The sequence below is a fragment of the Brucella sp. MAB-22 genome, from assembly GCF_025908475.1.
In the GTDB taxonomy this organism is placed as follows: domain Bacteria; phylum Pseudomonadota; class Alphaproteobacteria; order Rhizobiales; family Rhizobiaceae; genus Brucella; species Brucella anthropi.
This window is the reverse complement of record NZ_CP109781.1, coordinates 172,521-229,541: the sequence shown is the minus strand read 5'-3', so window position 1 is coordinate 229,541 and position 57,021 is coordinate 172,521. Positions and strand designations below refer to the sequence as shown.

Genomic DNA, 57,021 nt, shown 5'->3' with positions numbered 1-57,021 from the left:
TAATTTCGACCGCCGCCGCATCATGCTCATCGCGCAGGTTTTACTACTGATTGTTTCAGTTGCACTGGCGGTTTTTGCCTATCTTGGCATTCTCACACCATGGATGCTGCTCAGCTTCACATTCCTGATCGGCTGCGGCGGGGCCTTGCACAACCCGTCATGGCAGGCGTCGATGGGGGACATCGTGCCCCGCACCAATCTGCCCGCAGCTGTAGCGCTCAACAGCATGAGCTTCAATCTCATGCGCAGCATTGGTCCTGCCATCGGCGGTATCATCGTTGCGGCAGCGGGCGCTGCTTTTGCCTTCATTTTCAATGCGTTCAGCTATTGTGCGCTTATTCTGGCGCTATGGCAGTGGAAGCCGGAAACGGTCAAATCCACCCTGCCGCGCGAAACGCTGGGACCGGCCATGGTGGCAGGGCTGCGTTATGTCGCCATGTCGCCGAACCTTCTCAAGGTGATGTTCCGGGGGTTTCTGTTCGGCCTGTCCGCGATTGTCATTCTGGCGCTTTTGCCGCTCGTCGCGCGCGATCTCGTCCACGGAACAGCGCTCACCTACGGTATCATGCTGGGCTTTTTCGGGCTTGGCGCTATTGGCGGCGCCTTGCTCAGTGCCCGGCTTCGCGAACTTCTCGGCAATGAATGGTTGGTGCGCGGTGCTTTCGTGGCCTTTGCGATCAGTTGTGCCTTGCTGTCGATCAGCCGGAATATGTGGCTGAGCTGTATTTTCCTGCTGCCTGCGGGTGTTTCGTGGGTTCTGGCGCTGTCGCTGTTCAATGTTACGGTTCAGCTTTCCACGCCGCGCTGGGTGGTGGGGCGTGCTCTGGCGCTCTATCAGACGGCGACTTTCGGCGGCATGGCGGCAGGCAGTTGGCTCTGGGGCTCTGTCGCAGATGAATATGGCGTGCCGGGCGCGCTTCTGGCTGCTGCCGTGGTGCTGATGTTCGGCGCGCTGATCGGTCTGCTCCTGCCGCAGCCTGAATTTGAAGACCTCAATCTCGATCCGCTCAACCGTTTCAGCGAGCCGCAGCTTCGGCTGGATCTGCGTTCACGCAGCGGTCCGATCATGATCATGGTCGACTACAAGATTGCGCAGGGAGATGTTCCGGCGTTCCTTTCCGCCATGGCCTTGCGTCGCCGTATGCGCATCCGCGACGGTGCCCGGCAATGGGTGCTGCTGCGTGATCTGGAGAACCCGGAAACCTGGACGGAAAGTTATCACGTGCCAACCTGGGTCGAGTATGTCCGCCATAACCAGCGTCGCACCCAGGCCGATGCCGAAGTGTCGGAACGGCTCCTTTCTTTGCACAAGGGGGACAAGCCGCCGCTCGTCCATCGCATGATCGAAAGGCAGACTGTTCCGGTTCATGACGACATGCCGCTAAAGGCACATCTGGACCTGTCTTAGAGCACCGATCTGATTGAATCAGATCGGTGCTCTAAACTTTTCTTCCCAAAGCATAATCTTACCGATCCTCGTTTTGCTCCGGTCGGATTATGTTCCAAACGCCGATTTCAAATTAAGGCAAGTTCGGGATTTGTGTCCGTTCGGCGCTGAAGCGGCATTTCTTGGAGCAAAACCTGCTTATTTCGCATCAAATTTTGTGGCGACGAACGGGTGAAAATAAGGCGAAACAAAGGCTAGAAGCCCAGGCGCTCCCGCAACGCTTTTCGATAGGATCGTGAGACCGGCCATGACTGATCGATGCCGCGCATCCTGACCAGCCATTTGTCGATGGTACTTCTGTCCAAGTCCGATACATGCAGCACGTTTATGAACGTCGTGCGGTGAATGCGAAGAAAGACGCTAGCGGGGAGAATGCCTGCCCATATGCCAAGCGGTCTGGAATCAAGAACGGAGGAACCATCGCCAAGCCATATCTCGCTGTAATTGCCAGCCGAGCGCACCCCGATGATTTCCTCCGGGGACACTCCGCGCATTACCCCGCGTTTGCTGACATAGATTACTGATGTCGGGTCGGGCTCTTCGTCTGACACCGCTTCCTCATCGGAGGTCGAATATTTCGCCTGTGCGATCAGGCACGCACATTGGAACATGGCTTTGATTTCTGCGCGCGACCAGTGTCTGGCTTCCACGGTCGTATCGAAACCGACGATCCCTCGCAGCCGACACTGATGAAAAACCGGTATGCTGAGTATGCTTTGATTGCCCTGACGCAGGAATTCAGCCTGGATGGCGCGCGCGGTGCGCGGCAGCCCCCTGACATCGTGGACGGCGACGGCCTGTCCCTCGGTCAGATAGCGGTGCAGCCAGCCAATCAGCGTGGTTGGGGTTTCCTGAAGTTCGGAAATATAGGCGGTTGTATCGCCTTTGCACCATTCATGCGTGTTACAAAACCGCAGCAGATCAGGCGAATATTCAATCATCCAGGCGCGATCAGCCCGCGATGCATTGCCCACGAAGGCGAGAAACTCCGAAATCGCGTTCTCGAAAGGCTCTCGGAGCAGGTGCAGTGCGCAAACATAGGGCCAGTCGAGTGCAGGTGCGTCCGAGCACTCCTTTTCAGAATAAATTCGGTAGGCCCCAACTGCGCTGTCCAAGCTGCCTCCCAAAATGTTGCGTTATCGAAATCGATCGTCCTTTAATAGTAAGACAGTATATTGAATATAGTTTTTCGCTATTTGCAATGGAAATCATGCCGTGGCTGCAACCATTGTACCGGTTGATTTACCTATCAGAGCGAAGAATTATCTGGAATGGGGCGGCGTAGTGGACATGAAACGGCCAAAAGCCCCGGAAAGCCTCGGTATGTGTGGTGATAGCATAATCATACCGAGGCTGCGCATTTGCCTGATTCCGCCGAAGCGGTGCGCTGGATCAGATTAGTGATCATTGCGACAGAAAGAAGTCTTACTTCATGGCCCGATGTAATGCCTGTGGATCAATTAATTTGTATGCAAATTATTTCCATATCGCGGGCATTTTATTTCAAATACTTCGCGCGGCCATGCCCTCGATTTCGACCTTCAACTCAGGCCGTGCCAGTCCGGCGACATAAACGAGCGTGGTCGGTGGAAGGCTGTCACCCAGCAACTCAGCGCGGATGTTTTTGGCGCGTTCCGGGTTGAGCCGGTCCACGAGGAAGATGTTCAGCTTCACCAGACTGGCCGGTGTGAGGCCCTGACCGTCGAGGATGCCGACAATGTTGCGTAGAGCCAGCTCGTATTGCTTTTCCGGCTCTTCGGGAACTGTACGGCTCAAGTCCATGCCGACCTGGCCTGCAATAACCAGAAGTTCCGTGCCGGACGGAATGACTGCCAGATGTGAATAGGCCGCTATAGGCGGTGCGACATTGTCAGGGTTTAAAATCCGAACGGAATTCTTTGTTTCGTCTGGCAAGGTCGCCTCTATCTTTGGAGAGCATTCAGGCCCGAAACGGGTCCGGGCCTGACATAGAAATCAACCGATATCTTCGACCTGATCGAGATACTGACCATATCCCTCCGCTTCCATCCGGTCTTTTGGAACGAAACGGAGTGAGGCCGAATTGATGCAATAGCGAAGGCCGCCGCGATCGATCGGCCCATCCGGGAAGACATGGCCCAGATGACTGTCGCCATGTGCCGAGCGCACTTCGGTCCGTACCATGCCATGCGAGATATCGTTCAGTTCGGCAACATTGGCGGGTTCGATCGGCTTGGTGAAGCTGGGCCATCCGCAATGGGACTCATATTTGTCGGCTGAGGCGAAGAGCGGCTCGCCCGAAACGATATCGACGTAAATTCCCGGCTCTTTGTTGTAGAGATATTCACCGGTCCCGGGGCGCTCGGTGCCGCTTTCCTGCGTGACGCGATATTGCTCCGGCGTGAGCTTCGCAATCGCTTCGGGGTTCTTGCTGTAGGTCATGATATGCGCTCCCTTGATATGTGCCCTGAATCTAGGACGAAGGGAGCAACTATTCCAGCCCGTCGCAAGTGACGAACTGTTGAAGAAGGGAGGTTGCGTGCGAAGAAGATTTTCTTCACACGCAACAAACGCTTCAATTGCAGAGTTCAGTCAACTGCGATCATCACGTCGGATGCCTTCACCACGGCATAAGCGGCGGCGCCGGCCTTCAGGCCAAGCTCGTCGACAGCCTCATTGGTGATGGACGAGGTAACGATCACACCATTGCCGATATCGATCCGGACATGGGATGTGGTTGCCCCTTTGGTGACTTCGACGATTGTTCCCTTTAGTCGATTGCGGGCGCTTATCCTCATTGTGCAGTCCTTTCGAAGGTTGATTTCGATCGCTGAATATAGAGTGACTTCACATATTTGGAACAGAAAAACCCCCGCCGGAGCGAGGGTTCTGTTTCAATAATTTCGCGAAGATGAACCTTATTTGGCAGTGACCACTCGCTCTGCAGGAGCGGCCTTGCGGGCACCTGCGAGAAGCAGAACAGCGATGCCGCAAAGGGCCGCAAGCGTGTAGAAACCAGCATCATGATTGCCCACTGCGACATCGGCCCAATTCTTGATTTGCGGCGCGAAGAATGCACCGAGATTACCGATGGAAACAATGAAAGCGATGCCGCTGGCCGCGCCGATCCCGCCCAGATAACGGGTAGGCAGGCTCCAGAATACAGGTTGCGAAGCTGTGAGGCCCGGCACGGCAATGCAGGCCGCAAGAAGCATCAGCCATGGGTTGCCGGTGAGCCCGATGACGGCGAGCGCCACTGTTCCAGCGATGACCATGCCCATGCAGACAAGCCGATGCTGGTTGGTCTGGTCGGCCAGAACCGTGAAATAACGGGTTGCGATGACCGAGCAAAGCCAGGGAAGGGCGAGAAGCGAGCCGATAAGAAGATTCATCTGCCCATTCGATGCTGCCTGTGCGAAGCGCGATGGGAAATAGAAGGTCAAAGGCGCGGTGCCGATCTGCAGAAAGAAGTAGATGCCAATGAAAGCCCAGACGCGGCGGTCTTTCAGTACCGACATGGCTGAATGCTGGGCCTGTGTTTCTTTTGCGGCTTCTTCCGCGGCGATAACCCGTGTGAGGGCATCGCGCTCCTCGACCGAGAGCCAGCGCGCTTTTTCGGGGCGATCCGTCAGGTAGAAAAGGGCGATGATCCCGACCAGTGATGCGCCAAGCCCTTCGACCACGAACATCCATTGCCAGTTGGTGAGGCCAAAAATACCGTGATGGGTCAGCAACCAGCCGGAAAGCGGGCTTCCCAGGACGAGCGCCAGCGGAACGCCAAGATAGAAGATACCGGTGGCGCGTGCGCGCTGCTTCGCGGGGAACCAATAGGTCAGATAAAGCAGGACGCCCGGATAGAAACCGGCCTCGCAAACGCCGAGCAGAAAACGCAGCGTGTAGAAGACGCCTTCCGTATGAGCGAACATCATGGCGGCGGAGACGATACCCCACGAAATCATGATCCGGCTCAGCCAGAGGCGTGCGCCGACCTTGTGCATGATGATGTTGCTGGGAACTTCAAAAAGCGCATATCCGATAAAGAATATGCCGGCTCCGAATGCATAGGCAGCATCACTTAGGCCCGTGTCAGCCTGAAACTCGGACTTGGCGAAACCGATATTGGCGCGGTCCAGAAAGGCCAGGATCAGCATGATTGCCAGAAATGGCAGAAGTCGCTTAGTCGCCTTGCCAACGGCGGAATCGACGAGATTGTCTTGCATCGTTGAGCCTCCTCCTCAATGCTGCCCCTCCGGGCACGATGGTGAAGCGGAAACTAGTCACAATTCTCTGATAAATATATAGCGCATATATGAATATGTGGCGACGTATTTGAGGCTTTACCGATATATCCGGTGCGATGACAGCTGCTTTAATCTTTGGTTCTATGTGTAAGTTGAGGTATAATTTATATATGAATAATATTTTTAGTATGCGAGTTTTGATGACTTATCAACGATAGTTTCCTGCTGGAATAATCCGTGATTTTGCGTGTCGCTCACCGGCTGATCCTTACGCGCGGGAAAATTTCCATGGTCAGATAGTGCTCATCGAAGCTTGAAATATGGACGAGAGCTGACCGGTTCAGAAATTCGACCTCATTGTTGCGGAAGACGAGAAGATCGTCCTCACGAAGTTCACGCAGCATCCGGTTGATATGGATCGGCGTAAGCCCCAGCGCATCGGCCAGCTCGCTTTGTGTCAGCGGACAGAAAAAGCTGTTTTCATCGCCCGTTCCGTTGATCCGCGCCCTGTGCCCCAGTTCGAGCAGGAGATGCGCGATACGCACAAGTGCACTTCGGCGGCCTATGCTGATGAGATGCTCAATCAGAATGGCACGCTGACGCGCCATCAGTTCCATGAATGTCATGGCAAGACGAGGGGAGTTGAGAAGGCTTTCGGTGAGATGATCCAGGGAGATTTCGAGGACAGAAAGCTCGGTAACCGAAATCAGGGTATAATAGTTGAAGCCGAGCCCGGTTCGGAAACCCAGAAAATCACCTTTCATGGGAAAGTCCAGAATCTGGCGATCACCATCGGGAAGATCGCGATAGATGCAGCCCCAACCACTCTTTATTATGTGAACCGAATTGGCCCAGTCTCCCTGGCTGCTCACCACGGTGTGCGGGGCATAGTTTTTTGAGGATATGGGCAGGGCGCTAAGAACGCTCAGGTCGCTTTCATTGAAAACCGCACTGATAGGCGCGCTTTCCAGAAAATGGCGCAGCGTTTTTGCTTCGTCGGCATTTACCACCATAGAGCCTACCTGCCGTTTCGCTCAGCATGAGTGCATATAAGTTTTAAGTCGAGCGCCCCCCACGGTTCGTTTCCCCCGGCTCTTCCAAGGAGGCCAGATATCTAAAGAGTTTCAGCGAGGCCATTTGTTTTGGCAAGGTAGTAATTTCTACCACTAATTGGGTATATATCCGCGCTTTGTCTAAACCATATTTTGCCGAAACCCTTAATCTAGGTTAATGACACTCAAAGAATTTTCAGGCAGTCTTTTCATCAAAATAAGAACAAAAACAAGAATTGCTTCCGGGGTTTTGTCTAGATCTCAAGAAGAAAAATAAAACAGGTAACCGATGCGCTTCCGTGATTGTGATGTGCAAACAATGGGGTCGTGCGCATAAGTCGGATTAGAGGGCGAACAGATGAACATTTCTCCACAATTCAGTAGCAGGACGAGTGAATTAAAGAATAATGGCTTTGGGGCGTCAAAAGATAGTTCTTTTAAACCTGAACAGCCTAACGACAGCATGTTGCCGCTACTGGTCATCATAGACAACCGTGCGTTGGATCGCGAATGCCTCGCACATGGATTGACAAACCACAGCATCGAAATGTCGATCGCCACATTCAGCTCGTTCGAGCAGTGGCAACATCAGCGCAAGGGCCGCACCGCAGGTGCAGTGCTCTTCAACATCGGTGGCCAGAAGGTTTCGGACCCGGCTGTCGGAAATTATCTCAATCGCATTGTTACTGACTGCGCTCCGGCACCGGTCATTCTTCTGGCCGACAAGGAAGAAATCTCGCAGGTTCTCAAAGCGCTCGACCATGGCGTGAAGGGGTATATTCCAACATCGGTGAATGTGAATGTCTGCGTTGAAGCATTGCGGCTTGCCATGGCGGGCGGAACCTTCGTTCCAGCCAGCAGTGTGCTCGCTCTGCGTCACGCCACCGATCCGAACTCTCAGCGGCTGCAACCTCTCGGCGGAATGTTTACCCAGCGTCAGGCCGAAGTGGTCAATGCGCTGCGCCGGGGCAAGGCGAACAAGATCATCGCCTATGAGCTGAAGCTGCGGGAAAGCACGGTCAAGGTTCATATCCGCAACATCATGAAGAAGCTGAAGGCGTCCAACCGTACCGAAGTGGCTTGCATCATCAACGAGCTGTTCCCGTCAGAAACATCGTTTTCCGACTTGCAGTAGGGCGCAACTGGCGGCAGCGAAGCCGCCCGGCCGACGGATAGAATTGTTCCGTGAAGGAGACTTTTGGTGATTATCTCCGACGTTTCAGCAGGAAACGGGCGGCAGCCGGTGGCTGACCTGCTCGACACTATAAAACGTAGAAGGATGATGCTGATCGTACCGGTGCTTGCAGGCATCGGTGTCGGCTTCGCAGGGTATCTTACAGCACCAGTCAGTTATGTGTCGGAGTCTGTGCTGGTGCTGGATATGCGGCGATTGCAGGCGCTTCCCAATGAAAGCGCGATCACGCCATTGCCGCAGGACAGTCCGGTTCTGCGTTCCGAACTCGATATCATCAATTCGCGTATGATGGCGCGCAAGGTCATCGACATTCTGCAAGCGGAGAACATTGTCGTGCCGACGGAATTCCGTTCGCGCACGGTGTTGTCGTCTGCTTCGAATACAGGATCGCAGGCGAAGAGCGCACGCGATGTCGATCCGGCCATGCGGGAACGCCAGCAGATCGACCTTCTTCTTTCACGGTTGCGGGTCACAAATGATGGCCGTTCCTATACGATCTTCATTTCTTATCGCGCTTCCGATCGGGTTTATGCGGCCCAGGTCGCCAATGCCTTTGCCACGGCCTATCTCAATCATCAGATCGACGTGCAGCAATCGGCCACGCGGCGTATCAGCGAATGGCTGGGCGAAAAGCTTGGTACCTTGCGCAGCGATCTTGAAAGTGCCGAAAGTGCTGCGGAAGAGTTCCGCCAGAAGTCGCGGCTTGCGGGCGATCAGGGACAGATCAGCTTTCAGGCCCAGCGCGTCGCGGCGCTGAACAATGAAATTGTCGCCGCAACGGGAGCAGTCTCGCTCGCCGAAGCACGATTGCGCACGGCATCAGAGCTGAAGAACAACAATGAAGCGCCTGCACTGGCCGAGGTGCTGGCTTCGCCTGCGATCCAGACCTTGCGCAATGAGGCAGCACGCGTCGAACGCCAGCTTGGCGAATTGCAGTCGAATGGCGCGTTGAAGAGCGCTGAAATTCCTGTGCTGAAGGCCGAACAGGAAGCGTTGAAGCAGCAGATTTCGAGCCAGGTCGGCGAAATCATCAAGAGCCTTGGCAATGAAATCCAGATTGCGCGTCAGCGGCGCAGCGGACTGGAAGGCGCATTGAAAGATGCGGAAGCCGATCTTGCCGAAGCCAATCAGGCACAAGTCAGGGCCGGGCAGCTGGACCGCGAGGCCAATGCCAGCCGCACGGTCTATGAAAGCTATCTCACGCGTTACAAGCAGCTGATCGAACAGGACGGCATTGCCGCGCCCGAAGCGCAGATGATCTCGCCTGCGGAGCCGGCGATGGCCAAGGCCAGCCCGAACCTCGCCAACTGGCTGCTGCTGGGGCTGGGGTTGGGCGGACTGGTTTCACTTGCAGGCACCATGCTGAAGGAAACATTCGACAAGATCAGGCCCGCACAGACGGCATCTCTGATGCTGCCCGGCATTCCGGCTGCGACGTTGCTGCCGGTTTCGCCGCAGCTGACTGTGCCGCTTCTCGTCAATCGCGGTCTCGATCCGGCAAGCCCGTTCGGTCGTGCAATCAAATCCGTGCACGATCGTCTGCGGGCACTGACACGCGGCCGGGATTCATTGGCGCTGTCTGTCGTATCCCTGTCCGATGGCGAGGGAAAGACCCTGTTGATCACCGCACTCGCGCAACAGATCGCCGCGACCGGCTTAACGGTTGCAGTCATCGATGCAACAAACAAGCGGTCGGGCCTGTCGGAGGCCTTCGGGCTTCCGCATGGCGATTACGGTGCTGTTTCTACAGGGCGTCCGCTTTCCGGCGCAACGCTCGTGCATGATCACGGTTCGGGGATTGATATCATCAAGCCGAACAGACAGATGCGTGACGGAGACTGGCTGGCTGAGCTGATTGCCCAGTTGCGCGCGGATCACAAGATCATCCTCGTCGATCTGCCGGCGGTCATGGAAGACAAGCGCTCGGTTCTCCTGTCGCGGGCGACGGATACGGCGCTTCTTGTGGTTCCGTCCGACCGACAGGACCAGCTTGCGACCAATGCATTGATACAGACGATGGCGTCGTTCGGGCGCAAGCCCGCGCTGGCGGTCGTGAACCATAATTCTTCGTCTTATCGCAGCTGGATAGTGCTCCCCGTGGTGCTTTGCGGACTGGGCTTGCAGAAAGCACGGCAGAGCATAAGCGCGATATTCGCGCGGCGCCGGAAACCAGATGCGGATGGCGCACAGGAACAGGCGTGAGGGCAAACCATGTCATACAGGATCATCAAGAATCGCATTGGTACCCATCTTCGGGCCACTATGCTTTCGGGCCTCATTCTGGTCGGCGGGACTTTTGGAGCGCTTGCGGACGGACAAGCCTATCGGGTTGGCGCAAATGACGTGCTGCAGGTAACCGTTTATGGGCAACCGTCACTCACCGGGCTTTACCCGGTCGATGTGGACGGCAATATCGGTTATCCGGTCGTGGGCAATATTTCCGTCACCGGGCTGACTACCAATGAGATCAGCGAGAAGATCGCGGGATCGCTATCCCAGCATATTCCGGGACTGACGGTCACAGCAACGATCAATCAATATGCGCCGGTATTTGTCGTTGGTGATGTGAAGGCGCCGGGAAAATATCAGTTCCGGCCCGGAATGGTGGTGCTTGAACTCATGGCGCTGGGTGGCGGAGCCGGAAAAGCGGAGTCTCCAGCCCTGACTGCCGGGATGCAGCTTATTTCCGCGCAGCAGGAATATGTCGACCTGCAGATGCAGATCACTGCCATGGCAATCCGGCGGGCCCGTTTCGAGGCGGAACTGAACGGCACGGATTTTACTTATACTCTGCCGGATCAGGCGGCTGCGAACAAGGAAACCGTGGCCCTGACGCAGAAGATGCTGGACGGTGAAAAGACAGTGTTCAACGTCCGCCGCAACAATCTTGCAGCCGAGCGTCGGGCGCTTGAAGCGCAAGCAGCGAGCTATGGCGATGAAATCCAGACCCTGCAGCAGAGTATCAAGCTGCACGACACCGAAATCGGGCTGTTGCAGGAGAATGTGGATTCCAGCAAGTCGCTGGTGGATCGCGGCCTGGCCGCAAAATCCAACCTGCGTGACATGGAGCGTGATCTGTCAGCCACACGGCGTGCTGCGCTGGAGCTTGCTTCGTTTCTTGCACGGGCGAGACAGAACCAGCTTGCCATGGAACAGCGCATCGCCAATCTGGAAGAAATTCGCAAAAGCGAAGCGGCTACCAATTTGCAGGATATTGACCTCAACATTGCCCGCATGGAGCGCCGCAGCAATACACAACTCCAGGCTATGGCCGAGATCGCCAAGTCTTCCGGTAATATTTCCGCGGCCACGCTGCGTCAGAAACTGGTGTTCTCGATCAGTCGTATCGTGAATGGCAGCTTTCAGGATATCGTCGCCAACGAAAGCACGGAAATCAAACCGGGTGACATCTTGCGCGTCGAGCTGGATATGAGCAGGGTCGGCGGCTCGCCGTCATAGGTTGAGAGTTTCACTTCAATGGAAACTTAGGAAGGCGGGGCGTCTCTTCGTGCTTCGGGACGACGCTGCGCGTCTCCCCGGCATGAGGGATGCCGAGGAGACTTGTCCAGGATCGACAATGTCGAAGAAAACGTCGCGCTTGATCGGAAAAGCGGGTCCCGCTTTTCCGGGGGCTTCAAGCGGCGACAGGATCGGCGGCTTCCTCCAACCAATCGCGATAGACTTCACGCAGGCCGTCCTCCAGACGAATTTGCGGCTTCCAGCCCAGCGCCCGCATCCGCGACGTGTCGAGGAGTTTGCGCGGTGTACCGTCCGGTTTGCTGAGGTCGTGTTCAAAGCGACCTTCGTAACCGACGACGCAGGCAACGGTCAGCGCCAGATCCTTGATTGAAATCTCTTCACCCGTCCCGATGTTCATCGGCTCAATGCCGTCGTAGAAACGCAGCATGTGCAGGCAGGCATCGGCAAGATCGTCCACATGCAGGAACTCCCGCAAGGGCTTGCCGGTGCCCCAGAGCGTCACATGGTCGGTCCCTCGCACCTTGGCCTCGTGAATCCGGCGTATCAATGCCGGCAGGACATGCGAGGTGTTGGGATCAAAATTGTCGTTTGGACCGTAAAGATTGGTCGGCATCGCCGTCATGAAGTGATTGCCATATTGCCGTGCGCAAGCCCGCGCATATTCAAGCCCTGCGATCTTGGCGACGGCATAGGCTTCGTTGGTCGCTTCCAGCGGGCCTGTCATCAGGGCATCCTCGGTGAGAGGCTGCGCTGCGTCGCGGGGATAGATGCAGCTTGATCCGAGCCACAACAGGCGTTCGACACCGTTCTGATGGGCAGTGCGGATGAGGTTCATGCCGATGGCAAGATTGTCATAGAGAAAATCTGCCGGATATTGCGAATTGGCAAGGATGCCCCCAACGCGGGCGGCAGCGATGATGATGACATCCGGCTTGCGACCGCTGATGAAATTCTCCGTCGGTCCCTGCCGGGTCAGATCGAGTGCGCTGTGCGCTGCAGTGATGATGTCGCAATCCGTGCCTTGCAGGCGGCGCAGAATGGCCGAACCGACCATGCCTGTATGCCCGGCAACGAACACCTTCTTGCCTTCGAGTGAATAAAACGGAGCGGGGGTGATGTCAGCCGTAGAAGTCATTGCGTCCAACCTCCCGCATGATGTTGCGCAAATCCCAGTCGACCATTTCGGTGACAAGATTGTCGAAGCCCGTTGTATGCTGCCAGCCGAGGCGATTTTTCGCCTTGGATGCATCGCCGAGCAGGAAGTCGACCTCGTTCGGACGGAAATAGCGGGGATCGATCTCTATCAGGCAATTGCCGGATTTTCGGTCGCGGCCGATTTCTTCCACGCCGTTACCGTGCCACTCGATCTCCTTGTCGACGGCCTTGAAGGCGTGTTCGACAAACTCGCGCACCGTGTGCGTTTCGCCGGTCGCCAGCACGTAGTCGTCGGCGGTGTCTTCCTGCAGGATACGCCACATGCCCTCGACATAATCACGCGCATGACCCCAGTCGCGACGGGCATCGAGATTGCCGAGCCGAAGCCTGTCTTGCAGGCCGCGTTCAATGGCCGCGACAGCACGGGTGATCTTGCGGGTAACGAAGGTTTCGCCGCGAAGCGGGCTTTCGTGATTGAACAAAATGCCGTTGGAGGCATGGAAGCCATAGGCGTCGCGGTAGTTTACCGTCGTCCAGTAGGCATAGAGCTTTGCCGTCGCATAAGGACTGCGCGGGGCGAAAGGCGTCTGTTCGTTCTGTGCCTGGGGCGAGCTGTTACCGAAGAGTTCCGACGTGGAAGCCTGATAGAAACGGCATGTCTTGCCGAGACCCAGAATACGCATGGATTCGAGCAGACGCAGCGTGCCGAGCGCATCGGCATTGGCCGTATATTCAGGCGTTTCAAAGCTTACCTGAACATGGCTTTGCGCGCCGAGATTATAAATCTCGTCGGGCCGCACTTCCTGAATGACACGGCACAGATTGGTTGCATCGGTCAGGTCACCGAAATGCAGGCGGAAGCGAATGTCCTCCTCATGCGGGTCCTGATAGAGATGATCGATACGCGCGGTGTTGAACGAGGAAGACCGCCGTTTCAGACCATGTACGCGATAGCCTTTTTTGAGCAGAAGCTCGCTTAGATAAGCGCCGTCCTGTCCGGTCACACCGACGATGAGAGCTGTTTTCTCTTGCAAGGGCTTCCCTCCGACCAAAGCTTTCCAAAGCTGCAATGAAACCATGTTAGCGATTTCCTGCGTGGGCAGAACGGCTCCAAAACGGCAATTGCGGGCCGGAACATCCCTCTTCGGATGAGGCTTGAGGCGCGTCCGGTATGTCCGGTTTCACCCAAAGAGGTAGGCAGTTCGCCCGGTGTCGGTGCATGCCATGCCTTTGTGTTTCTTGCGGTATCTGCTGCGCAGTTGCGATGCTCGTTTCAACGGGATCGAACAACAGGACGTGAAATCATGCGTGTGGTGCTTGCCAATCGTTACTTCTACCCGGACCAGTCGGCGACGAGCCGGATGGTGACGAGCCTTGCCCATACGCTTGTGCGTGAAGGCATCGAGACGACAGTGCTGGCAAGCCGCAGCTATCACGACAAGCGGAAGGACGTGTTGCCCGCGCGTGAAACGATCGACGGCATAGATGTGCATCGCATATGGACCTCGGGCTTTGGTCGGGGCAAACTTGTCGGGCGCGCGGTCGATTATGCAACCTTTCATCTGTCCGCGGCCGCCTGGTTTGCATCCAATGCCCGCAAGGACGATGTCTGCGTCGTCTGTACCGATCCGCCGCTTCTTTCCGTTTCGGCAGCGCTGCCTGTTCGCCTGCGACGGGCAAAGCTGGTCAACTGGGTGATGGATCTTTTTCCCGAAACGGCAATGGAACTCGGCCTCATCAAATCCGATACCGTTTCCGGTAAGCTCGCCCTGATCCTGCGCAACTGGTCGATGCGCCAGTCTGCACTGACAATCTGTCCGATAGAGCGCATGGCGCATTATCTTTCGACACGGGATATTCCGGCGGAAAGCCTGAGCGTGGTTCACCACTGGGCCGACCGCAACGAAATCGTTCCGGTGGAGCCGTCGCAGAACCCCTTGCGCCGTGGCTGGGGGCTCGGTCGAAAATTCGTCATCGGTTACTCGGGCAACTTCGGGCGCGCACACGAGTTCAAGACGGTGCTCGATGCTGCGGAGCGGCTCCGGCATATGAAAAGCATCGTCTTTTTGATGATCGGCGAGGGGCAGCAGCGTGGTTTCGTCGAAAGTGAAGTCAAGCGACGCGGCTTGACCAATGTGATGATGAAACCATTCCAGCCCGTGGAAAAGCTCTCCGAGAGCCTTGGCGCGGCCAATGTACATCTGGTTTCGCTGAAGCCGGAGCTGGAACATTGTATCGTGCCCAGCAAGTTCTACGGCGTCCTCGCGGCGGCCCGTCCGACAATCTTCATCGGTGATACGGAAGGCGAGATCGGCACGATTGTCCGCGATTTTCAGTGCGGTATGGCGCTGAGACCGGGCGATGTCGATGCGTTGGTCAATGCGATCCTTCATTTGCGCCATTCGCCTGTGGGACGCATGTCGATGGGCAACAATGCCCGCTATCTGATGGAAACGGCCTATTCGCGTGAATATGGCGCAGCCGTCTGGCAGTCGGCCATCTCGCGGCTTGAGGAAAAGGTGGTGCCACAGGCCATGCCGGTTCTCGACCGGCAGTTCCAGCCGAGGGAATTATGATGGATGGGTCGGTCGTTGTCAGCCAGTTGGGCGCGCGCATGCATTATGCAGTACCGCGCATTTTCGCAAGCCGGGAAAAGCTAGCGCATTTCTATACGGATATATGCGCGCTTCAGGGGTGGCCACGATTGCTGAACAGCCTGCCGCCGTCAATGTTGCCCGCATCGGTGCGGCGACTGGTGGGGCGTACACCGCAAGGAATTCCGCAGGACCGAATGACCACATTTCCTGCCTTTGGCCTGCACTCTGCCGTGCGCAGGCTTTCCAATCAGGCGCGCCCGAAATCAACGGCCAATGCCATATGGGCAGGGGAAACCTTCGGCAAGCTGGTTGCCGGAAGCGGCTTTCACGGTGCGAGTGGCGTTTACGCCTTCAGCGGAGAAGCGCTGGAATTGCTGACGGTCGCCAAGCAACAGGGTTTGTGGACGGCTGTAGAGCAAATGATCGCCCCGCGAACCATCGTCGATCAGTTGTCGTATGAGGAAGAGGTACTTAATCCCGGCTGGCAGCTTCCGATCGCAAATGACGTCCATGCCGATATTTTTGCTGCGCGCGAGCAAGCGGAATGGCAGATCGCCGATGCCGTGGTCTGCCCTTCCGATTTTGTTGCGCGTCATGTGATCGAGGCAGGCTGCAATTCGGAAAAGGTCGTCGTGGTGCCTTACGGCGTGGATTCCCGTTTTCTGCTCGATCCCGGTCCGCGTCTTCCTGGGCCACTGCGGGTTCTCACCGTCGGTGCGGTAGGACTTCGCAAAGGCTCGCCCTATGTTGGCGCAGTGGCGCGGGAGCTTGGAGAAAAGGCGCAATTCCGCATGGTTGGGCCAATCACTGTAGAACCGGAAGCGCGTGCAAAACTTGCTGCAACGGTCGAGCTGACAGGACCGATACCGCGCAGCGAAATGCGCGCCCAGTTCGAATGGGCGGACGTGTTTCTGTTGCCGTCGCTCTGCGAAGGATCGGCTACTGCGGTTTATGAGGCACTTGCCGCAGGTTTGCCGGTCATCTGTACGGACAATACTGGCAGCGTCGTGCGACATGGTATCGACGGTTACATCGTTCCGATCCGGGATGTGAACGAGACGGCCGAGATTTTGCGGCAGTTTGCTGGAACCCCCGCAACACTTGCCCGGATGAGCGACAGCGCACGCGAGCGGGCCAGCGATTTCACCGTTTCACGCTATGGCGAGCGGCTGGTGGCGGCGCTGGCACAACATTCCAGGGTGTATGCATCATGAGGATCGTTCACGTCATCGGTTCCTACGATCCCGCGAAGGGTGGTCCACAGGCTGTTGTGGTGCGGCTGGCAGCAGCGCAAGCCTCGCTCGGTCATGAGGTGACGATCGTAAGCTATTGCGATGACGAAGTGAGCAGTCGTGCAGCCGAGGCGGCGTTGACGATCCCCGGCTTTGACAAGGTGAGTACGTTGCTGCTGCCGATGCCCGATCTGCGGGAAACCCTGTTCGGCGGAGCCGCTGCGAAAGCCATGGAAGCGCTGGTGCGCCCGGCTGATTTCGTGCATCTGCACGGTATATGGGAAACCAATCTGTTGCGGGCTTCAATTCTCTGCCGCCGTTTTGGTGTGCCTTACTGCGTTCGCTGCTGCGGTATGCTCGATATCTGGAGCATGCGGCAGAGTGCATGGAAAAAGAAAATCGCGTTGAAGCTCGGTTTTCGCGGTATGCTCGATGGAGCGGCTTTCATTCAGGCGCTGAATGCAGACGAAATCGAACTGATGCAGCCTCTCGGCCTGAAGCCGCCATTGATGATGATCCCGAACGGCATTTTCCTCAACGAGGTTGAGGGTAACAGGGATATCGTCGTGTCCGGATTGCCGGAGCGGCCTTATGTACTGTTTCTATCACGGCTTCATTACAAGAAAGGTCTCGACATCCTTGCCGATGCCTTTCGTCGGGTCGCTCCCCTGTTCCCTGATGTGGATCTGGTGGTCGCCGGTCCTGATGGCGGGGTGGAAGACGAATTCCGCGAGCGTATTCGTCAATATGGGTTGGAGGCTCGTGTTCATATGACTGGCGGGCTTTATGGCTCGGCCAAGATCGCCGCCCTGAAGCAATCGGCCTGCTTCTGTCTGCCGAGCCGTCAGGAAGGCTTCAGCGTCGCCATAACCGAGGCGCTAGCCTGCGGCGTACCGGTTGCGATTACGGATGCGTGCCATTTTCCAGAGGTTGCCGAAGCTGGTGCAGGTGTGGTTTGCGCGCTCGATCCGATGGCAGTGGCCTCAGCGCTTGAGCAGATTCTGGAAGACCCGGACCGGGCAAAGCGGATGGGCGCAGCTGGTGCAAGGCTCGTGCGTGCCAATTACACCTGGCCGCGCATCGCGCTCCAGACGATTGCGGCCTATCAGAGCTTTCAGCTGCAAAAGACCGACGCGCTTGCTGGTAGCAAGCGTCTCCGATCTGTTCCCGCCGCCTGAAATTCAGGGCTTTCGCCTCGGGCGCACCGGCTTGGCCGGATTGCCTGCATAAACCATCCACGGGTCCATATCACGGAAGCAGACCCCTCGCGCACCCAGAACAGCGCCTTCACCGATGGTTACGCCCGGCCCGACGAAAACTTCGGCTGCAACCCAGCCATAAGGTCCGATGTGAATAGGCGCCGCCGTGAGCGGAAAATCAGCCTGATCGATATTGTGTCCGGCCGTGCAGAGATGTGCGCGTTGCGAGACGATGGCGAAGGGCGCAAGCGTGACATGCGCGACGTTATAGCAAAGCGCGCCCGGCCCGAGCGATGAATGAGCGCCCATGGTCAGATTGGCTGGCCACCAGATGCGCGCGCTGCCGCGCACGATGGCGGTCTTGTGAACCTTCGCGCCGAAGGCACGCAACACCGCGCCGCGCCAGCGCCACAGGAACGACGGCGTCCATGCCGCCAGCACCAGCCAGCTTGCCTGCCAGACTAAACGCCGGACACGGTGTCCGAGTGTGAAAGTCGCGCCACCTTCCATGGGGCGTGACGAAGCCTTGCGACCGCTGATCGGGATTGGCGAATTTTGCTGCGATGCGACGGACATTGCGATCATCCTTTACGAAAACTGCGGCAGGGCAGCACTTCGCTGCGGCGGCATGGGCAGGTAAACGGAGCTTTTGCGGATGCGACAGAACGACAGGACAGGAATCAGGAAAAGCGCCATGTGCAGCCAGACTGTGATGACCCAGTCTGTCTGGTGGGAAATGGCGTGCATGGCGGGCACTATCGACAGCATATAGACGAGTTGTCCCAGCATCTCCCCCGCCATTGCCGTCTCCCAGAGCCGTCGCATGGCCCAGGCAAGCACAAAGAATTTCAGCGCTCCGAAATACCAGAACGACGAAAACGCATCGACAAGACCTGTCTCGGTCGTTCCGGTCACGGGATTGTAATCGCGGCTCGGCTCGGGCGTATCAAGACGCAGCGCGTCCTTGATATCGGCTCCGACAAGCTGTGCGGGTACGAAAGTGAACACGATGCGGTTCCAGTGGAACTTGCCGTAGTCGAATTCCAGCCTGCGGTCGATCTCGTCGATACGTTGCACGGCATTGCGCATTTCCAGCCCGCCGCGTTCCAGCGTCTTGTTGAAATTGGCGGCGTAGTCGATCTCCATGATGTCGTCGAGAACGAAGCCGGAAGCTGCGCGCGTGATCTGACGGTAATCGCCCATGCTGGTCATCAGGAATGTGCCTGCAAAAATACCGACGAACATGACGATGCGGGGCACGACCATGCGGCGATAGAACCACACTGCCAGTAATATCATCAGGAAAAGCTGGATCGCTGCGGCACGTTTTCCTGTGACCAGAATACGGTCCAGATAGAAAACCAGATCGAACAGGATGATCGCGATGGCGAACCATGACGGACGCCGTGCGAAACACAGGACGGCGATGGCCAGGCCATAGGGCATGAGCTGTGCAAAGAAGAGGTACACCACCGGCATACCAGTCATTTGTACGCCGATGGAGACGTCTCCTGGAAGACGGCTAAGGAGGAAATAGAAGACAGCGCCGAAAGCCGACAGTCCGGCTGCAGCCCAGAGCACTCTGCGTTCGCTGAAACTCATGCTGAGAAACTGAATCGGCTTTTTCGTCAAGCGCCATCCAAGCATCAGCATTGCGAACGACAGAATGCCCATGATCATCGTCTTGGCGTAAGCGCCGGAAGGCAGAAACTGATCATATACGAGGGCGGGAAGCTGCGGCAGCAGGAAGCCGAAGGTCATCACCCCTGCAAGAAACGGAAACTGATACATGCGTTCCGGTCTGGAGAAGAGACCGCCAGCCAGAAGGCAGAGGACGCAACCGACGAAAATCCAGGTGAGTGAGAGGTTCATTGTGTAACCCCCGCATCAGCGCATACATCCGAAAGATCGGGTGCCGGTTCGTCCGTGGAAAGGTCGTGTGGGAAGATGCGGCCTGAAATCAGATACCAGCCAAGTTTCACATATTCCTTGACGACGAGTTCCATGTCCGTGGGTGTTGTCGGAAAACCGGGCCGACCGTCATCGCCGCCGATGGGAGACGAGATGAAGCGCATCTGGGGGCAGGCGGCGCGAAAGCTCGCTATGGCGCGGCGCGAGTGATACCAGTTGGTCACGATCAGCGCACTTCTGGCCTGTATTTCTCGCATGAGGGGCGCGGAAAATCGGGCATTCTGCCAGGTGCTGCCCGATTGGCATTCCACAAAAATCGCCGATGGTGTCACGCCTTTGCGCACCATGATCCGTTTGTTGGAGAGACAATCCCCGTCGCCGGTAACAAGGATCACCGGTGAGCGGCCCTCCTTCCAGAGACGTGCGGCCTCCGCCGCGCGGGGCGGTCCGTCTCCGCCGGGTACGACGATCACATCAGCTCTGCCGCCGTCATCCTGCAAGGTCAGAACAGGTTCCGAGAAGAACATGGCGACCAGTCCGAACAAAACGGCACAGGGCAGAATAATGGGCAGCATCATACCATACGCCGTTCTGGTGCTTCGGTTTCCAAAGGGCGTCTGACTGATGAAGATTCAGCCAGAAGCGCCGATTGGCGCTGGCGTTGCTCTTCCATCTTGATCACGATCATGAACTCGTAAGCCGAAAGCAGGCGGCAATAGAGATAGCCGGGCTTGCCGTCGAGGAAGCCGCCGCGCAGCACATACATGTAGAAGAAGCGCAAGGTCGGCCGACACGGCAAATTGTAGGACAGGGATTTCATGGCGCGCCGACGCCGTTCCGGATTGCCCGACAGGAGGCCACCCCAATCGACGCGCCGCTCAAGAAGCCGCGCTGCCGACAAATCCGCTTCAACGGTGGAATAGAGATTGTGTTTGTCGTACCAGGCGGCGAGCCCCTTGTTGAAGCTGTAATGGATGAAATGCGCCTGTAACTGGCCGCTCGGACCTCCGGTTGCGCGTGCATGGATTGAACGCTCGAAGCGTACGCGATCCGGCCTGACCAGCCGGGTGATCCATGTCGGATAGAGGCTTGCATGGCGTATCCAGCGCCCCATGAACATGTTCTTGTAGCGAAGCCGGAAAAACACTTCCGGTCGGTCGGGATCAGCGGTGACCGACAGTATTTCATCTCGCAGGTCCGGCGGTGTGATTTCGTCCGCGTCGGGTGTATAGACCCAAAGATGTTTGAACTCGATTTCCGTCAGCCCGTACATGCGCTGGCGGTCCTCGGTGTCATAGACGCGCTGATAGACGCGCGCGCCCGCTGCTTTGGCGATTTCCACGGTACGATCAGTGCTGAATGAATCGAGCACCACGATATCGTCGCACCAGTCGAGTGAGGCGAGGCATGCAGGTAGATTGACTTCCTCGTTAAGCGTTCTGATGAGGACGGACACAGTCATGAAGTTGCCCCTGGATAAGTGATGTTCGGTTTGGTGGTCGGGTTGGCCTCGGCCATCGAAGCGGTAACGATCGGACGTGCGCCTCTGGTCATGCGCAGCACGAAGAGCGTGTGTGCTGCGGCAGGGACCGCCAGCGCCAGAAGCATCGGCCAGACGGGTATGTCGAACCGGATGGCGATGTAGGCGATGGCTCCCGCCAGAAGATTGAGCGCCATGACCGCTACGGCTGTTTGCCCGCAGGAAAGCCCCGCATCCATCAGCAGATGATGCAGATGCTGCCGGTCCGGCGAGAACGGGCTTCTGCGTACAGACATGCGGCGCACGATCAGGCTCAGCGTATCAATGACTGGCACGATCACGATCCAGATCAGGACGGGAAAGGCGACGGCGGCGGTTCCGCTTGCAAGGATGAGGATAAATCCGGCAAGGGCTGCACCGAGAAATGTGCTGCCGCCATCGCCAAGGAAAAGGCTTGCTCGTGCGCGCCAGCGATGCCGCATGTTGAAAACCAGAAAGCCGAGGCAGGCAGCAGCAAGGGCGAGCGCCTGGAGCCCGAGGCGATGTTCGCCGATCCCGAAGCCGATGACGGCCAGCCAGAAGAATGCGGCAGCACTCGCCGACCCTGCCAGTCCGTCCACGCCGTCACTCATATTGACCGCATTGACGAGGCCGACAATGAAAGCAAGCGCGATAATCAGGAAAAGCGGTCCGGTCAGGACCTGTATAAGCATTTCCGGAGTGGACGTGGCGGCAGTTTCGATGCCGTCGGAAGCAAGCCCGAGATAGGTCTGCGTCACCCCGGTGATAGCAATTATCAGGAAGGCTGCGAGCAACTGGATTGCAAGGCGCGGCGCGACAGGCAGGTTGAAACGGTCATCGAGAACACCGGCGACGAGGATGAGCACAAGCCCTGGCAGCAAGGCCATGGCATTGGCATGTCCTGAAACGCCAAACGCCAGAAACGTGGCTGCGGAAAACGAGAGAAAAATGGCAATGCCCCCGCAAAGCGGGACATTCCCGTCATGCCTCTTGCGGGCATCAGGAATGTCGATGAGATGCCATTCGCGTGCCAGCCCCCGAAAGCCGAGGCAGAAAGCGATGGAAAGAGCGAAGGCCAGAAGCGTGATCCAGGAAAGACTCGTCATGTCTCCTCCGAGGCGCGTGCAAAAGATCAAACTCCGGAAATTTTTACGCACTGACACTGCTATCCACGACTTGGCTTTAGAGCGTGCCGCATACTCCTTTCAGGTCAGGTGCTAACACCAAGGGCGACATTTCGTGCCTGTGGCAAAGGATTATTCTGAGCGAGGATTGGAAAATTGCGCCTGCGGACGCTTTTGCCCGCGCTGTCATGAATGGGGGATGAAACGATGATGCAGAAAACGCTGGCGGTGCCAGAGAATACCTGTTGGAGCGGATCATGAATGGCAGTCGCAGGGGTTTCCTCATGGCGGCGCTCGAACAATATGCAGGGCTGCTCTTCAACTTTGTGACGGTGGCTGCGGTGTCACGTGTTCTGGGGCCAGCCGAAACCGGAATGGGTGTGATAGGCTTGAGCCTTACGGCAGTCGTGTTTTCGCTGCGTGAATTCGCCAGTCCCGAATTTTTGATAAAGATCGATAAGGTACGCGATCAGGACATCCGGACTTCGCTTACCTTTCTGATGGGTGTAACGGTTCTGCTGTCGCTGATCCTGTATTTTGCACTCGGATACTTCGCCGAATCCTATAACGATCCGAAGTTGAAGCTTTTTCTCAGCATCACGATTGTGGCCGCGCTGGTCGAAAGCCTGTCCTTACCGATTGTCGCATTGCTGAAGCGCGACATGGCCTTCGGAACATTGGCGCGCATCCGCACCGCCGGGGCCGGTCTGGGCGCATTGGTAACCATTGCCATGGCCTTCAGCGGTTTCGGGCATATGTGTTTTGCCTTCGGACTACTGGCAAGCGCGTTGACAACAACGGGGCTGGCTGTCTCGATCCACCCTTTGAAAAATCTGTTCCGCCCGTCATTGGCCAGTTTCGACACGGCCTGGCGGTTCGGGATTTATCTTGGAGGCAATGCTGGTCTGAACAAGATCTGCATGACGCTTCCGCAGCTTCTGCTCGGGCGTTTCATGCCCATATCGGCAGTTGGCATTTACAACCGTGCCGACACTTTGAGCGGTCTGCCGGATCGCATCATCCTTTCAGCCGTCTTCACCGTGGCGTTCCCGATGCTTTCGGCGCAAGTTCGTGCCGGAGCGGATATCAGCCAGTCATACATCCGCGCCTTGTCCTATATTACCGTCGCCTACTGGCCGGCACAGGCATTGCTGGCGCTGCTCGCCTATCCGGCAGTGCACATCGTTCTCGGCCCCGACTGGACTGAATGCGTGCCCATAGTGGCGATCCTCAGCCTTGCCTGCCTCTTCTGGTTTCCTGCGATCTTGACCTATCCCTTGCTGATGGCATTGGGTGAAAATCGCGAAGCTTTCCTGTCCAACCTCATTTCGCGGCTGGTCGCACTCACCGTTATAGGCACAGCTGCATTTTATGGGCTGCTTGCCGTCGCGCTGGGTCAGTTCATCAGCTTGCCCATACAGATGGTCATAGCCATCGTTTTCGTGCGCAGGCACGTGGCCTTTTCCTATGCCGTACTTGGTCGGGAATTGCTGAAAAGCGGTCTTGTGACTCTGATTGCGCTGGCCATACCGCTTGCAATGGTTGCCGCTGATGGCTTCTCGCTGGAAATCCCCTGGACCAGAGGCGTCGTGATGGGCCTCATCGCGGTGGTGAGTTGGCTGGGCGCGCTATTCCTAGTGCGCCATCCCTTCGCTGCCGAGGTCGAGCCATCGCTGAGCTGGCTTTTCGGAAAGCTTCGGGCGCGGCTTGTGCCCCGATCGGCGTCGACCCCTGCAGAATAGGACGGCCTGTCATGGACAAATGCAAATTGGAACAGCCGACAATCGACGTTGTTATTCCCAACTTCAACTATGGTCGCTATCTTTCCGCCTGCGCCAACAGCGTCTTGCAACAATCAGGCGTCAATGTCCGTCTGCTGATCATCGACAATGCCTCGACAGATAATAGCGTCGAGGTTGCCAAGAGCCTTGCGGCCGGCGATAGCCGTGTCCAGCTGCTGCTCCGTCAGAAAAACCTGGGGCCGCATGCTTCGTTCAACGAGGGCATAGACTGGGCCGCATCGGAATATTTCCTGATCCTGTGTTCGGATGATCTGCTGGCGAGAGGGGCTCTGGAGAGGGCGACAAGAATGCTGTCGCAACGCGACGACGTTCATCTCGCGCATGGCGCGACGGGCCGGATAAAAGCCGACGATGGTGAAGCTCGCGTGACAGGTGCCACGTCCCCCGCTTCGGACGAGTGGCGGATATGGTCCGGGGAAGAATTCATTGAGTTTGCCTGCCGGCATGCGTTTAACCCGGTTACAGGCCCGACTGCGGTTGTGAGGACTGCGATCCAGAAACAGATGGGATATTACCGCACGTCGCTTTCCCATACTGACGATCTCGAAATGTGGCTTCGCATTGCCACACGCGGTTCCGTCGCCGCTACCGGCCAGATACAGGCTTTTGCGCGGTCGCATCCCCAGAACCGGTCGGCGACGGTGAATGGTATTCTGTCCTGGAACCGCGAGTTCGAGGCAGGATTCCGGTCCTTCTTCGATCATGAAGGTGCCAGCTTGCCGCATCAACACCGTCTGTTTGCAATGGTTCAGGATTGCCTTACCAAACGGGCTTATTGGTCAGCGATCTCCAATTTGGCGCGGAGGCCGAAAGTGGCGGGTTCGCTAATGGCATTCGCGCTGAAGCGGGAGCCCTTGCTCGCTGTCATGCCACCCTTCGACTATCTGTTGAAGCGTTCCGCGTGGCGAAGCGGACGTGGCGCCTAGAACGCATCCCGAGAAATCCGAAACGATTTTCGGATCAAGATGCGTGTAAAAACAAAAAGATAGGGCTCTTCCAAACACGTACTAGTTCGGTCGTAGTGACTGAATGGCTGGATCAGCCGTACTCCTGACATTGTCGAGAAATGTGGTGTGAAGAAGCTCTTCCTGTCGTGCCAGCCGGCTGCGATAGCGCTCCACACCGGCTTTCACCTGCGTGGTCAAAATCGTTTGATGCTCGAAAGCAAAGTCGACCTGGGAGAGGATTGTTTCAGGATCAAAACTGTCAATCCGGTGGCAGAATACCGCCAGTCCGGTATCGTGCAACAAAGCGTCGTTTTTGCTCGCATAAGCCATGGAGATTGTGGGGCGTCCCATGGCCAGCGCGCAGACGATATTATGGTAGCGGCTTGCGATAACGACGTCGGTTCTGGCGATCTGTTGCATGAGTTCGTGCAGGGAAGCGGATGGTTCAAATGCGACTTTGTTCGCTTCCGCCGGAGCGAGCTGCTCCAGTATATCGCGAGCCGCCTCTATGTCGCCCTTGTCTCCGATCAGCAGACGCACCTGACGCCCGCTGGCCAGAAGCCTGGTCACCAGTGTCGTTACTTTGGAGACATAGTCCCTGTAGATGGCATCGCCATCCTTCTCCATCTTTTTCCACCCGCGATAAGTCATCACGCCGATGCCCACACATTGTTCCGGCCTATCCCGATTTTGATCAGGAACCGTTGGCAATGCAAAGGCGATATCAGCACTGACGAAATCCTGAGCGGGTTTTACGCCCAGCTGTTTCATGAAGTCATGAGAGATTTGATCTCTATAGGAACGAAAAGACGCCAGCATTGCAGCCTGACGGATGAAGAACCGGCTCCATCGATGATCGACCGGTCCGGCGCCGATCGACACGAAGATCATGCGCGTGCCGGTCAGTCTGGCCGCCAGCGACCAACGCAGTACTGCAAAAGGCCAGCCAAAGGGGTTCTCGTTGAAGTCATCCAGTATGCCTGTACCCGGCACAATGATGAGATCGAGCTGAGAAGCAAGCAGAAGCGCGCAACTGAAACCGACTGTTCGTCGGGGAAAATGCAGCATCGCTTTGTTGACTGCCCGGAGCAGCCAGTTGGATGGATCGGGCTGGGAGACCGGATGAGCTGAAAGATCGAATGTCTGCGCAACGATATCGGGTTTGGAGCAGATGCAGACAAGCTGTGCGTCGGGACAGTTACGCTTCAAGAGTTGCAACATGGCTTCCAGCGAACCGTCATTGCCGGTATTGCCGGAACCAAACTGCCCGAAAAGTCCTATTCTCATGCGCGTGTCTCCCGCTGCGCCGACAAGCTTAGGCCAGACCGACCTGCAGGAAAACTGGCAGAAGGGTGAACACCATACTCTATTGTAGGATGGGGTGTACCCCTCATAGCCGAAATGCGTGGCAGAGCAATTTCGATACACTGGCCAGCGGTATATCCATTGCCCCCCGATATACCGGAGTAAGGCTTCGAGGGAGTTGTTCCCTCGAAGTCTTGTCTCCCCTGAGGTGTTTCTGTGGCAACAAGGTTCTGGCCATGAAATGTGCTTACTTTGTCCGTCCTCACATAGGCGGGACCTATTCGGTTTTCACGCGTCTGCGCGCCTCGCTTGCCCAGTCGGGCATAGAGCTTCGCTGGCTTGCTGCAGGCGCTGCTGGCGATACGGTCAATGTGCCGACAGGGCAGGGGCTTGATGATGCGCTTCGCAAGGGCGATGCCATCGACCGCATGGGTGTGCTGGATGAAGAAACCCGCGCAAGGCATATGATCAGCTTCCTGCGCGAAAACCATTTCGACGCCGTTTTCGTCAATGTTCTTGCGAACCGTTTCGAAACCAATCTGGCGCGCTATCTGCCCGCCGATATTCTGCGCATCATGATCGTGCACAATATCACACCCGGCACCTACGCGGCGGCGCGGGCAATCCGCGATCATGTTCACGCAACTGTCGGCGTTTCAAAACGCTGCCGCGACGATCTCGTGCGCCAGCATGGTTTCGATGCGTCGCGCACGCTTGTCATCCCGCATGGACTGAACCGGGACATTCACTTGTCGCGCAATGTTCAAAAGCCGGATGAGTCCGGCCCGCTTCGCCTGCTTTATCTGGGGCGGATGGAAGACAACTCGAAGGGCATTTTCTGGCTGCCGAATATTCTGCGCGAGCTCGATTGCTCCTATCACCTGACGGTCGCCGGTAATGGTCCCGATCTGGAACAGCTGCGGCATCGTCTTGCGCCTTTCGGCGACAAGGTGAGTTTTAGTGGCTGGGTTGCGCCTGCCGATGTTCCCTGGCTGGTGAACCAGCATGACGTCATGATCATGCCGTCACGCTTTGAAGGTTTCGGCCTGACGCTCATTGAAGCGATGAGCCAGGGATGCCCGGCGGTCGTCTCGAAGATCGCTGGTGTGACCGATACGATTGTCACCGATGGCGAGGACGGGCTCTTGTTTCCTGTCGGCGATTTCCGTCAGGCAGCGCGTCATATCAACCGGCTTGCACGCGACCGAGAGCTACTTGCCGGCATGGCAGCCGCCGCCCAGCAGAAAGTGGAAACGGTCTTCGACAACGATATTGCTGGTCGAGCCTATGCCGGTCTTCTCGAACATCTCGCGGAGGATCGCCCAGCCATTGCGCCACCACTGGCGCTTTCGCAATGGTCGATGCCGAACGCACTTCATTCCAGTTTGCGCAGTCGCTTGCCAAAACCGGTAAAGAACTGGCTGCGTCAGGTGCGCGAGCGCCTGCATACGAGATGGTCGGCAGCATGATCTGTGAATAAGAAAGGAGAAGGGGCATGAACCTTTTCACATCGCAGTTCCGCAATTCTCAGTTGCTCGCCAGCAAGGCGCACGCGCTCATTCCGGGCGGCTGTCACACCTATGCCAAGGGTGACGACCAGTATCCGGTACTCGCGCCTGGGTTCATCCAGCGCGGGTCCGGTTCGCATGTCTTCGACGTCGATGGCCATGAATATATCGAATATGGCATGGGCAATCGTGCGGTCGGGCTTGGCCATGCCTACCCGCCCGTCGTGCGCGCCGTGCGCGACGCCTTGCAGGACGGATGTAATTTTACGCGCCCAAGTGCCATCGAAGTCGAATGCGCGGAAAGTTTTCTGGAGCTGATCGACAGCGCCGAGATGGTGAAATTCTGCAAGGACGGTTCGGATGCGACCTCCGGCGCGGTGCGATTGGCGCGTGCCTATACCGGACGTGACATGATTGCCTGTTGTGCCGATCATCCATTTTTCTCGACCGATGACTGGTTCATTGGAACGACGAAGATGAATGCAGGCATTCCAGCTTCGGTTTCGGCTTTGACGGCAACTTTCCGTTACAACGATATTGCAAGCGTTGAAGCCCTGTTCGAGGATTATCCGGGGCGTATTGCAGCCATTATCCTCGAACCTGCAAAGGCTGACGAACCGCAAAACAACTTCCTGCAGGAAGCAAAGCGCATCGCCCATGAAAACGGAGCCTTGTTCATTCTGGACGAGATGATTACCGGCTTCCGCTGGCATATGCGCGGCGCGCAGAAGCTTTATGATGTCGAGCCGGACCTGTCCTGTTTCGGCAAGGCGCTGGGCAACGGTTTTGCAATATCGGCGCTGGCAGGCAAGGCGGAATATATGCAGCTGGGTGGACTGACACAGACCGACCATCCTCGCGTTTTCCTGCTTTCGACCACCCATGGCGCTGAAACCCATGCCATGGCAGCCGCGATTGCCACGATGACCATCTATCGCGACGAACCGGTGATCGAAAGGCTCTATGAGCAAGGTTCCAAACTGGCAGAGGGCGTGAATGCGACGATTGCCAGTCACGGCCTGCAGAACCATGTTCGCCTGTTCGGGCGTCCTTGCTGCCTTGCCTATGGAACGCTCGACGAGCAAGGGCAGCCGTCGCAGGCATTTCGTACTTTGTTTCTTCAGGAAACGATCCGGCGCGGTGTGCTGATGCCATCTTTGGTCGTGAGCTATACCCACAGCGACACCGACATTGCGCGCACGGTGGATGCCATCGACGGTGCGCTCGACGTTTACGTCCGGGCGTTGAACGACGGTGTAAGCTCTTATCTGACCGGACGTCCTTCACAGGTGGTCTATCGCCGCTTCAATGAAGCGCCGACCTATCCGCCGACGATGCGATGAAACGTTTTGCAGCGGCCATGATCGCCACGATCCTGCTGTTAATGGCAGCAGGATCGTCCGATGCAGCTGCTTCGTTCCCGATCAAGATCAGCCAGGATCGGCGCATTTTCGAGGATGCTACGGGTAAACCGTTTTTGCTGCAGGGCGATACTGCCTGGTCGTTGATCGCCGAACTGAAGCGCGAGGATGTCGAGATCTATCTGCAGGATCGCCGGAAGCGCGGTTTCAACGCCATTCTGGTCAATCTTGTCGAACACTATTTCTCCCGTCATCCACCCGCCAATGCCTATGGTGAAAAACCGTTCAAGGGCGATGCCTTTGGCGATCTCAACCCGAAATACTTTGATCACGCCGCTTGGGTGGTCGGGCGGGCGGAGCAATTGGGGATAGTTGTTTTTCTGGCTCCCGCCTATCTGGGCGTGAACGGTAACAGTCAGGGCTGGTTCTCGAAGGCTGAGGTCGCCGGTCCACTGAAAATGCACGTCTATGGCGAGGCGATAGCCCAACGATTTAAGGAATTTCATAATATAGTCTGGGTCTTGGGCGGCGATTTTAATGCACCGGATCAGCGGCTTGTCTCTCAAATGGCTGAGGGCATAGCGCGCGTTGATCCAGACGCCCTCCAGACGGTGCACTCTGGCCGCAAGACGAATACGGCGGAACTCTGGGCCGATCAGTCCTGGCTGAGTTTCGATACGGTTTATACCTATGACGATGTGCATGCCACGGTTTCCGAGCGGCGCAGACCGAACAAAATGCCCGTTATTTTGCTGGAGGGGGGCTATGAGTTCGAGCGGGAGACGACCGCACAGATGATCCGGCGCAACGCCTATGGTGCTTTGCTTGCCGGTGCTGCCGGACAGTTCTTTGGCAATAATCCCATCTGGCATTTTACCGGGCCGGGTGTTTTCACTGCTGATCGCAGCTGGCGGGAAGCGCTCGACAGCCCCGGCGCACAGTCGATGACGGCGTTGAAGAGGCTCTTCGACAAACTGCCCTGGCCGCAACTTAAACCAGATGGCGAAGGAGCTGTTCTGGTCAGCGCGAAAAGCTATGCCGTATCGCTGCCTGATGGCACTTTGTCGGTGGTTTACGGGGACGCCAACGATTTCAAGGTACAGAAAAATGTCGTGAAAGATGGCCGGAAGGCCGTCTGGTATGACCCTGTTTCCGGCAAGTTTGCCGATGCAGGCCAGCCGAGGGTGGAGGGGCCGATTGCCACCTACACGCCGAAGCAGGTGCAAAATTCCGGCGGCGGAACCGATTGGATTCTGCTGATCGGCAGCGACGAGCATCTGCGACCCATCCAAAAGAGGTAGGCGATACGCCCTTTCACGCTTTTCATAAACGCATGTCCTAATCGGGCATGCCTTCGGTCAAGTCGTCGCTCCTGTCCTCTCTGGCTAACATGCATTTATCAAAGCTTGAGGAGTCGGACATGAAAGTACTGGTTACGGGCAATCAGGGCTATATCGGATCGGTCATGGTACCGGTCCTCATGAATGCGGGGCATGAAGTGTCCGGCTATGACATCGGCCTTTACGAACATTGCCTCTTTGAAGAAGGCGGTGCCGTTATGAACGTGCCGACCATCCGAAAGGACGTGCGCGATGTGTCGCCGCGCGATCTGGAAGGGTTCGACGCGGTCATTCATCTAGCCGCGCTCTCCAATGATCCGCTGGGTAATCTCAATGAGGAATTGACCTACGACATCAATCACCGGGCAAGTGTCGCCATGGCGAAAGCGGCCAAGCGGGCAGGTGTCGGGCGTTTTCTGTTTGCATCATCCTGCAGCAATTACGGCATCAGCGATGCTGATTTGATCGACGAAACTGGTGAATTGAAACCGGTAACGGCCTATGGCCGGTCCAAGGTGCGGGCGGAACAGGAGATCCGGGAACTGGCAGATTCAAGCTTCTGCCCGGTCTATCTGCGTCCAGCAACGGCTTATGGTGTTTCGCCTTTCCTGCGTTTCGACATCGTGCTCAACAATCTCGTGGCATGGGCGGTGACGAAGGGGCTGATCTATCTCAAATCGGATGGCACGCCCTGGCGACCCATCGTGCATATCCGCGATATTTCCCGCGCCTTCATGGCGGCTATGGAAGCACCGCGCGAAAAAGTCTGGAACGAAGCTTTCAATGTCGGTTCGACGGAGCATAACTACCGCATCCGCGACATTGCGGGCATCGTCGCCGAGAATGTTCCCGATTGCCGTATCGAATATGCAGACGATGCCGGACCGGATACGCGCTCCTATCGCGTCAGCTTCGAAAAGCTGGCTCGGGTGCTGCCGGAGGCAAAACCGGAATGGGATGCCGTTGCCGGGACGCGCGAACTGCTTGCCGCTTATAGCCGCTCGACGCTGACGCTTGAGGAGTTTGAGGGCCCGCGCTTCCAGCGCATTGCGCATATTCGCAAGCTGATTGCGGAAGGGGTCTTGGATGCCGATCTGCGGCGCGCCGACGATGAACCGCAACCGCTTCGGGCAACGGCGTGATGGATACGGGGGGCGGGCACAAGGGCGTTGAAATTGCCATTCCGCCGTTGTCGAACGGGATAGCCATCTACGATCTTGCTGCCCGCCTCTATCCAGTCTGCCGCAGTCTCGCCGGTGATGGCGTGCGCGAAACGCTTGCCGTCATCGGGGAACATCTGCCGTTGACGGTTCATCAGGTTCCAACCGGCACTCCGCTTTATGATTGGAAAGCGCCGCAGGAATGGATCATTCGTGAGGCCTATATCGCGGACATGAACGGCAATCGTGTCGTTGATTTTGCCCGGCACAATCTGCATGTGGTGAATTTCAGCGTGCCTGTGCGGGCGCGAATGCCACTCAACGCGCTGAAGGAGCATATTCATACGCTGCCTGATCAGCCGGACCTCATTCCCTATCGCACCTGCTACCATGCGGAAGCGTGGGGCTTCTGCATGACGCATAACGAGTTACTGTCGATGCAGGACGGCGATTATGACGTTGTGATTGATGCGGAACGCCGCGACGGTTTTCTGACCTTTGGTGAGTTCATTCACCGGGGAGAAACCGACGAGACGTTCATCCTGTCGGCACATCTTTGCCACCCGTCGCTGGCCAATGACAATTGTTCCGGGCTGGCGCTGCTGGCGCGTCTTGGCGAAGTGCTGCAATCACGGCGCACGCGCCTGACCTACCGGCTGCTTTTCGGCCCGGCGACTTTCGGCGCTCTTGCATGGCTAAAGCAGAATGAAGAGCAATTGGGGCTGGTCCGGCACGGGCTGGTCCTGTCCTGCGTTGGCGATGCTGGCGGGCCGAATTACAAGCGCAGCCGTCGCGGCGATGCGGAGATTGATCGCATCATGGGGCATGTTCTTGCCGGGTGTACCAATGCGACGATGCATGATTTCTGGCCCTACGGCTATGACGAGCGCCAGTTCTGTTCACCCGGATTCAACCTGCCGGTCGGCATGTTCCAGCGTAGTCTCTATGGCACCTTTCCAGAATATCATACATCGGCCGACAATCTCGATTTCATCAAACCGGACTATCTTGAGCAATCGCTCAACATGGTCTTGCAGGCTGTTGAAATTGCTGAGCGAAACTGGCTTCCGCTGAACACGTCGCCAAAGGGGGAGCCGCAACTCGGGCGGCGTGGCCTTTATGGAAACATGGGCGGAGACAGTCGCGCCGCGCAAAACGCCATGGCACTGCTGTGGGTGCTCAATCTGGCGGATGGCGAGCACTCCATTCTCGATATGGTAGAACGTGCGAAACTGCCATTCGCAACCCTTGCCGATGCCGCAGACCGGCTCCGTGATGCAGGCTTGTTGGTGGAGAGCTAAAGCAGCGGCCAGGCCAGATCCTTGTCGGAAATGACGCTTGGCCTGTTCGGCCATGGTATGCCGAGCGACGGGTCGTCATAGCGTAAACCTGTCGCATAATCAGGCGCATAGGGCTTCGAGATCATGTAGCGCACGAGGACGTCAGACGTCAGGGTCTGGAAGCCGTGTGCGCAGCCTTCGGGGATGTAGAGCTGGACGCCGTTTTCGGCGGATAGTTCCACGCCGGCCCAGCGCCTGTAGGTGGGTGAATGCGGGCGCAGATCGACCAGAACATCCCAGATGACGCCCTGCAGGCAGGTGACGAGTTTGGTCTCCGAATGTGGCTCGTTCTGGTAGTGAAGGCCGCGCAATGTTCCTTCTTCGCGTGAGAAAGACAGGCTGTGCTGCGGAAAATGCGTTTCCATCTGCCGCTCCGCGAAGGCGGCTTCGCAATAGACCCGCGCGAACCAGCCGCGCTCGTCTTCAAGCCTTTCCGGCTCGATAGACCAGGCGCCATCGATGTTGAGCGAAGTGAAACGCATGTTTTGCTCCGATTTCCATACATGCGCATTCTGACAGCGGGATTATCGGGCGATAGAAGTTTCTTCGATGCATCCAAATAGCCTTCCGGGCGAGGCCAACCTGTCCGAATGAGGTAGGTGCCTACGCCCACGTCGCCATAGGGTGAAGATCGGGTACCTACTCCTCGTAGTCCGTCCGGTGAATGTTGCGCCCGATCGTATGTACGGCTCGCCCCTGATGACAGTCTCGGCAATTTTTAGGCCGCTTAGTAGTTTTGATTATCCGACGTGGATCGGAGTTCAACCCCATCAACCCGTAACGGACCAGTCCGAAGGTTCGTTGAGGCGAGGAACGACGTATGACCATCCAGACGCCGGATATTTCGCGGAGCACGAGCATGGCGCAAGAGCAGACCGGCTGTCGCCTGTGCGGTAAACTACTCAAACACACCTTTGTTGATCTTGGGATGTCGCCGCCTTGCGAAAGCTTCATTACGGCGGATCGCCTCGACCGCATGGAGCCTTACTACCCGCTCTACGCGCTTGTCTGCGATCATTGTTATCTGGTGCAGTTGAAGGAGTATTTCTCGCCTGCCGAGATTTTCACTGAATATGCCTATTTCTCGTCTTTCGCCACCAGCTGGGTCAGCCATGCGAAGACCTATTGCGACGAGATAACCGAGCGGCTGGGACTGAACGAAAACAGCTTCGTGGTCGAGATCGCCAGCAATGATGGTTATCTCCTGCAGCATTTCCTGCCGAAGGGCATCCCGATCCTCGGCATCGAACCGGCGGCCAATGTGGCCGAAACGGCCATTGCCAAGGGCGTGCCGACGCGCGTGGATTTCTTTGGCTCGACGCTCGCTGCCGAACTGGTTGGCACAGGACGCAAGGCCGACCTCCTGATCGGTAACAACGTTCTGGCGCAAGTCCCTGATCTCAATGACTTTGTGCGTGGTCTGCAGCTGTTGCTGAAGCCGGAAGGCGTGATTACGCTGGAGTTTCCGCATCTCGCCAATCTTATCGAACAAAACCAGTTCGACACGATCTATCATGAGCATTTCTCGTATTTCTCGTTGCTGACGATCCGGTACATGGCGCACCGCCATCACCTGAAGGTCATCGACGTGGAGGAACTGCCAACCCATGGCGGGTCGCTCCGGGTGTATCTTGCGCATAACAGCAGCAAGCGGAAGGCAGGACCGCGTGTGGCGGCGCTTCTGAAGCGCGAAGAGAGTTTCGGCCTCAACGAGATTTCGACCTATGAGCAGTTTGCCGAAAAGACGCGGCGCACCAAGCGCGATCTTCTGTCCTTCCTGATCGCAGCCAAGAATGCCGGCAAGCGCATCTGCGGTTATGGCGCGCCGGGCAAGGGCAATACGCTTCTGAACTATTGCGGCATTGGCACGGATTTCCTGGATTTCACGGTCGATCGCAATCCGTACAAGCACGGGCGTTTCACGCCAGGCATGCACATTCCGATCTACGATGTGTCGGCGATCGACAAATACCGGCCCGATTACATCCTCATCCTGCCGTGGAACTTCAAGGACGAGATCATCCGGCAGATGCAGCACGTGGTCGAGTGGGGCGCGAAGTTCATCATTCCGATCCCACACGTCACGTTGATTGACCCGGCACTACTCACAGAGGAGCGGTAAGTCATGAAAGTCGTTCTGTTCTGCGGCGGTCTTGGAACCAGAATCCGCGAATATTCGGAGAACATCCCGAAGCCGATGATTCCGCTCGGCCATCAGCCGATCCTGCATCACGTTATGGAATATTACAGCGACTACGGGCACAATGAGTTCGTTCTGTGCCTGGGCTACAAGGCCAATGTCGTGAAGGATTTCTTCCTGACGATCCGCCCGCAGACCTTCGCGGACTGTGTGGTTTCGGATGGCGGACGCAATGTGCAATTGCTTGAGGAAGTGGATCGTGACTGGAGCGTGACGCTGCTCGATACGGGGATTTGGCGCAATATCGGCGAGAGGCTCTGGAGCGCACGGTCGCATGTGGCGAATGAGGAGATGTTCCTCGCCAATTACAGCGACGGGCTCAGTGATGTCGACCTCGACGACATGACGGAACGTTTCCGTGCCAGCGGTAAGATTGCCTGTTTCCTCGCCGTCCGCCCGCCGCTGACCTATCACCTTGCAGATATTGCCGAAGGCGGAGACGTGCGGGCTTTCCGGACGTCGAACACCTCCGATATCTGGATCAATGGCGGCTACTTCCTCTTCCGCAAGGAAATCTTCGACTATATGCGCGAAGGCGAGGAACTGGTGCTTGAGCCCTTTGGGCGATTGATCGCTGAAAACCAGCTCATGGCCTATAAATATGAGGGCTTCTGGCGCTCCATGGATACGCTGCGCGACTGGCAGACGCTTGAGGATATGGTGGAGAAGGGCGACATGCCCTGGAAGAAGCACAAGGCGGAAGAGGCCGAACGACGCGCTACCAATGTCGCGATAGCGCTATGATCGATCTGCGCTCGCTCGCAAATCAGAGCCGTCCGCTGCAGTTGCTTTGTCTGGGCGCGCATTCCGACGATATCGAAATCGGTTGCGGCGGCACGCTTCTGAGCCTGATCGAGAGCGGCACGCCATTGCATGTGGAGTGGTGTGTTTTGTCGGGAAACGAAGAAAGGCGCGCGGAGGCAGAGGCTTCCGCGCGCGATTTTCTGCGCGGGATCGACAGTTTCAACATTCATCTTGCCTCGTTCGAGGATAGCTATTTCCCGGCGCAAAGCCGTGAGATCAAACAATGGCTGATCGAACAGCGCGGGCGAGGGCAGCCGGATATGGTCTTTACTCATCGCCATGGCGATGCGCATCAGGACCACCGCACGGTCAACGAGCTGACATGGAACCTGTTTCGGGATCAGGTGATCCTTGAATATGAAATCCCGAAATGGGATGGCGATCTGGGCCAGCCCAACGCCTATTCGGCGCTGCCGGCTGCGATCATGGATCGCAAGATCGACCTGTTGATGAAACACTTCGGCACGCAGCGCTCGAAGGACTGGTTTGACGCGGAAACCTTTCGCGGGCTTGCCCGGCTACGCGGCATGGAATGCCGCGCGCCTGAGACCTACGCCGAGGCGTTCCATGCCCGTAAGTTGCGGTTGTTTTAGTTTGCAACTGGCTCAGCATGTGTGTCGACACGGACGACCACCGACATGCCGGGCACTAGACGTGCCGCATCCGGTTGATCTTCATCGATGGCGATACGAACGGAAAGGCGCTGGGTGATCTTGGTGAAGTTGCCGGTCGCGTTGTCGGATTTGATGACGCTGAATTCGGAACCGGCAGCAGGCGCGAAAGCTTCGATGTGCCCCTTCAATTCCGCATGACGCAGCGCATCAACGGTGAATGTGACCGGCTGGCCAATCTTCATGCCGTAGAGCTGAGTTTCCTTGAAATTCGCCATTACCCATTTGATCCTTGGTACGACGGAGACGAGCTGCGTTCCCGCTGTCACATATTGACCGAGACGCACGCCCACTTCGCCGAGCGTACCGTCACGCGGGGCAATGATATGGGTGTTCTGCAGGTCGATCCGCGCCAGTTCAACGGTTGCTTCCGCATTGGCGATATCGGCATTGAGGCTGTCGCGATTGACGATAATGGACTGCAGGTCCTGTTGTGCGACGGCCAGCGCTGCCTGAGCTTCCTCGACGGAGGCCTGCGCCTGAAGCAGGGTGCCGTGAGCCGTATCGGCAGAACTTTGCGTGGTCACACCGCGCGGCAGCAAGGCCTCGACGCGCTTTGCATTGGCTTCGGCCACCTCAAGTGCTGCCTTGGCGCCGGAAATCTGTGCCTGCCGCGACTGGATCGTCGCTTCAGCCGAACGCTGGCTCTGTTCTGAATTGGCCAGGGCTGCCTTCTTGCTGTTGAGTGCGGCCAGCGCCTGATCCAGCTTCTGCTGATAGCTGCGGCTATCGATCTCAAACAGTAGGTCGCCCTGTTTTACGGCTTGATAGTCGTTGACATTGACCTTGGTGACATAACCGGCGACCTGCGGACTGATAACCGTCACCTGTCCACGGACATAGGCGTTATCGGTTGTCTCGACGGTGTGTTTGAAAGGCGGCAACTGCCACGCCCACAGCACCATCAGAACGCCTGCAAGGCCGATGATGAGAGCGAGGCCGCCGCGAATATACTGTTTTCCAACTGACATTTTCAAATACTCGTCGATTTAACCAGCCACCGTAGCGTTATGGTGGGTGTGCATGTTTTCATAGAAGCGATAGGCGATCAGGCAAACGAGCGAGAGGCCCGCAATGACGGAGATTGCGAGAAAAGCATCGTTATAGGACAGCACCGTCGCTTCCTTGGTGACCTGTTGTCCGAGAAGCGCCAGCCCTTCGGCCTTCGTCAGTCCCTGATCAGCCAGAACCTTTGCATAGGTGCCGGAGAGCGCCTGAACGCGCTGGGCGACGACGGGGTTGGACATAACCAGTTGCTCCACCAGATAGGCGGAATGATACTTTTCGCGGATCGCGATGAATGTGCTGAACACGGCAGAGCCGATAAGACCGCCGATGTTCTGCGTGAACAGGAAGATGACGATGAAACTCGTCATGTAGGTCGGTCCCTGTTTCAGCGCCTTGGTGATGCCGGCAAGCATGGCCGGGGGCAGGAACAGGGCGCCGCCGAAGGCTATCAGGCCCTGACTGAGATAGGCGTTGTGCGGGCGGGTCAGGTTTGTGGCATGGCTGTCCAGAAAGGCACCGACCGCGATGAAGACCAGCGCCAGCCCGAAGATGAACGATACGCGTTCAAGCTTCATCCACATGCCGCAGGTAATGCCCCCCGCCAAGGATGCAGCGAGAATGACGAGATAAAGGCCACGGCTCTGGCCGTCCTGCAGGCCGAATGCCTGAAAGAGGCCGACCGCACCGGTTGTCTGCTCGGCAAGCACGATGCGGAATATGAAGAGGATCAGCGTGAAGCGCAGGATTTCCGGTTGGAACAGCCAATGCAGGTTCATCAGCGGCTGCTCGCGGTTGAGTTCGATTGCGGCAGCGCAGGCAAGAACAGCGATTGAGATCGCCAGACATATGCCGATCCAGGGGGCTTCGAACCACCAATAGTTCTTGCCCTGAACCAGTACGACCGCGAGAAGCCCAAAGCCGATGGCAATCAGTCCGTAAGCGACGAAATCCAGCCAGTGCAACACTTTTGCACGCGGCGCTTGTGTCATCGGCAGGATATAGACGACGGCGAAGGCTGCGAGCGACAGGCCGATTTCGACCATATAGAGCTGCTGCCATTGGCCGATATCGAAAAGTAGCGGTGAGATGACACGCGCCAGTGGGCCTGCTGCAGCCGAACAGGTGAGCGCAAGGCTGAGGCCCCAAGTCATTTTTTTGGCGGGCGGAAAGGCTTCGAGCATGTAAAGAAAGCCGATGGTCGAGATCGGCGCCGCAGCAGCGCCCGCAATGAAGCGGATCGGGATCGCCGACCAGATATCATAGACAAGCAGATGCAGCAGGGAAGAAATCAGGAAAACGGCAATCGCGATTTCCGCAAAGCGACGCAGACCGAACTGGGTGCGTATCTTGATGAGAAGGATCGTCAGGCTGGCATAGGGAGCCATATAGGCTGCGATAAGCCACGAGGTTTCCGTCAGCGTTGCGCCGAGTGATCCCTGTATCTGCTGCGTGTTGGCCGAGATGAAATACATACTGAGACCGCGCGTCGACCACATTAGAACAGACGCGGCGATGTAGATAGCGGACATGTAAACCGGCATATGCGGAACGGCAGGCGTTGCAGCCGGTTGGCTTGCCGGGGAAGCCTGTTGTCCTTGCTGATCTTTGTCTTCTTCCGACATGGTTCTAGCGGTCTTTCCCCGCGAGTGTCGTTTCCACCGTCTGGCTGATTTCCTGAAGAACAGTAAGGGCTGCTTCCAGTGTCGGCCGGTCTATGCGCTGCAGCAGTTCGGAGCGGATGTTGCGGGTGATTTCCTGCAACTCGCGCACCTGCGCCTGCGCCTCACCCGTCAGCTCGATACGTTTCGCGCGGCGATCGCTTTCAACTGCGGCGCGATAGATCAATCCCTGCTTTTCAAGCCCATCCAGAAGGCGCACCACGGAAGGGTGCTCGATTTCCAGAGCATCTGCCAACTCGCGCTGGTTCCAGTCGCGCTGCTGGGCGAGAAGCAGGAGCACGCGGGCACGTGCCAGCGTCAGCCCGCGTTCCCGGACGCGGGAATCGAACAGGTTACGCATTTTGCGCGCGGCCGTGGAAAGCTCCATTGTGAAAGCCGCTTCGAGATCATGTTTTGACTGAGACATTGTATAGCTATCTATTATATGTGTAGCTATATATAATATTTAGAGCCTGCTAATCAATGGGTTTGATGGCACTCTGATGCTGGAACGGAAAAATATTTGCGGCTTCGGGAATAAATCGCGGTCGTCGATTGTCTTATCTCCATATCGCATGTCGCGATTGGAACCCCGTGAGGCAGATCATGAAAACGTTTGGTTTTATGTCCGTACTGGCAATCGCTACAGTGGCGGCGTCAGCCGCGCTGGCCGCGCCATCCGTCAAGACGATGGAAAGCTCGAAAGGGCAGGTTCTGGCAGGCGCCAAAGACATGACGCTCTACACTTTCGACAAGGATAGCAAGGGTGAATCCAGCTGCTATGATACTTGCGCCAAGAACTGGCCGCCCTTCATGGCGATGAAGGGAGCAAAGGCTTCCGGCGCATATACGCTGGTCAAGCGCAAGGATGGCAGCGAGCAATGGGCGAAAGACGGAATGCCGCTCTATTACTGGGTGAAGGACAAGAAGCCCGGCGATGTCACCGGAGACGGCGTCAATGGAGTCTGGCACGCCGCAAAGCCATGAGGCCGATGTGAGCCATCCCGCTCCCGAAAGTTTCGAGGGCCAGCTTCTGGCCCTCCTGCCGGTCATGCGGCGTTATTCGCGCAGCCTTGCCAAGTCCGATGCCGAAGGCGAGGACCTTTTGCAGGATTGCGTGGCGAAGGCGCTGTCGCGGCGCGGCCAGTGGCGTGGTCTCAATCTGCGTGGGTGGATACTCACGATGATGACCAATCTTTACCGCAATGGCTACAAAAGCCGCGCCCGGACCCGACATGAAACGCTGGATGCTGCGGAAAATGTCAGTGTCGCGGCGACGGAAACCGATCCGTTCCAGTTGCAGCAGCTTGAAGAGGCGATCAACTCCCTGCCGGAAGATAACCGCGCGGTGCTGATGCTTATCGTTGTTGAAGGCTACAGCTATGGCGAAGCGGCAGAAATGCTGGGCATACCTGTCGGAACCGTCATGTCGCGGCTTTCACGGGCAAGACATCGCCTTGCCGAACATATGAGCGGTTCGAATATCGTAACGCTTCGGAGAAACTGATGACAGAACGCAATTCTCCCATAACCGAAGCGGAACTGCTTGGCTTTGTCGACGGGCAATTGTCCGATGCGGAACATGCGCGCATTGCTGGGCTTCTTGAGAACAACCCCGAGCAGGAGGCGCTGGTTGCCGAGTGGCGCAGTCAGAACGAAGGCATCAGGCAACTCTTTTCCGGTTATGCCAAGGCGAAGAATGACGATCCCGCATTGATCCGCTCAGCGGGGATACGCCAGTCGCGAACCTATCGCGGGGCCGTTGCAGCAGCGGTTCTGGCAGCCTTGCTGATCGGTGGCGCAGGCGGCTTTGCAGGTTCGCGCCTGCTTGCGGAAGCCGAGCCGCAAATAGCGAGTGCGCAAACCCTGCCGCAGCAAGCCCAGGCGGCGTATCTCATCTATGCCAGCGAAGTGCGGCATCCGGTCGAGGTGTTTTCCAATGAAGAGGCGCATCTGGCGACATGGCTTGGCAAGCGGCTTGATATACCCGATCTCCGCGTTCCCGATCTCCGCTCGCTTGGTTTCCAGCTTGTCGGTGGGCGTTTGTTGCCGGTTGACGGCAAGGCGGGCGCCTTCTTCATGTATGAGGACGAGGCTGGAAAACGGCTTTCGGTGATCGTCGGCCGCAATCCGGATAACCGCGATACGAGCTTCCGTTTTGCTTCAAGCGATGGTGTCGAAACTTTCTACTGGATCGACAGCGATCTTGGTTATGCAGTAAGCGGCGAGATTTCGCGCGAACGCCTGCGGCAGGTGGCGGAAGAATGCTACCGCCAGTTTCCGGGCTGACCTGCTTATCCGTCGTCGCTGAAAGCGCGGATCATTGCATCCTTGGAACTACCGCTGGCGATCAATGCGGCAAGCAGGATGCGAGCCTGACCGGGGCGAAGCGTATGTGCGTGAATGGCTCCAGCTTCGCCAAGATCATATCCGCCGCCACCGCCGCCATAGCCGGGTGTCAACAGGCCTTCCGGTACGCGGCTTGAAACTGCAACGGGAACATTGCGGCGCGAGCATTCGCGGACAGCTTCGACAACGCAGGGTGTGGTATTGCCCGAACCGAGCGCTGCAAGAACGATGCCGCTGGCACCGGCTGCAATGCTCGCTTCTATGTGGAGGGCATCGCAGCCGGGATAAATGGCAATCGTGTCGATCCGGCGGTCACCGACAGGGGCTGGAAGCGTCGGGCTCTGGATCTGCATCATACGTGCAGAGCGGAAGGCGTCGGCGCTGTCGCTGTTGAACTTGTATGCCCCCCAAGCCGGTATGATCCGTCCGCCGAAGGCAATAAGGACGCCTTTCTCGGCATTGGCCGGATCGCAGGCAAGCCGAATGGCGGCGGCGAGATTTTCCGGCCCATCCGCCTGCGGGTGGTCGGCGGTAAACTGTGCTCCGGTGAAAATCACGGGTTTGCTGATGCGACGCTGCAGATGCACCAGCAGCGCCGTTTCTTCCATGGCATCCGTTCCGTGCAGGACGACGATGCCGTCGATGTCGCCATCCTTGAGGCAGGAACCGACGGCATCGCTGATGCGCTGCATGTCGGAAAGGGTGAGGCTTGCAGAATCCTTCGCCATCAGGTCGACCGGGCGAAGCTCCGCTTCAAGGCCCGGTACGAACTCCAGCAGATCTTCACCGGACAGGACCGGTGTGCTTGCTCCGTCTTCCCCGCGCTTGCTGGCGATGGTGCCGCCAGTGGCGATCACCGCTATGGAAGGCTTTGCAAGCGTCATATTTCCGAATCCTCTCACTTACCGGGAATGCTGGCGTCTACAGCACGTTCGGTAGCAAGTCGATGGATGCGTTCACGCATCATATACCAGCCGAGGATGAGGGCAGGGCCGATGATTACCAGCGAAGCAATCGTCCATGTGCCGACTGGATAGTCGAGTGCCATCAGGACAAGCACGCCAAGCAGGAATGCGAGTGTGAGGATGCCGGTGTAAGGTGCACCGAACATGCGGAAATCCGGGCGCACGATTTCGCCGCGACGCGCAAGATGCCAAAGTTTCAGCTGGCAAAGGACGATGACGCCCCATGCCGTGATGATGCCGAGCGCGGAGAGATTAAGCGCGATTTCAAAGGCTGCCGCAGGCACGACAGCATTGAGAACAACACCGATGACAGTGACGACAGCGGTAACCGCGATGCCCATATAGGGAACGCCGTTCTTGTTCATCTTGGCCAGTGAGGCTGGCGCCGAGCCGGAAATGGCCATGGAGTGCAGGATGCGCCCGGTGGAATAAAGCCCGGCATTCAGCGACGACAGAACCGCGGTCAGGACGACGAGGTTCATGATGATATCCGCACCTTCGACGCCGATCTTGCCGAAGAAGGTCACAAACGGGCTCTCGCCAGCAGAATAGGCTGTGTAGGGAAGAAGCAGCGAGAGCAGCAGAACAGAACCTACATAAAAGACGAGAAGGCGGAAGACCACGGTGCGGATTGCGCGGGGCATGACCTTACGCGGGTCTTCGGTTTCTCCCGCTGTGGTGCCCAGCAACTCGATGGATGCATAAGCGAAAACCACACCCTGTATGATGATGAATGCAGGCAATATGCCGTTCGGGAAAAGGCCTCCGCTATCCGTGATGATGCTGAAGCCAGCCGAATGACCGTCAATCGGCGTGCCGGAAACAACGAAGTAAATGCCGACAACCAGAAAGGTCACGAGCGCAATGACCTTGACGAGACTGAACCAGAATTCCAGCTCGCCAAACACTTTCACCGACAGAAGGTTCATCGACAACACGATGACAAGGGCCGTCAGTGCGAACACCCATTGGTCAATGCCTTGCAGCCACGGCACATAATGCTTGAAGAAATTCATGTAGAGCGCAACAGCCGTTACGTCTGCCACCGACGTCATGGCCCAGTTGAGCCAGTACATCCAGCCTGCCACGAACGCCAGTTTCTCACCGTAGAATTCGCGGGCATAGGAGACGAAGGAACCGGAGCTGGGGCGATGCATGATCAGCTCGCCCAGTGCACGCAGCACCAGAAAGGCAAAGAAGCCGCAGAGGGCATAGACGAAGACCAGGGCCGGACCTGCCATTGCGAGGCGTCCGCCTGCACCGAGAAAGAGTCCGGTACCGATCGCGCCGCCGATGGCGATCATCTGGATCTGCCTCGGTTTCAGGGCCTTGTGATAACCGCGGTCCTCTTCAACGAACACTTCGCGTTCGGCCGGGGTGGCTTTCATGGTTTCGATCGGCATTGCTCCTCCCTGAGGGCGCGGTTTCGACAGGCGACCGTTCGGCGTGAAAGGCCAATTAGGGCGCGCCGCCGGTCATTCAATGAGGGTATGGAATTCATCCCTATTTGATGGGAATTCTGTAAAGCTGCATGACAGATTTTGAAGCCGATTTTAACGCATATCGCAGAACGCGCGTCAAGTATTCGGCTTCAAATGAGAAGCATCGCATGCATTTCGGAAATAGGCTGGCAGGGAAAAAATCAGCAGGAATAAAGTGTTACCGGCTTGTGCTTATCTGGCATGAAAATGCCGCGCCAAGCCGGATTGGCATGAATAATCTGCGCGAATCCTGTGTAAAGCAGTGGTCCTGCAATTGTGGTGTCAGACCTCATCCTTGCCGATGATCGTCGTTACAGCAGTCTTGACTTTGCTCAGATGCGCTTCCATTGCAGCGCGGGCATCAGCTTCCGATCCCGCCTCAATAGCTTCGACAATCAGGCGATGTTCGACATTCGAAGCTTCGCGGCGGCCAGACATCAGGTTGACGAGTTCAGATTGCTGGATCAGCGCCTCGCGGGCATCAGCGACAATCTTGGAGAAGACCGTGTTTCCGGAAGCCTCGGCAATCGCGCAGTGAAATTCGGAATCGAGCAATTCCCATTTCTGTGGGTCCGTCTGGCGGTCCATCTTGTCGCAAAGTTCAAGCAGGTTGGCGAGTTGTTCGGCGCTGCGTCGTAAGGCTGCCCAGCCTGCCGCCGGCACTTCGATGAACGGGCGTGCCTCGATCAGATCACGCGCGGAATAGCCGCCATAATTCAGTTCGCTCGCGGGGGAAGCATTCAGGACGTAGGTGCCACTACCTGTTCGGGTCTGGGTGAGGCCCAGTGTCTGTAGTGACCGCAGCGCCTCGCGCACGATTGGGCGGCTGACACCGAACCGGCCAGCGAGTTGAGTTTCAGAGGGCAGGCGGGTGCCCACGGCAAGGCGACCGGATGTGATGGCCGAGCGAATATCGTCGAATACAACTTCAGCCGCATTCTTTCGTGTGACCGGATGTGTGTCCGATAACCAGTCGGCCAATTCGCTCATGTCCGAACCTCCGTCAATTGCTTCGCTCCTGTCAAGCAGCTAGGCAATTTTCAGAAGGATATCAATCCCAAAGCGGTTCAAAAAGGCAGATCAAGAGACACAAAAAAAGCCTGCGCTCCGGCTGGAGCGCAGGGCTTTCCTATTGGAACTTATCAGGCCGCTGTGGCGGCCGTGTTCAACTTGTTGGCCGACAGGATGCTGATGAACGCTGCACCATAAGCTGTGAGCGGCGCCATCTTGGCAAGCGCGCTCGCAATGGCGTCATGGTGGCTCAGCTCTTCCTCGGAATCGTGGCGGAAGGATACGCAAACAGTTTCGCCATCTTCACCGATGAATTCTACCTGATAGGAATTTTCCTTGCCGCATCTTTTGACCAGAGCATCGACAATTTGCATGCAATCATTCTCCTTCCGAGCCGCATGAACGCTCTGGAATGAAGATGGTTCCATAAAATTTTATCTTTTTGTCCAATCTCAGTTCCGGCTTGACAGGCGGGCTGCACCCAGTGCCGCTGCGAACGCAATGGCAAGCATGACAAAGGTGAATTCGGCAACCGCAGACCATCCATCCGCAACCCAGAAATAGCCGCCCGCTGCACCGGCAACACTGGAGCCGAGATAGTAGGCGAGCAGATAGAGCGATGACGCATGTCCCTTTGTGTGGAGTGCCAGTCGACCGACCAGAGCGCTGGCGACCGAATGGCTGACGAAGAAGCCGACTGTCACGAGGATGATACCCACAATGATGACAGGCAGCGGTGCAAAGAGGGTCAGAAGACAGCCCGCAGCCTGTATGGCAAGCCCGATGGGAAGCACGGTGAAATAGCCGAGCCTGTCGCCCATTCTGCCAGCAAGCCATGAAGCTGCAATGCCGAACAGATAGACCGTGAAAATGGCGCCGAGCGCTGTCTGGCTGAGGCTATAAGGCGCCGTCACGAGGCGGAAACCGATATAGTTATAGATGGTGACGAATGAACCCATCACGAGAAAGCCAATGGCAAAGAGCAGTGGCAAGGCCGGGTTGCGGATGTGACCGATCCACGCGCCGAGGTGAAACCGTGCATTGAAGCCGGGACGCGGGACGAAGTTCTGCGAGGCGGGCAGCAGGAGGAGGAAACCAATGGATGCGGCTAGTCCCAGCAGGCCCATACCTGCCAGGCCGACGCGCCAGGAGAAATACTCTGCGAGCGTTCCGGCAATGACACGGCCCGCCATGCCGCCGAATGCATTGCCAGCAATATAAAGGCCCATTGAAGCGCCAAGGCCGCGCGGGTCGATTTCTTCCGCCAGATAGGTCATGGCGACCGCAGGCACGCCGCCAAGCAGCAGGCCCTGCAGGGCACGGATGACGAGCAGCATATGCCAGTCCGGCACCAATGCACTGGCTATCGTGCAAAGTGCTGAGCCGAGGAGCGAGACGAACATCAGTGTCCTGCGTCCGAAGCGCTCAGATACGACGGCAGCACCGAAAATTGCAAAGGCGAGAAAGCCTGTCGAAACGGAAAGCGATAAGGAACTGGCCGCAGGCGTGATGTTAAAATCATGCGCGAAAAGCGGCATCAGCGGCTGGACGCAGTAAAGCAGGGAGAAGGTCGCAAAGCCGGACAGGAACAGCGCGATGCTCGCATTGCGGAATGCCGGCGTGCCCTTGACGAGATAATTTTTCTGTTCGGTTGCCGTGGGAGCTGAAACGAGCTTGAGCTGGCTTTCCGGTGTTCTGACGCTGTCGAGGCTGCGTTCTGCGAGGCGTGACATGACTTTGCCTTTTCAAATCCTCCCGCTTTTTGATCTAGTCAAAGACGCTTCATTTGTCCAATATATGGAAGTGACAATTACGATAGCTTTTGGATATGGCGATGGAACTGCGTCATCTGCGTTATTTTCTGGCTGTGGCCGAAGAGGGCAATTTTACACGCGCGGCTGCGAAGCTCGGTATCGGCCAGCCACCGCTCAGCCAGCAGATACGCGACCTCGAAAACGAGATCGGTGTTGCGCTGTTTTATCGCGTGCCGCATGGAGCCGAACTGACCGCAGCAGGAACAGCTTTCCTCGGTGAAGCGAAGGCTTCTCTTGCCGCCGCCGAGAAGGCGAAGCTCGCAGCGCAAGGCGCGGCACGGGGAGAAACCGGCAGGCTGGCATTGGGCTTTACCGCTTCGTCTGCCTTCAATCCGGTCGTCAGTGGCACGATCCGTAAATTTCGCGCCAGATGGCCCGATGTCCGGCTGACCCTGACGGAGATGAACAGCCATCTTCTGATGGAAAAGCTGGTCAGGGGGGAAGTGGACGCCGCCTTCATCCGACCCGGTTTGGAAAACCCCAAGGATGTGCGCATGAAACGGCTGGCTGATGAGCCGATGCTGATCGCCCTGCCGAGCCATCATCCGCTTGCAGTTCACCCCAAATTGCCAATTTCAGCATTGGCAAACGAGGCTTTCGTGCTTTTCCCGCGTATTGTGGGGCTGAGTCTTTACGACGATGTGGTTGAGGCTTGTCGGAATGCAGGCTTTGAAATGATCGTGGCGCAGGAAGCACCGCAGATGCCGTCGGTCGTAAACCTTGTCGCTGCCGATCTTGGCGTTTCGATTGTTCCCGCTGCCATTGCCCAGATCAAGCTGGCCGGAGTGACTTACCGTCCAATCGAAGGCGAGCCGCTTCTGGCTCGGCTGGGGCTGGTTTCGATGAAGAACAACCGGTCGCCGCTCATCGATAATCTTACTAGCCTGTTACCGGATCAGTGATCTTCCGTATCGTCGTCGGAAGCGATAGGTTGCCGTCTGTGTCGGCGTTGACCGTCATTTTTGGACATGTATGATGGTTGTCTCGGCGACGTACCTGGGAGGGGACGCTGCTTTTCCATCCTTAAGATAACCGTTCACGAGGGCTCTGACGCCCACAAGCCGAACGGTCGAATTTTGCCCTATCCCGTCCGATTGGAGATTTTCGTGAAAAGACTTCTGATTACCGGTGCTGCGGGCGGACTCGGGCGCGTAATGCGAGATAAACTGGCCGGCAAAGCCGAGCTGCTGCGCCTGTCCGACGTTGCCGATCTCGGCAAAGCCAAACTCAATGAAGAGCTGGTTCAATGTGACCTCGGCGATATGGATGCAGTCATGCGTCTTGTCGAAGGTTGCGACGGTATTCTGCATCTCGGTGGTATTTCGACCGAGGCGTCTTTCAGCAAGATACTCAACGCAAATATCGTCGGGATGTACAATCTGTATGAAGCCGCGCGGGCGCATGGCCGTCCGCGTATCATTTTTGCCAGCTCAAACCATACGATCGGTTTCTATAGACAGGACGAATATATCGACGCAAAGGCGCCCACACGTCCAGACGGTCTTTACGGCATTTCAAAATGCTTCGGCGAGTCCATTGCCAGCATGTATCATGACAAGTTCGGTCAGGAGACGGCAATCGTTCGTATCGGCTCCTGTTTTGAGGAGCCGCGCAATCATCGCATGCTTTCGACCTGGATGTCATATGACGATTTCGCCGGTCTGATTGACTGTGTTTTCCGGGCGCCGATGCTGGGATGTCCCGTTATCTGGGGTGTTTCGAACAACGATTCGGTGTGGTGGGACAACAACCATGCCCGTTTTCTCGGCTGGCACCCCAAGGACAATGCGGAACGTTTCCGGGTCGAGCTGGAGAAGACAACGCCGCGACCAGCGCCGGATTCAGCACTCGCGGTCTATCAGGGCGGTACATTTGTCGATGAACCGATCCATCAGGATGATTGATCGGAACCTTTCTGTTTAACGGCAGAAGCCTTGTAAGGTCAGGGCTCCTCCGGTTTGATAACACCTTGGAGTGCATATTTTGCTTTACGTACCTCAAAACGAAAGCTAAGCTTTTTATCGTGACGCTTTGGGAGGAGTTCACGTGCAGCCAGAAGTATCGGCGAAAGCATCGGGGAAGAGTGTGTTCAACAAGCACAAAATGCGGCAGCTCGCAGTGGGCGGCTGCGCATGAGTGTGCCGGGCAAAGATGACAGGCCAGCACTGCTGGAGGCTGTGTCGCTTTCCAAATCATTCGGTCCTGTTCAGGTTCTGAAAAATATCGATTTGCGCATTTTCGGCGGCGAAGTCCATGCGATCATCGGCGAGAATGGAGCCGGGAAATCGACGCTGATGAAGTTGCTTGCAGGCAATGAGCGTCCTACGAGCGGAGAAATCCGCATCGACGGCAAGCCGGTTACTTTCTCGGGGCCAGTGGAGGCCGAAGCGCAGGGCATTGTGCTGGTGCATCAGGAAATTCTCCTCGCACCCGATCTGACCGTCGCGCAGAACATCTATCTTGGTCGCGAGCTTAACCGTGGACTGGTTGTCGATGATAAATCGATGCGCGAAGGTGCGCGCAAGGCCATTCGTGATCTGGGCGCCGATATCGATCCGGATGCGGTTGTCGGCTCCCTGTCGATTGCGCAGCGCCAGTTGGTGCAGATCGCCCGCGTGTTGCTGGTGCCGCATCGTGTGGTGATTTTTGACGAACCGACCGCTTCGCTGACACCGTTTGAGACGGAAGCGCTGCTGAAAGTCATTCGCGACATTCGCGCCAAGGGCGTTGCAGTTCTCTATATCTCGCACCGCCTGCCGGAAGTGAAGGAAATATCCGATCGTGTGACTGTGCTTCGCGACGGCAAGCTTGTTTCAGCACATCTGTCTTCGGAATTGCAGCCATCGGACATGGCCCGGCTGATGGTCGGTCGTGACGTTTCAAAGCTTTATCCTGACCGCGCAAGCCAGCATGACAACGCTGCCATTCTCGAAGTCGATAACTTTAACGTACCCGGCTACGTGCAGAATGCGAGCTTCCATCTCAACCGGGGCGAGATACTCGGCTTTGCCGGTCTGGTCGGCGCCGGACGCACGGAGCTGATGGAAGGGATCGTCGGTCTGCGACCCGGTAAGGGGGATGCACGCCACAATGGCAAGCCGGTTCATTTCCGCAATGCGCATGAAAGCCAGAAGGCGGGGATCGTTTATCTCAGCGAGGACCGGAAGGGCAAAGGGCTGCTTCTGTCCAAGGACCTGGGCGTCAATCTCACGCTAGCTTCATTGAAGAAATTCGTGAGCGGTTTGCAGATCGACCGCAACCGGGAACGCACTGCACTTGATGATGCAATCCGCGAGTTCGATATTCGCACAGGCCGCAAGGACATTCTGGCAGGCCAGCTTTCGGGAGGCAACCAGCAGAAGCTTTTGCTTGCCAAGATGATGATGCTCGATCCGTCCATCGTCATCATCGATGAACCGACACGCGGCATCGATGTCGGCACGAAGGAACAGATTTATCAGTTCATCGCCAATCTGGCCGATGAGGGGAAATCGATCATCGTGGTTTCGTCGGAAATGCCGGAACTGATCGGTATCTGCGACCGCATCGTCGTGATGCGGGAAGGGCGGATTGCCGGTGAGGTGACAGGCGACCGCATGACGGAACATCACATCGTCGTGCTTGCAACCGGCGTTGAAGCCGAAAATGCCGCATAAAAACAATAAAGTGGGAAGTAGATGACACAGGTTGCGACCGATAAAAGCTCAGTGGCGAGGACGTCCAAGGATTGGGATCTGCGGGCAATTGCCCCGTTCATAGCGCTCGCCCTGCTGCTTGTTCTGGGCACGATTGCCAACCCGAACTTCATCAGCATCGACAATCTTCTCAATGTCGCAACGCGTAGCGCTTTTATCGCCATTATCGCGCTTGGTGCCACCTATGTGATTTCATCCGGCGGGCTCGACCTGTCCGTGGGTGCAATGGTGGCATTTGTCGCCAGTATCATGATCCTGTTCATGAATAGTGGAGTGATTGCCGATCCGGTGATGATGCTGATTGCGGCCGTGATGCTGGCGCTGATTGTCGGTGCAGCCTGCGGCCTGTTGAATGGCCTGATAACGACGGTTGGCGGCATCGAGCCATTTATCGCCACGCTCGGCACTATGGGCATCTATCGTGGTCTCACCACATGGTTGTCGCAAGGTGGCGCGATCACCTTGCGCAATCCGGACATTCAGGCGCTTTATCGCCCGGCCTATTTTGGTTCCATTCTTGGCGTGCCGGTGCCGGTTATCGTGATTTTCGTGACGGCAGCGCTTGCGGCATTCGTCCTTTATCGGACCCGCTATGGCCACCATGTCATTGCAGTCGGATCGAACGAGGATGTAGCACGCTATTCCGGCATTTCCGTCAAGAAAGTGCGCACTATCGCCTTCATCATTCAGGGCCTTTGCGTCGCTGTGGCCGTGCTTCTTTATGTGCCGCGTCTGGGTTCTACCTCGGCCACGACCGGCCTGATGTGGGAACTGCAGGCGATTACCGCCGTCGTTGTTGGCGGAACAGCTTTGCGCGGCGGCGTGGGCCGTATTTGGGGCACGATCTGCGGCGCATTCATTCTGGAGATAATCGGAAACATCATGATCCTGTCGAACTTCGTCAGCGAATATCTGCTCGGAGCCATTCAGGGCGCGATCATCATTATCGCCATGCTGGTGCAGCGTTCGCTGTCGCGAAGATAGGTCTAATGCATGTCTCCCAAAAGTGGGAACCGGTTTTGGGATGAAGACATGCATGAAAACAAAAGCTTAAAGCGTGTCATACGAGTACGATAAAATGCGACGCGCTTTAAGGATTGGCGGAATTGTTGGGGCGATTCCAGCCAGAGAGGAATGAGAGCCCCGTGTTTACTGGGAGGAAGACTATGCGAGGGAATTTGATGAAGCTTGCTTTCGCCGCCTTGACGGCGGGTGCGCTTGCCTTTGGCAGCGCAGCAAGCGCACAGGACAAGAAAGTGACGATCGGCGTGTCGATCCCGGCGGCCGATCATGGCTGGACGGCAGGCGTCGTCTATCATGCCGAACGCGTGGCGAAGCTTCTGATGGCTGAGCATCCGGGCCTCAACGTCATCGTCAAGACGTCGCCCGATGCGGCATCGCAGGCCAATGCGTTGCAGGATCTGGCCGTTCAGGGCCTCGACGGGCTGGTTGTTCTGCCGACCGATCCCGATCCGCTCGTCAACGCCATCAAGGAAATCAAGGACAAGGGAACCTTTGTCGCTCTGGTCGACCGCGCACCAAGCAGCAACGACAATTCCATCCGCGATCTCTACGTGGCCGGTAACAACCCGGCGCTTGGACAGGTGGCCGGTGAATATATCAAGAAGACCACGCCCGATGCCCAGGTCGTCGTCATTCGCGGCCTGCCGATCCCGATCGATCAGCAGCGTCAGGACGGTTTCGACAAGGGCATTGAAGGCTCTAACGTGAAGGTTCTGGATCGCCAGTATGGTAACTGGAACCGCGACGATGCTTTCCGTGTCATGCAGGACTTCCTGACCAAATATCCGAAGATTGATGTGGTCTGGGCACAGGATGACGACATGCTTGTCGGCGTTCTCGAAGCCATCAAGCAGGCCAACCGCAGCGACATCCAGTATGTTGTGGGCGGTGCAGGCTCCAAGGATATGATCAAGAAGGTGATGGATGGCGACAAGCTTGTGCCGGTTGATGTGCTCTATCCGCCAGCAATGGTTTCAACTGCCATGGAACTCGCCGCCGGTCATTTCTATGACCAGATTCCTGTGAGCGGCAGCTACATCCTCGATGCAACGCTCGTCACCAAGGACAATGCGAAGGATTTCTATTTCCCGGATTCGCCGTTCTAAGGTGCTTGAATACCGTGCGCCTGTCTGGGCAGGCGCACGGTTTTTCTTTTCATTCCCGATATGCAGCGCGAAGCGCGCTCTCAAATTGCTCGATGCCGGTTGATGGCGGGGTCCGGGCAGATTCAGGAGAAATTTGATGAAGACGATCAAGGGCCCCGGGATTTTTCTTGGGCAGTTTGCAGGCGATGAAGCGCCGTTCAACACATGGGATGGCATCACCAAATGGGCTGCCGAAAAAGGCTATGCCGGGGTGCAGGTTCCCACATGGGCCAGCCAACTGATCGATCTGAAAAAGGCTTCTGAATCGAAGGATTATTGCGACGAATTCGCCGGGGTCGCTCGCCAGAACGGCGTCGAAGTCACGGAGCTTTCGACCCACTTGCAGGGCCAGCTCGTTGCTGTGCATCCCGCCTATGATGAAGCTTTCGACGGTTTCGCAGTACCGGAAGTACGCGGCAATCCCAAGGCGCGTCAGGCTTGGGCGGTCGAGCAGGTAAAGATGGCGATCCGCGCCTCGCGCAATCTCGGCATCGGCGCGCATGCAACCTTCTCCGGCGCGCTGGCCTGGCCGTTTGTCTACCCGTGGCCGCAGCGTCCTGCTGGTCTGGTGGAAACAGCATTTGGGGAACTCGCCCGACGCTGGAAGCCGATCCTCGATCACGCTGACGAACACGGCGTCGATATATGCTATGAAATCCATCCCGGCGAAGACCTGCACGATGGTGTGACCTTCGAGATGTTTCTGGAGCAGGTCAAAAATCACCCGCGGGCCAACATGCTTTACGACCCGTCGCATTATGTCCTGCAGTGCCTCGATTATCTCGACAATATCGACATCTACAAGGACCGCATCAAGATGTTCCACGTCAAGGATGCGGAATTCAATCCGACCGGGCGGCAGGGTGTCTATGGCGGCTATCAGGGCTGGGTCAACCGTGCAGGCCGCTTCCGCTCGCTCGGTGACGGGCAGGTGGATTTTGGCGCGGTATTCTCCAAGATGGCCGCAAATGACTTTGACGGTTGGGCCGTTGTCGAATGGGAATGCGCGCTGAAGCATCCTGAAGATGGAGCGCGTGAAGGCGCGGAGTTTGTCAAGGCGCACATCATCCGCGTCACCGACAAGGCATTTGACGATTTCGCATCCGGCGGCACCGATGACGCCGCCAATCGCCGTATGCTCGGCCTATAAGATATAGGGATCGATATGACCATCGAAGCAAAGACCACGGAAACAGCTGCTCCCCGTATCCGCCTCGGCATGGTGGGTGGTGGTGCTGGCGCGTTTATCGGCGGCGTTCACCGTATGGCGGCGCGGCTCGACAACCGGTTCGAACTGGTGGCAGGCGCTTTGTCGTCATCCGCGGAAAAGGCGCAGGCCTCGGGACGTGAACTGGGGCTGGCCGAAGACCGCATCTATTCCAGCTACAAGGACATGGCTATTCGTGAGGCGCGGCTGAAAAACGGCATTGAAGCCGTTTCCATCGTAACGCCGAACCACGTTCACTATGAAGCTGCCAAGGAGTTTTTGCGGCGCGGCATTCACGTCATCTGCGACAAGCCGCTGACCTCGACGCTTGCCGATGCGAAGAAGCTGAAAAAGATTGCCGATGAAAGCGGCGCCTTGTTCGTTCTGACGCATAATTACACGGGCTATCCGATGGTGCGGCAGGCACGCGAGATGATCGCCAATGGCGATCTTGGCGATCTTCGTGTCATACAGGTGGAATATGCGCAGGACTGGCTGACCGAAGCGGTTGAAGCGACCGGTGCAAAGGGCGCTGTCTGGCGCACCGATCCGGCGCAATCGGGACTAGGCGGCGCGACCGGCGATATCGGCACGCACGCCTTCAATCTCGCCTCCTTCGTGACCGGCCTGACGCTTGACAGTCTTGCTGCTGATCTTGACAGTTTTGTCGAAGGACGTCGCCTGGACGACAATGCGCATGTGATGCTCCGTTTTGCGGGCGGCGCCAAGGGCATGCTCTGGTGCAGTCAGGTTGCGCCCGGCAATGAAAATGCGCTGCGCCTGCGCGTCTATGGCACAAAGGGCGGCATCGAATGGGCGCAGGAAGACCCGAACTATCTCTGGTTCACGCCTTTTGGCGAGCAAAAGCGGCTCATCACGCGGGGTGGTGCCGGTACTGGCTCTGCGAGCGCCCGCGTGACCCGCGTGCCGGCTGGGCATCCTGAAGGTTATCTGGAAGCTTTTGCTACGATCTATTCGGAAGCGGCCAATGCGATCGAAGCCCACCGCAATGGCAAAAAGCCGGATAGTGCCGTGATTTATCCAACCGTCGATGACGGATTGAAGGGCGTTGCTTTCATCGATGCCTGCGTGCGCTCATCACAGAAAAACGGCGGCTGGGTCAAGCTTTAGAAATTGACATGGATTAAAAGAAAGGGCGCCAATGGCGCCCTTTTTGTTCACGCCGGTTTGCGGATTCAAACGTAGCGATTGACGACGTTCTCGAGATATTCCTGGCGGCCGGATTTCGGCTGCGGATTGATGTCCTTCGCTTCGACTTCAGCAGTGATCTGGTCCAGCGAGAGGCCAGTCAAAAGCTTCTTGCCGAAATCGCCGTTCCAGCCTGCATAACGCTCATCGAGCGGCTTGGACAAGGCGCCGTCTTCAAGCATTGCGGCGGCTGCTTTCAGCCCGCGTGCACAGCAGTCCATGCCACCGATATGGCCGATTAGCAGATCCTGCGGATCGAGCGACTGACGGCGCAGCTTGGCGTCGAAATTCGTGCCGCCGGTGGTGAAGCCGCCTGCCAGCAGGACCTGATAATAGGCGAGCGCCATTTCCGGCACATTGTTCGGGAACTGGTCCGTATCCCAGCCTGACTGATAGTCATTGCGGTTCATGTCGATGGAACCGAAAATGCCAAGTGCACGGGCAAGCGCCAGTTCATGCTCGAACGAGTGACCGGCGAGAATGGCGTGGCCCTGCTCAATATTGACCTTCACTTCGCTTTCGAGGCCGTAACGCTTCAGGAAGCCAGAAACCGTCGCGACGTCGTAATCATATTGATGCTTGGTCGGCTCCTGCGGCTTCGGTTCGATCAGGATCGTGCCCTTGAAACCGATCTTATGCTTGTATTCGACCACCAGATTGAGGAACCGTCCCATCTGGTCAAGTTCGCGTCCAAGATCGGTGTTGAGCAGCGTTTCATAGCCTTCGCGACCACCCCAGAGCACGTAGTTCTCACCACCGAGCCGTTTCGTTGCGTCGATGCAGCTTTTTACGGTCGCTGCGGCAAAGGCGAACACATCTGGATCGGGATTGGTTGCGGCCCCGCCCATATAGCGGCGGTTGGAAAAGAGATTGGCTGTGCCCCAGAGCAGCTTTACGCCGGTTTCGGCCTGCTTCTTCTCGAAAATATCGACGATTTCGTTGAGATATCGTGTGTTTTCCGCAAAGTTGCGTCCTTCGGGCCGCACATCGGCATCGTGGAAGCAATAATAGGGCGCGCCAAGCAGGGAGAAGAACTCGAAAGCCACGTCAGCTTTGAGCTTTGCCGCATCCAGCTCGTTGGAATACCAGGGACGGTCGAAGGTGCGTCCGCCGAACGGGTCGCCACCCTCCCAGGCAAAGCTGTGCCAGTAGGCGACTGCAAAGCGCAGATGGTCTTCCATGCGCTTGCCCAGCACGATTTCATCCGGATTATAGTGGCGAAATGCCAGCGGGCTATCACTGTCCGGCCCCTCATATTTAACCTTTTGAATGTCGCCGAAAAATCCGGTGCTCATTGTGTCCTCCCGTTCGAATGTCGTCATGTCTGATTGTTTGCGGCAACGTCACTAGCCGGCGAGGGCGTGAAGTGCCGGATAAAGGGCGTGATAGCGCTGATAGGCTTCCTCATAGGCAGGGAGCAGGGCGGCTTCCGGCTCTATCGTGCGCTCCGTACGCGGTGGCGTGCAGACGGCAAATGGATCGACGCCGGTTGCCGCAATGAGGCCCAGTCGTGCGGCACCAAAAGCGCCACCGAAGTCGCCTTCTTCCGGCAAGGCAATCGGTACATTCAACGCGGTCGCGATTGCCTTCAGCCAATAGGTGGAACGCGAGCCGCCGCCGACTGCAGTCAGCGACTTGATATCGGTGCCAGCCGATTGCAGCGCGGCGAGATTGTCACGGATAGCGAAGGCGACGCCTTCCAGAACGGTTTGCGTTAATGCGCGCTGATCGGATTCATGCTCAAGGCCTGAAAATACGCCGCGTATCTTCGCATCGTTATACGGGGTGCGTTCGCCCGAGAGATAGGGCAGGAATGTCGCGCTGCCCGGTGCATTCAGCGTGTCGCCGAGTTCCTTATCGAGTTCATATGCCGTTTTGCCGACAAGCCGTGCATACCAGTCAAGC

Annotated in this window: 52 protein-coding genes and 1 pseudogene (2 of these 53 running past the window's edge); 27 read left to right on the top strand and 26 right to left on the bottom strand. The window is 57.0% G+C overall.

The features are described from left to right. Positions 1 to 1,408, top strand: partial view of an MFS transporter gene (locus OHI65_RS00985; RefSeq protein WP_125302395.1) — the 3' portion only. The gene continues 221 nt to the left of window position 1, outside the view; 1,408 of the gene's 1,629 nt are visible here — the last part of the coding sequence; its start codon lies beyond the left edge, outside the window; the stop codon is at positions 1,406 to 1,408. An 8-nt stretch (positions 1,409 to 1,416) separates the two neighbouring features. On the opposite strand, the pseudogene OHI65_RS00980 reads toward OHI65_RS00985, so the two are convergent. From OHI65_RS00980 to OHI65_RS00950, 7 genes and pseudogenes are all read right to left on the bottom strand, one after another. Beyond that, positions 1,417 to 1,506: pseudogene (locus tag OHI65_RS00980) on the bottom strand (invasion associated locus B family protein); the annotation flags it as partial. Positions 1,507 to 1,641: 135 nt separating this feature from the next. Beyond that, a complete protein-coding gene (locus OHI65_RS00975; RefSeq protein ID WP_125302397.1) occupies positions 1,642 to 2,562 on the bottom strand; it encodes a LytTR family transcriptional regulator DNA-binding domain-containing protein in 921 nt (306 codons plus the stop codon). 388 nt (positions 2,563 to 2,950) lie between these two features. After that, positions 2,951 to 3,361 (bottom strand): RidA family protein, encoded by a 411-nt coding sequence (locus OHI65_RS00970; protein ID WP_125302400.1) that lies wholly within the window; start codon positions 3,359 to 3,361, stop codon positions 2,951 to 2,953. Between the two features lie 60 nt (positions 3,362 to 3,421). Further along, positions 3,422 to 3,868: a peptide-methionine (R)-S-oxide reductase MsrB gene (msrB, locus tag OHI65_RS00965; protein ID WP_125302404.1), complete on the bottom strand. Its 447-nt coding sequence runs from the start codon at positions 3,866 to 3,868 to the stop codon at positions 3,422 to 3,424. Positions 3,869 to 4,014: 146 nt separating this feature from the next. Then, positions 4,015 to 4,224: a TOBE domain-containing protein gene (locus tag OHI65_RS00960; RefSeq protein ID WP_010658563.1), complete on the bottom strand. Its 210-nt coding sequence runs from the start codon at positions 4,222 to 4,224 to the stop codon at positions 4,015 to 4,017. 120 nt (positions 4,225 to 4,344) lie between these two features. Beyond that, positions 4,345 to 5,646 carry an MFS transporter gene (locus tag OHI65_RS00955; RefSeq protein WP_029927720.1) on the bottom strand — a complete coding sequence of 434 codons (1,302 nt, stop codon included), beginning with the start codon at positions 5,644 to 5,646 and terminating at the stop codon, positions 4,345 to 4,347. 275 nt (positions 5,647 to 5,921) lie between these two features. After that, the gene (locus OHI65_RS00950; protein WP_010658565.1) at positions 5,922 to 6,680 is read right to left on the bottom strand and encodes a Crp/Fnr family transcriptional regulator; all 759 of its coding nucleotides are present in this window, start codon (positions 6,678 to 6,680) and stop codon (positions 5,922 to 5,924) included. Positions 6,681 to 7,077: 397 nt separating this feature from the next. Between OHI65_RS00950 and OHI65_RS00945 the strand changes: the two genes are divergently transcribed. From OHI65_RS00945 to OHI65_RS00935, 3 genes are all read left to right on the top strand, one after another. Then, the gene (locus tag OHI65_RS00945) at positions 7,078 to 7,854 is read left to right on the top strand and encodes a response regulator transcription factor (RefSeq protein ID WP_012092799.1); all 777 of its coding nucleotides are present in this window, start codon (positions 7,078 to 7,080) and stop codon (positions 7,852 to 7,854) included. A gap of 66 nt (positions 7,855 to 7,920) precedes the next feature. Continuing rightward, entirely contained in the window at positions 7,921 to 10,116 is a 2,196-nt protein-coding gene (locus OHI65_RS00940) for a GumC family protein (RefSeq protein WP_125302407.1), read from the top strand. Positions 10,117 to 10,125: 9 nt separating this feature from the next. Then, the gene (locus tag OHI65_RS00935; RefSeq protein ID WP_012092800.1) at positions 10,126 to 11,373 is read left to right on the top strand and encodes a polysaccharide biosynthesis/export family protein; all 1,248 of its coding nucleotides are present in this window, start codon (positions 10,126 to 10,128) and stop codon (positions 11,371 to 11,373) included. A 175-nt stretch (positions 11,374 to 11,548) separates the two neighbouring features. Here the strand turns inward: OHI65_RS00935 and OHI65_RS00930 are convergent, their stop codons facing one another. Together OHI65_RS00930 and gmd are read right to left on the bottom strand one after the other, a co-directional pair. Beyond that, positions 11,549 to 12,529, bottom strand: coding sequence for a GDP-L-fucose synthase family protein (locus OHI65_RS00930; protein WP_125302409.1), 981 nt, complete (start codon positions 12,527 to 12,529; stop codon positions 11,549 to 11,551). Continuing rightward, positions 12,513 to 13,583 (bottom strand): GDP-mannose 4,6-dehydratase, encoded by a 1,071-nt coding sequence (gmd, locus tag OHI65_RS00925; RefSeq protein WP_010658570.1) that lies wholly within the window; start codon positions 13,581 to 13,583, stop codon positions 12,513 to 12,515. Before gmd ends, OHI65_RS00930 begins: the two co-directional genes overlap by 17 nt. 270 nt (positions 13,584 to 13,853) lie before the next feature. On the opposite strand from gmd, the gene OHI65_RS00920 reads away from it, so the two are divergent. Genes OHI65_RS00920 through OHI65_RS00910 form a run of 3 tightly spaced genes read left to right on the top strand, consistent with a single transcriptional unit; the run spans position 13,854 to position 17,556 of the window. Beyond that, positions 13,854 to 15,125, top strand: coding sequence for a glycosyltransferase family 4 protein (locus OHI65_RS00920; protein ID WP_012092803.1), 1,272 nt, complete (start codon positions 13,854 to 13,856; stop codon positions 15,123 to 15,125). Next, positions 15,125 to 16,360 carry a glycosyltransferase family 4 protein gene (locus OHI65_RS00915; RefSeq protein ID WP_125302412.1) on the top strand — a complete coding sequence of 412 codons (1,236 nt, stop codon included), beginning with the start codon at positions 15,125 to 15,127 and terminating at the stop codon, positions 16,358 to 16,360. The genes OHI65_RS00920 and OHI65_RS00915 overlap by 1 nt, the downstream gene beginning before the upstream one ends. Further along, positions 16,357 to 17,556, top strand: coding sequence for a glycosyltransferase (locus tag OHI65_RS00910; RefSeq protein WP_151689889.1), 1,200 nt, complete (start codon positions 16,357 to 16,359; stop codon positions 17,554 to 17,556). The genes OHI65_RS00915 and OHI65_RS00910 overlap by 4 nt, the downstream gene beginning before the upstream one ends. A gap of 3 nt (positions 17,557 to 17,559) precedes the next feature. On the opposite strand, the gene OHI65_RS00905 is transcribed toward OHI65_RS00910, so the two are convergent. From OHI65_RS00905 to OHI65_RS00885, 5 genes are read right to left on the bottom strand one after another with little or no spacing between them, the layout of a single operon-like run. Beyond that, a complete protein-coding gene (locus tag OHI65_RS00905) occupies positions 17,560 to 18,153 on the bottom strand; it encodes a putative colanic acid biosynthesis acetyltransferase (protein WP_125300713.1) in 594 nt (197 codons plus the stop codon). A gap of 12 nt (positions 18,154 to 18,165) precedes the next feature. Beyond that, positions 18,166 to 19,449: a hypothetical protein gene (locus OHI65_RS00900; RefSeq protein ID WP_125300712.1), complete on the bottom strand. Its 1,284-nt coding sequence runs from the start codon at positions 19,447 to 19,449 to the stop codon at positions 18,166 to 18,168. Next, positions 19,446 to 20,066 carry a YdcF family protein gene (locus OHI65_RS00895; protein ID WP_010658576.1) on the bottom strand — a complete coding sequence of 207 codons (621 nt, stop codon included), beginning with the start codon at positions 20,064 to 20,066 and terminating at the stop codon, positions 19,446 to 19,448. Before OHI65_RS00895 ends, OHI65_RS00900 begins: the two co-directional genes overlap by 4 nt. Continuing rightward, on the bottom strand, positions 20,063 to 20,950 hold the full coding sequence (locus OHI65_RS00890; protein ID WP_010658577.1) for a glycosyltransferase family 2 protein: 888 nt from the start codon (positions 20,948 to 20,950) through the stop codon (positions 20,063 to 20,065). Before OHI65_RS00890 ends, OHI65_RS00895 begins: the two co-directional genes overlap by 4 nt. Beyond that, on the bottom strand, positions 20,947 to 22,095 hold the full coding sequence (locus OHI65_RS00885; protein ID WP_125300711.1) for an MraY family glycosyltransferase: 1,149 nt from the start codon (positions 22,093 to 22,095) through the stop codon (positions 20,947 to 20,949). Before OHI65_RS00885 ends, OHI65_RS00890 begins: the two co-directional genes overlap by 4 nt. 275 nt (positions 22,096 to 22,370) lie before the next feature. Between OHI65_RS00885 and OHI65_RS00880 the strand changes: the two genes are divergently transcribed. Further along, complete coding sequence (locus OHI65_RS00880) at positions 22,371 to 23,855, top strand: oligosaccharide flippase family protein (RefSeq protein ID WP_125300710.1); 1,485 nt, start codon at positions 22,371 to 22,373, stop codon at positions 23,853 to 23,855. A gap of 11 nt (positions 23,856 to 23,866) precedes the next feature. Then, positions 23,867 to 24,841 (top strand): glycosyltransferase family 2 protein, encoded by a 975-nt coding sequence (locus OHI65_RS00875; protein ID WP_125300709.1) that lies wholly within the window; start codon positions 23,867 to 23,869, stop codon positions 24,839 to 24,841. An 81-nt stretch (positions 24,842 to 24,922) separates the two neighbouring features. Here OHI65_RS00875 and OHI65_RS00870 read toward each other — a convergent pair whose 3' ends face one another. Beyond that, on the bottom strand, positions 24,923 to 26,149 hold the full coding sequence (locus OHI65_RS00870; RefSeq protein ID WP_125300708.1) for a polysaccharide pyruvyl transferase family protein: 1,227 nt from the start codon (positions 26,147 to 26,149) through the stop codon (positions 24,923 to 24,925). A gap of 254 nt (positions 26,150 to 26,403) precedes the next feature. Here OHI65_RS00870 and OHI65_RS00865 point away from each other — a divergent pair, with 254 nt between their 5' ends. The 5 genes from OHI65_RS00865 (at position 26,404) to OHI65_RS00845 (ending at position 32,837) form a co-directional block, all read left to right on the top strand. After that, positions 26,404 to 27,636: a glycosyltransferase family 4 protein gene (locus tag OHI65_RS00865; RefSeq protein ID WP_010658582.1), complete on the top strand. Its 1,233-nt coding sequence runs from the start codon at positions 26,404 to 26,406 to the stop codon at positions 27,634 to 27,636. Positions 27,637 to 27,662: 26 nt separating this feature from the next. Continuing rightward, positions 27,663 to 29,018 carry a glutamate-1-semialdehyde 2,1-aminomutase gene (locus OHI65_RS00860; RefSeq protein ID WP_264358713.1) on the top strand — a complete coding sequence of 452 codons (1,356 nt, stop codon included), beginning with the start codon at positions 27,663 to 27,665 and terminating at the stop codon, positions 29,016 to 29,018. Then, positions 29,015 to 30,337, top strand: a complete 1,323-nt coding sequence (locus OHI65_RS00855; RefSeq protein WP_125300706.1) for a DUF4038 domain-containing protein — start codon at positions 29,015 to 29,017, stop codon at positions 30,335 to 30,337. Before OHI65_RS00860 ends, OHI65_RS00855 begins: the two co-directional genes overlap by 4 nt. A 119-nt stretch (positions 30,338 to 30,456) precedes the next feature. Further along, the gene (locus OHI65_RS00850) at positions 30,457 to 31,518 is read left to right on the top strand and encodes an NAD-dependent epimerase/dehydratase family protein (RefSeq protein WP_125300705.1); all 1,062 of its coding nucleotides are present in this window, start codon (positions 30,457 to 30,459) and stop codon (positions 31,516 to 31,518) included. Continuing rightward, complete coding sequence (locus OHI65_RS00845; RefSeq protein ID WP_125300720.1) at positions 31,518 to 32,837, top strand: DUF4910 domain-containing protein; 1,320 nt, start codon at positions 31,518 to 31,520, stop codon at positions 32,835 to 32,837. Before OHI65_RS00850 ends, OHI65_RS00845 begins: the two co-directional genes overlap by 1 nt. Here OHI65_RS00845 and rfbC read toward each other — a convergent pair. After that, the gene (rfbC, locus tag OHI65_RS00840) at positions 32,834 to 33,358 is read right to left on the bottom strand and encodes a dTDP-4-dehydrorhamnose 3,5-epimerase (RefSeq protein ID WP_010658587.1); all 525 of its coding nucleotides are present in this window, start codon (positions 33,356 to 33,358) and stop codon (positions 32,834 to 32,836) included. The two genes, OHI65_RS00845 and rfbC, sit on opposite strands and share 4 nt — an antisense overlap. Before the next feature lie 338 nt (positions 33,359 to 33,696). Between rfbC and OHI65_RS00835 the strand changes: the two genes are divergently transcribed. Genes OHI65_RS00835 through OHI65_RS00825 form a run of 3 tightly spaced genes read left to right on the top strand, consistent with a single transcriptional unit; the run spans position 33,697 to position 36,473 of the window. Beyond that, a complete protein-coding gene (locus OHI65_RS00835; RefSeq protein ID WP_036586513.1) occupies positions 33,697 to 34,998 on the top strand; it encodes a class I SAM-dependent methyltransferase in 1,302 nt (433 codons plus the stop codon). A 3-nt stretch (positions 34,999 to 35,001) separates the two neighbouring features. Continuing rightward, complete coding sequence (locus tag OHI65_RS00830) at positions 35,002 to 35,820, top strand: sugar phosphate nucleotidyltransferase (protein ID WP_125300704.1); 819 nt, start codon at positions 35,002 to 35,004, stop codon at positions 35,818 to 35,820. Next, on the top strand, positions 35,817 to 36,473 hold the full coding sequence (locus OHI65_RS00825) for a PIG-L deacetylase family protein (protein WP_029927687.1): 657 nt from the start codon (positions 35,817 to 35,819) through the stop codon (positions 36,471 to 36,473). The genes OHI65_RS00830 and OHI65_RS00825 overlap by 4 nt, the downstream gene beginning before the upstream one ends. Here the strand turns inward: OHI65_RS00825 and OHI65_RS00820 are convergent. From OHI65_RS00820 to OHI65_RS00810, 3 genes are read right to left on the bottom strand one after another with little or no spacing between them, the layout of a single operon-like run. Beyond that, entirely contained in the window at positions 36,470 to 37,522 is a 1,053-nt protein-coding gene (locus OHI65_RS00820; RefSeq protein WP_125300703.1) for an HlyD family secretion protein, read from the bottom strand. The two genes, OHI65_RS00825 and OHI65_RS00820, sit on opposite strands and share 4 nt — an antisense overlap. A gap of 18 nt (positions 37,523 to 37,540) precedes the next feature. Next, complete coding sequence (locus OHI65_RS00815; RefSeq protein ID WP_125300702.1) at positions 37,541 to 39,181, bottom strand: MFS transporter; 1,641 nt, start codon at positions 39,179 to 39,181, stop codon at positions 37,541 to 37,543. Between the two features lie 4 nt (positions 39,182 to 39,185). Continuing rightward, entirely contained in the window at positions 39,186 to 39,644 is a 459-nt protein-coding gene (locus OHI65_RS00810) for a MarR family winged helix-turn-helix transcriptional regulator (RefSeq protein WP_012092823.1), read from the bottom strand. 179 nt (positions 39,645 to 39,823) lie between these two features. Between OHI65_RS00810 and OHI65_RS00805 the strand changes: the two genes are divergently transcribed. Genes OHI65_RS00805 through OHI65_RS00795 form a run of 3 tightly spaced genes read left to right on the top strand, consistent with a single transcriptional unit; the run spans position 39,824 to position 41,506 of the window. Then, the gene (locus tag OHI65_RS00805) at positions 39,824 to 40,204 is read left to right on the top strand and encodes a hypothetical protein (protein ID WP_012092824.1); all 381 of its coding nucleotides are present in this window, start codon (positions 39,824 to 39,826) and stop codon (positions 40,202 to 40,204) included. Next, a complete protein-coding gene (locus OHI65_RS00800; protein ID WP_125300701.1) occupies positions 40,176 to 40,724 on the top strand; it encodes an RNA polymerase sigma factor in 549 nt (182 codons plus the stop codon). Before OHI65_RS00805 ends, OHI65_RS00800 begins: the two co-directional genes overlap by 29 nt. After that, the gene (locus tag OHI65_RS00795; RefSeq protein WP_125300700.1) at positions 40,724 to 41,506 is read left to right on the top strand and encodes an anti-sigma factor family protein; all 783 of its coding nucleotides are present in this window, start codon (positions 40,724 to 40,726) and stop codon (positions 41,504 to 41,506) included. Before OHI65_RS00800 ends, OHI65_RS00795 begins: the two co-directional genes overlap by 1 nt. Before the next feature lie 5 nt (positions 41,507 to 41,511). Here OHI65_RS00795 and OHI65_RS00790 read toward each other — a convergent pair whose 3' ends face one another. The 5 genes from OHI65_RS00790 to OHI65_RS00770 form a co-directional block, all read right to left on the bottom strand. Then, on the bottom strand, positions 41,512 to 42,450 hold the full coding sequence (locus tag OHI65_RS00790) for an asparaginase (RefSeq protein ID WP_125300699.1): 939 nt from the start codon (positions 42,448 to 42,450) through the stop codon (positions 41,512 to 41,514). 14 nt (positions 42,451 to 42,464) lie between these two features. Further along, positions 42,465 to 43,934, bottom strand: a complete 1,470-nt coding sequence (locus OHI65_RS00785; protein WP_125300698.1) for an amino acid permease — start codon at positions 43,932 to 43,934, stop codon at positions 42,465 to 42,467. A gap of 360 nt (positions 43,935 to 44,294) precedes the next feature. Beyond that, positions 44,295 to 45,002: a FadR/GntR family transcriptional regulator gene (locus OHI65_RS00780; protein ID WP_125300697.1), complete on the bottom strand. Its 708-nt coding sequence runs from the start codon at positions 45,000 to 45,002 to the stop codon at positions 44,295 to 44,297. Positions 45,003 to 45,154: 152 nt separating this feature from the next. Further along, on the bottom strand, positions 45,155 to 45,397 hold the full coding sequence (locus tag OHI65_RS00775; protein WP_010658600.1) for a hypothetical protein: 243 nt from the start codon (positions 45,395 to 45,397) through the stop codon (positions 45,155 to 45,157). 78 nt (positions 45,398 to 45,475) lie between these two features. Beyond that, on the bottom strand, positions 45,476 to 46,756 hold the full coding sequence (locus tag OHI65_RS00770; RefSeq protein WP_125300696.1) for an MFS transporter: 1,281 nt from the start codon (positions 46,754 to 46,756) through the stop codon (positions 45,476 to 45,478). Positions 46,757 to 46,857: 101 nt separating this feature from the next. Between OHI65_RS00770 and OHI65_RS00765 the strand changes: the two genes are divergently transcribed. The 7 genes from OHI65_RS00765 (at position 46,858) to OHI65_RS00735 (ending at position 55,038) form a co-directional block, all read left to right on the top strand. Continuing rightward, positions 46,858 to 47,739 (top strand): LysR family transcriptional regulator, encoded by an 882-nt coding sequence (locus OHI65_RS00765; protein ID WP_125300695.1) that lies wholly within the window; start codon positions 46,858 to 46,860, stop codon positions 47,737 to 47,739. A gap of 204 nt (positions 47,740 to 47,943) precedes the next feature. Further along, on the top strand, positions 47,944 to 48,741 hold the full coding sequence (locus OHI65_RS00760; protein ID WP_012092833.1) for an NAD-dependent epimerase/dehydratase family protein: 798 nt from the start codon (positions 47,944 to 47,946) through the stop codon (positions 48,739 to 48,741). Between the two features lie 228 nt (positions 48,742 to 48,969). Continuing rightward, on the top strand, positions 48,970 to 50,493 hold the full coding sequence (locus tag OHI65_RS00755) for a sugar ABC transporter ATP-binding protein (RefSeq protein WP_264358712.1): 1,524 nt from the start codon (positions 48,970 to 48,972) through the stop codon (positions 50,491 to 50,493). Positions 50,494 to 50,514: 21 nt separating this feature from the next. Beyond that, positions 50,515 to 51,516, top strand: coding sequence for an ABC transporter permease (locus OHI65_RS00750; protein WP_264358711.1), 1,002 nt, complete (start codon positions 50,515 to 50,517; stop codon positions 51,514 to 51,516). A gap of 182 nt (positions 51,517 to 51,698) precedes the next feature. After that, complete coding sequence (locus tag OHI65_RS00745; RefSeq protein WP_012092835.1) at positions 51,699 to 52,661, top strand: substrate-binding domain-containing protein; 963 nt, start codon at positions 51,699 to 51,701, stop codon at positions 52,659 to 52,661. A 136-nt stretch (positions 52,662 to 52,797) separates the two neighbouring features. Then, a complete protein-coding gene (locus OHI65_RS00740) occupies positions 52,798 to 53,850 on the top strand; it encodes a sugar phosphate isomerase/epimerase family protein (protein WP_264358710.1) in 1,053 nt (350 codons plus the stop codon). A gap of 15 nt (positions 53,851 to 53,865) precedes the next feature. After that, positions 53,866 to 55,038 carry a Gfo/Idh/MocA family protein gene (locus tag OHI65_RS00735; RefSeq protein ID WP_125300692.1) on the top strand — a complete coding sequence of 391 codons (1,173 nt, stop codon included), beginning with the start codon at positions 53,866 to 53,868 and terminating at the stop codon, positions 55,036 to 55,038. A gap of 65 nt (positions 55,039 to 55,103) precedes the next feature. On the opposite strand, the gene xylA is transcribed toward OHI65_RS00735, so the two are convergent. Then, positions 55,104 to 56,411, bottom strand: coding sequence for a xylose isomerase (xylA, locus tag OHI65_RS00730; protein ID WP_125300691.1), 1,308 nt, complete (start codon positions 56,409 to 56,411; stop codon positions 55,104 to 55,106). A gap of 51 nt (positions 56,412 to 56,462) precedes the next feature. After that, on the bottom strand, positions 56,463 to 57,021 hold the end of the coding sequence (xylB, locus tag OHI65_RS00725; RefSeq protein ID WP_125300690.1) for a xylulokinase. It continues 896 nt past the right edge of the window; only the last 559 of its 1,455 coding nucleotides appear in the window; its start codon lies off the right edge, out of view — the gene reads right to left on this strand; its stop codon occupies positions 56,463 to 56,465.

Bases quoted from the DNA above. Each gene is read 5' to 3' on its own strand.
- OHI65_RS00765 (WP_125300695.1), top strand. From the start codon at position 46,858: ATGGAACTGCGTCATCTGCGTTATTTTCTGGCTGTGGCCGAAGAGGGC.
- OHI65_RS00880 (WP_125300710.1), top strand. From the start codon at position 22,371: ATGAATGGCAGTCGCAGGGGTTTCCTCATGGCGGCGCTCGAACAATAT.
- OHI65_RS00890 (WP_010658577.1), bottom strand. From the start codon at position 20,950: ATGACTGTGTCCGTCCTCATCAGAACGCTTAACGAGGAAGTCAATCTA.
- OHI65_RS00835 (WP_036586513.1), top strand. From the start codon at position 33,697: ATGACCATCCAGACGCCGGATATTTCGCGGAGCACGAGCATGGCGCAA.
- OHI65_RS00785 (WP_125300698.1), bottom strand. From the start codon at position 43,934: ATGCCGATCGAAACCATGAAAGCCACCCCGGCCGAACGCGAAGTGTTC.
- OHI65_RS00955 (WP_029927720.1), bottom strand. From the start codon at position 5,646: ATGCAAGACAATCTCGTCGATTCCGCCGTTGGCAAGGCGACTAAGCGA.
- OHI65_RS00775 (WP_010658600.1), bottom strand. From the start codon at position 45,397: ATGCAAATTGTCGATGCTCTGGTCAAAAGATGCGGCAAGGAAAATTCC.
- OHI65_RS00945 (WP_012092799.1), top strand. From the start codon at position 7,078: ATGAACATTTCTCCACAATTCAGTAGCAGGACGAGTGAATTAAAGAAT.
- OHI65_RS00820 (WP_125300703.1), bottom strand. From the start codon at position 37,522: ATGTCAGTTGGAAAACAGTATATTCGCGGCGGCCTCGCTCTCATCATC.
- OHI65_RS00770 (WP_125300696.1), bottom strand. From the start codon at position 46,756: ATGTCACGCCTCGCAGAACGCAGCCTCGACAGCGTCAGAACACCGGAA.
- OHI65_RS00800 (WP_125300701.1), top strand. From the start codon at position 40,176: ATGGAGTCTGGCACGCCGCAAAGCCATGAGGCCGATGTGAGCCATCCC.
- OHI65_RS00745 (WP_012092835.1), top strand. From the start codon at position 51,699: ATGCGAGGGAATTTGATGAAGCTTGCTTTCGCCGCCTTGACGGCGGGT.
- OHI65_RS00755 (WP_264358712.1), top strand. From the start codon at position 48,970: ATGAGTGTGCCGGGCAAAGATGACAGGCCAGCACTGCTGGAGGCTGTG.
- OHI65_RS00810 (WP_012092823.1), bottom strand. From the start codon at position 39,644: ATGTCTCAGTCAAAACATGATCTCGAAGCGGCTTTCACAATGGAGCTT.
- OHI65_RS00915 (WP_125302412.1), top strand. From the start codon at position 15,125: ATGGATGGGTCGGTCGTTGTCAGCCAGTTGGGCGCGCGCATGCATTAT.
- msrB (WP_125302404.1), bottom strand. From the start codon at position 3,868: ATGACCTACAGCAAGAACCCCGAAGCGATTGCGAAGCTCACGCCGGAG.
- OHI65_RS00930 (WP_125302409.1), bottom strand. From the start codon at position 12,529: ATGACTTCTACGGCTGACATCACCCCCGCTCCGTTTTATTCACTCGAA.
- OHI65_RS00920 (WP_012092803.1), top strand. From the start codon at position 13,854: ATGCGTGTGGTGCTTGCCAATCGTTACTTCTACCCGGACCAGTCGGCG.
- OHI65_RS00870 (WP_125300708.1), bottom strand. From the start codon at position 26,149: ATGAGAATAGGACTTTTCGGGCAGTTTGGTTCCGGCAATACCGGCAAT.
- xylA (WP_125300691.1), bottom strand. From the start codon at position 56,411: ATGAGCACCGGATTTTTCGGCGACATTCAAAAGGTTAAATATGAGGGG.
- OHI65_RS00855 (WP_125300706.1), top strand. From the start codon at position 29,015: ATGAAACGTTTTGCAGCGGCCATGATCGCCACGATCCTGCTGTTAATG.
- OHI65_RS00895 (WP_010658576.1), bottom strand. From the start codon at position 20,066: ATGATGCTGCCCATTATTCTGCCCTGTGCCGTTTTGTTCGGACTGGTC.
- OHI65_RS00875 (WP_125300709.1), top strand. From the start codon at position 23,867: ATGGACAAATGCAAATTGGAACAGCCGACAATCGACGTTGTTATTCCC.
- OHI65_RS00850 (WP_125300705.1), top strand. From the start codon at position 30,457: ATGAAAGTACTGGTTACGGGCAATCAGGGCTATATCGGATCGGTCATG.
- OHI65_RS00960 (WP_010658563.1), bottom strand. From the start codon at position 4,224: ATGAGGATAAGCGCCCGCAATCGACTAAAGGGAACAATCGTCGAAGTC.
- OHI65_RS00860 (WP_264358713.1), top strand. From the start codon at position 27,663: ATGAACCTTTTCACATCGCAGTTCCGCAATTCTCAGTTGCTCGCCAGC.
- rfbC (WP_010658587.1), bottom strand. From the start codon at position 33,358: ATGCGTTTCACTTCGCTCAACATCGATGGCGCCTGGTCTATCGAGCCG.
- OHI65_RS00905 (WP_125300713.1), bottom strand. From the start codon at position 18,153: ATGTCCGTCGCATCGCAGCAAAATTCGCCAATCCCGATCAGCGGTCGC.
- OHI65_RS00740 (WP_264358710.1), top strand. From the start codon at position 52,798: ATGAAGACGATCAAGGGCCCCGGGATTTTTCTTGGGCAGTTTGCAGGC.
- OHI65_RS00805 (WP_012092824.1), top strand. From the start codon at position 39,824: ATGAAAACGTTTGGTTTTATGTCCGTACTGGCAATCGCTACAGTGGCG.
- OHI65_RS00845 (WP_125300720.1), top strand. From the start codon at position 31,518: ATGGATACGGGGGGCGGGCACAAGGGCGTTGAAATTGCCATTCCGCCG.
- OHI65_RS00885 (WP_125300711.1), bottom strand. From the start codon at position 22,095: ATGACGAGTCTTTCCTGGATCACGCTTCTGGCCTTCGCTCTTTCCATC.
- OHI65_RS00780 (WP_125300697.1), bottom strand. From the start codon at position 45,002: ATGAGCGAATTGGCCGACTGGTTATCGGACACACATCCGGTCACACGA.
- OHI65_RS00815 (WP_125300702.1), bottom strand. From the start codon at position 39,181: ATGTCGGAAGAAGACAAAGATCAGCAAGGACAACAGGCTTCCCCGGCA.
- OHI65_RS00950 (WP_010658565.1), bottom strand. From the start codon at position 6,680: ATGGTGGTAAATGCCGACGAAGCAAAAACGCTGCGCCATTTTCTGGAA.
- OHI65_RS00750 (WP_264358711.1), top strand. From the start codon at position 50,515: ATGACACAGGTTGCGACCGATAAAAGCTCAGTGGCGAGGACGTCCAAG.
- OHI65_RS00865 (WP_010658582.1), top strand. From the start codon at position 26,404: ATGAAATGTGCTTACTTTGTCCGTCCTCACATAGGCGGGACCTATTCG.
- OHI65_RS00735 (WP_125300692.1), top strand. From the start codon at position 53,866: ATGACCATCGAAGCAAAGACCACGGAAACAGCTGCTCCCCGTATCCGC.
- OHI65_RS00830 (WP_125300704.1), top strand. From the start codon at position 35,002: ATGAAAGTCGTTCTGTTCTGCGGCGGTCTTGGAACCAGAATCCGCGAA.
- OHI65_RS00825 (WP_029927687.1), top strand. From the start codon at position 35,817: ATGATCGATCTGCGCTCGCTCGCAAATCAGAGCCGTCCGCTGCAGTTG.
- OHI65_RS00935 (WP_012092800.1), top strand. From the start codon at position 10,126: ATGTCATACAGGATCATCAAGAATCGCATTGGTACCCATCTTCGGGCC.
- OHI65_RS00900 (WP_125300712.1), bottom strand. From the start codon at position 19,449: ATGAACCTCTCACTCACCTGGATTTTCGTCGGTTGCGTCCTCTGCCTT.
- OHI65_RS00790 (WP_125300699.1), bottom strand. From the start codon at position 42,450: ATGACGCTTGCAAAGCCTTCCATAGCGGTGATCGCCACTGGCGGCACC.
- OHI65_RS00910 (WP_151689889.1), top strand. From the start codon at position 16,357: ATGAGGATCGTTCACGTCATCGGTTCCTACGATCCCGCGAAGGGTGGT.
- OHI65_RS00795 (WP_125300700.1), top strand. From the start codon at position 40,724: ATGACAGAACGCAATTCTCCCATAACCGAAGCGGAACTGCTTGGCTTT.